This is a genomic window from Jeotgalicoccus sp. ATCC 8456 (assembly GCF_016313225.1).
GTDB classification, from domain to species: Bacteria; Bacillota; Bacilli; order Staphylococcales; family Salinicoccaceae; genus Jeotgalicoccus; species Jeotgalicoccus marinus.
In genome coordinates this window covers 57,672-115,342 of the sequence record NZ_CP066224.1, presented here as the reverse complement: position 1 = coordinate 115,342, position 57,671 = coordinate 57,672, and the positions used below count along the sequence as shown (strand labels likewise).

Annotated in this window: 59 protein-coding genes, 9 tRNA genes and 1 riboswitch (2 of these 69 cut by a window edge); of the genes, 17 read left to right on the top strand and 51 right to left on the bottom strand. The window is 36.2% G+C overall.

What is annotated here, in order from left to right; genetic code table 11:
• From JEM45_RS00740 to JEM45_RS00710, 7 genes are all read right to left on the bottom strand, one after another.
• Window positions 1-172 carry the 5' portion of an aminotransferase class I/II-fold pyridoxal phosphate-dependent enzyme gene (locus JEM45_RS00740; protein WP_235678877.1) on the bottom strand. 641 nt of this gene lie to the left of the window's left edge, so 172 of the gene's 813 nt are visible here — the first part of the coding sequence; its start codon is at window positions 170-172; its stop codon lies off the left edge, out of view.
• A gap of 84 nt (window positions 173-256) precedes the next feature.
• Window positions 257-889 (bottom strand): tRNA (guanosine(46)-N7)-methyltransferase TrmB, encoded by a 633-nt coding sequence (gene trmB, locus JEM45_RS00735; protein WP_026866689.1) that lies wholly within the window; start codon window positions 887-889, stop codon window positions 257-259.
• Window positions 890-907: 18 nt separating this feature from the next.
• Entirely contained in the window at window positions 908-1,699 is a 792-nt protein-coding gene (locus JEM45_RS00730) for a phosphotransferase family protein (protein ID WP_166626806.1), read from the bottom strand.
• Window positions 1,700-2,007: 308 nt separating this feature from the next.
• Window positions 2,008-3,414, bottom strand: a complete 1,407-nt coding sequence (gene pepV, locus JEM45_RS00725; protein ID WP_156889147.1) for a dipeptidase PepV — start codon at window positions 3,412-3,414, stop codon at window positions 2,008-2,010.
• 124 nt (window positions 3,415-3,538) lie between these two features.
• Entirely contained in the window at window positions 3,539-4,225 is a 687-nt protein-coding gene (locus JEM45_RS00720) for a hypothetical protein (RefSeq protein ID WP_198687537.1), read from the bottom strand.
• Between the two features lie 81 nt (window positions 4,226-4,306).
• Entirely contained in the window at window positions 4,307-4,990 is a 684-nt protein-coding gene (locus tag JEM45_RS00715) for a pseudouridine synthase (RefSeq protein ID WP_026866686.1), read from the bottom strand.
• Window positions 4,991-6,628, bottom strand: a complete 1,638-nt coding sequence (locus tag JEM45_RS00710; protein ID WP_026866685.1) for a putative polysaccharide biosynthesis protein — start codon at window positions 6,626-6,628, stop codon at window positions 4,991-4,993.
• A gap of 82 nt (window positions 6,629-6,710) precedes the next feature.
• Between JEM45_RS00710 and JEM45_RS00705 the strand changes: the two genes are divergently transcribed.
• The gene (locus JEM45_RS00705) at window positions 6,711-7,967 is read left to right on the top strand and encodes a BaiN/RdsA family NAD(P)/FAD-dependent oxidoreductase (protein WP_166626808.1); all 1,257 of its coding nucleotides are present in this window, start codon (window positions 6,711-6,713) and stop codon (window positions 7,965-7,967) included.
• A gap of 356 nt (window positions 7,968-8,323) precedes the next feature.
• Here JEM45_RS00705 and leuS read toward each other — a convergent pair whose 3' ends face one another.
• From leuS to JEM45_RS00685, 4 genes are all read right to left on the bottom strand, one after another.
• The gene (gene leuS, locus JEM45_RS00700) at window positions 8,324-10,738 is read right to left on the bottom strand and encodes a leucine--tRNA ligase (RefSeq protein WP_026866683.1); all 2,415 of its coding nucleotides are present in this window, start codon (window positions 10,736-10,738) and stop codon (window positions 8,324-8,326) included.
• Between the two features lie 233 nt (window positions 10,739-10,971).
• Window positions 10,972-11,433 carry a methylated-DNA--[protein]-cysteine S-methyltransferase gene (locus JEM45_RS00695; protein WP_051220491.1) on the bottom strand — a complete coding sequence of 154 codons (462 nt, stop codon included), beginning with the start codon at window positions 11,431-11,433 and terminating at the stop codon, window positions 10,972-10,974.
• Window positions 11,434-11,437: 4 nt separating this feature from the next.
• Window positions 11,438-12,997 carry an ABC-2 transporter permease gene (locus tag JEM45_RS00690; protein ID WP_198687536.1) on the bottom strand — a complete coding sequence of 520 codons (1,560 nt, stop codon included), beginning with the start codon at window positions 12,995-12,997 and terminating at the stop codon, window positions 11,438-11,440.
• Window positions 12,972-13,718, bottom strand: a complete 747-nt coding sequence (locus JEM45_RS00685) for an ABC transporter ATP-binding protein (protein ID WP_198687535.1) — start codon at window positions 13,716-13,718, stop codon at window positions 12,972-12,974. Before JEM45_RS00685 ends, JEM45_RS00690 begins: the two co-directional genes overlap by 26 nt.
• A gap of 51 nt (window positions 13,719-13,769) precedes the next feature.
• Between JEM45_RS00685 and JEM45_RS00680 the strand changes: the two genes are divergently transcribed.
• A complete protein-coding gene (locus JEM45_RS00680; RefSeq protein WP_198687534.1) occupies window positions 13,770-14,315 on the top strand; it encodes a tRNA 5-(aminomethyl)-2-thiouridylate-methyltransferase MnmM in 546 nt (181 codons plus the stop codon).
• On the opposite strand, the gene JEM45_RS00675 is transcribed toward JEM45_RS00680, so the two are convergent.
• Window positions 14,312-15,121: an alpha/beta hydrolase gene (locus tag JEM45_RS00675; protein ID WP_026866679.1), complete on the bottom strand. Its 810-nt coding sequence runs from the start codon at window positions 15,119-15,121 to the stop codon at window positions 14,312-14,314. The two genes, JEM45_RS00680 and JEM45_RS00675, sit on opposite strands and share 4 nt — an antisense overlap.
• A gap of 79 nt (window positions 15,122-15,200) precedes the next feature.
• On the opposite strand from JEM45_RS00675, the gene JEM45_RS00670 reads away from it, so the two are divergent.
• The 4 genes from JEM45_RS00670 to JEM45_RS00655 all read left to right on the top strand — a co-directional run bounded on the left by JEM45_RS00670 (window position 15,201) and on the right by JEM45_RS00655 (window position 17,522).
• Window positions 15,201-15,704, top strand: coding sequence for a gamma carbonic anhydrase (locus JEM45_RS00670; protein ID WP_198687533.1), 504 nt, complete (start codon window positions 15,201-15,203; stop codon window positions 15,702-15,704).
• Window positions 15,705-15,797: 93 nt separating this feature from the next.
• A complete protein-coding gene (locus JEM45_RS00665) occupies window positions 15,798-16,784 on the top strand; it encodes a proline dehydrogenase family protein (protein WP_026866677.1) in 987 nt (328 codons plus the stop codon).
• Between the two features lie 17 nt (window positions 16,785-16,801).
• A complete protein-coding gene (locus JEM45_RS00660; RefSeq protein WP_026866676.1) occupies window positions 16,802-17,167 on the top strand; it encodes a fluoride efflux transporter FluC in 366 nt (121 codons plus the stop codon).
• A complete protein-coding gene (locus tag JEM45_RS00655; protein ID WP_026866675.1) occupies window positions 17,160-17,522 on the top strand; it encodes a fluoride efflux transporter FluC in 363 nt (120 codons plus the stop codon). The genes JEM45_RS00660 and JEM45_RS00655 overlap by 8 nt, the downstream gene beginning before the upstream one ends.
• Before the next feature lie 183 nt (window positions 17,523-17,705).
• Here JEM45_RS00655 and JEM45_RS00650 read toward each other — a convergent pair whose 3' ends face one another.
• From JEM45_RS00650 to JEM45_RS00640, 3 genes are all read right to left on the bottom strand, one after another.
• A complete protein-coding gene (locus JEM45_RS00650) occupies window positions 17,706-18,332 on the bottom strand; it encodes an LbetaH domain-containing protein (RefSeq protein WP_026866674.1) in 627 nt (208 codons plus the stop codon).
• 94 nt (window positions 18,333-18,426) lie between these two features.
• On the bottom strand, window positions 18,427-19,665 hold the full coding sequence (locus JEM45_RS00645) for a M20 family metallo-hydrolase (protein WP_026866673.1): 1,239 nt from the start codon (window positions 19,663-19,665) through the stop codon (window positions 18,427-18,429).
• Between the two features lie 69 nt (window positions 19,666-19,734).
• On the bottom strand, window positions 19,735-20,472 hold the full coding sequence (locus JEM45_RS00640) for a DUF429 domain-containing protein (RefSeq protein ID WP_026866672.1): 738 nt from the start codon (window positions 20,470-20,472) through the stop codon (window positions 19,735-19,737).
• Between the two features lie 67 nt (window positions 20,473-20,539).
• Between JEM45_RS00640 and JEM45_RS00635 the strand changes: the two genes are divergently transcribed.
• The gene (locus JEM45_RS00635; RefSeq protein WP_051220490.1) at window positions 20,540-21,445 is read left to right on the top strand and encodes an aminoglycoside phosphotransferase family protein; all 906 of its coding nucleotides are present in this window, start codon (window positions 20,540-20,542) and stop codon (window positions 21,443-21,445) included.
• Window positions 21,446-21,483: 38 nt separating this feature from the next.
• On the opposite strand, the gene JEM45_RS00630 is transcribed toward JEM45_RS00635, so the two are convergent.
• From JEM45_RS00630 to JEM45_RS00600, 7 genes are all read right to left on the bottom strand, one after another.
• Entirely contained in the window at window positions 21,484-23,013 is a 1,530-nt protein-coding gene (locus JEM45_RS00630) for a Na+/H+ antiporter NhaC family protein (protein ID WP_198687532.1), read from the bottom strand.
• A 201-nt stretch (window positions 23,014-23,214) separates the two neighbouring features.
• Window positions 23,215-24,957 (bottom strand): purple acid phosphatase family protein, encoded by a 1,743-nt coding sequence (locus tag JEM45_RS00625; protein WP_198687944.1) that lies wholly within the window; start codon window positions 24,955-24,957, stop codon window positions 23,215-23,217.
• Window positions 24,958-25,181: 224 nt separating this feature from the next.
• Window positions 25,182-25,850, bottom strand: coding sequence for a GOLPH3/VPS74 family protein (locus tag JEM45_RS00620; RefSeq protein ID WP_026866668.1), 669 nt, complete (start codon window positions 25,848-25,850; stop codon window positions 25,182-25,184).
• Window positions 25,851-25,914: 64 nt separating this feature from the next.
• Window positions 25,915-26,493 (bottom strand): GNAT family N-acetyltransferase, encoded by a 579-nt coding sequence (locus JEM45_RS00615; RefSeq protein WP_026866667.1) that lies wholly within the window; start codon window positions 26,491-26,493, stop codon window positions 25,915-25,917.
• Between the two features lie 78 nt (window positions 26,494-26,571).
• The gene (locus JEM45_RS00610; RefSeq protein ID WP_026866666.1) at window positions 26,572-27,417 is read right to left on the bottom strand and encodes a patatin-like phospholipase family protein; all 846 of its coding nucleotides are present in this window, start codon (window positions 27,415-27,417) and stop codon (window positions 26,572-26,574) included.
• Between the two features lie 67 nt (window positions 27,418-27,484).
• The gene (locus tag JEM45_RS00605) at window positions 27,485-27,697 is read right to left on the bottom strand and encodes a helix-turn-helix domain-containing protein (protein ID WP_026866665.1); all 213 of its coding nucleotides are present in this window, start codon (window positions 27,695-27,697) and stop codon (window positions 27,485-27,487) included.
• Window positions 27,698-27,708: 11 nt separating this feature from the next.
• Complete coding sequence (locus JEM45_RS00600; RefSeq protein ID WP_026866664.1) at window positions 27,709-28,347, bottom strand: DUF2975 domain-containing protein; 639 nt, start codon at window positions 28,345-28,347, stop codon at window positions 27,709-27,711.
• A 183-nt stretch (window positions 28,348-28,530) separates the two neighbouring features.
• Between JEM45_RS00600 and JEM45_RS00595 the strand changes: the two genes are divergently transcribed.
• Window positions 28,531-28,767 (top strand): hypothetical protein, encoded by a 237-nt coding sequence (locus tag JEM45_RS00595; RefSeq protein ID WP_026866663.1) that lies wholly within the window; start codon window positions 28,531-28,533, stop codon window positions 28,765-28,767.
• A gap of 34 nt (window positions 28,768-28,801) precedes the next feature.
• Here the strand turns inward: JEM45_RS00595 and JEM45_RS00590 are convergent, their stop codons facing one another.
• From JEM45_RS00590 to metK, 3 genes are all read right to left on the bottom strand, one after another.
• The gene (locus JEM45_RS00590; protein WP_026866662.1) at window positions 28,802-30,181 is read right to left on the bottom strand and encodes an NAD-dependent succinate-semialdehyde dehydrogenase; all 1,380 of its coding nucleotides are present in this window, start codon (window positions 30,179-30,181) and stop codon (window positions 28,802-28,804) included.
• Window positions 30,182-30,256: 75 nt separating this feature from the next.
• Window positions 30,257-31,165, bottom strand: a complete 909-nt coding sequence (locus JEM45_RS00585; protein ID WP_198687531.1) for a nuclease-related domain-containing protein — start codon at window positions 31,163-31,165, stop codon at window positions 30,257-30,259.
• A 28-nt stretch (window positions 31,166-31,193) separates the two neighbouring features.
• The gene (metK, locus tag JEM45_RS00580) at window positions 31,194-32,378 is read right to left on the bottom strand and encodes a methionine adenosyltransferase (protein WP_026866660.1); all 1,185 of its coding nucleotides are present in this window, start codon (window positions 32,376-32,378) and stop codon (window positions 31,194-31,196) included.
• Window positions 32,379-32,473: 95 nt separating this feature from the next.
• Window positions 32,474-32,576: riboswitch (SAM riboswitch) on the bottom strand.
• A 210-nt stretch (window positions 32,577-32,786) separates the two neighbouring features.
• Here metK and pckA point away from each other — a divergent pair.
• Window positions 32,787-34,361, top strand: a complete 1,575-nt coding sequence (gene pckA / locus JEM45_RS00575) for a phosphoenolpyruvate carboxykinase (ATP) (RefSeq protein WP_198687530.1) — start codon at window positions 32,787-32,789, stop codon at window positions 34,359-34,361.
• 56 nt (window positions 34,362-34,417) lie between these two features.
• On the opposite strand, the gene ytkD is transcribed toward pckA, so the two are convergent.
• Window positions 34,418-34,876 (bottom strand): RNA deprotection pyrophosphohydrolase, encoded by a 459-nt coding sequence (gene ytkD, locus JEM45_RS00570; protein WP_026866658.1) that lies wholly within the window; start codon window positions 34,874-34,876, stop codon window positions 34,418-34,420.
• Window positions 34,877-34,950: 74 nt separating this feature from the next.
• On the opposite strand from ytkD, the gene yidD reads away from it, so the two are divergent.
• On the top strand, window positions 34,951-35,190 hold the full coding sequence (gene yidD, locus JEM45_RS00565; RefSeq protein WP_026866657.1) for a membrane protein insertion efficiency factor YidD: 240 nt from the start codon (window positions 34,951-34,953) through the stop codon (window positions 35,188-35,190).
• On the opposite strand, the gene menE is transcribed toward yidD, so the two are convergent.
• Genes menE through JEM45_RS00540 form a run of 5 tightly spaced genes read right to left on the bottom strand, consistent with a single transcriptional unit; the run spans window position 35,180 to window position 41,265 of the window.
• Window positions 35,180-36,589 carry an o-succinylbenzoate--CoA ligase gene (gene menE, locus JEM45_RS00560; RefSeq protein WP_198687529.1) on the bottom strand — a complete coding sequence of 470 codons (1,410 nt, stop codon included), beginning with the start codon at window positions 36,587-36,589 and terminating at the stop codon, window positions 35,180-35,182. The two genes, yidD and menE, sit on opposite strands and share 11 nt — an antisense overlap.
• A 55-nt stretch (window positions 36,590-36,644) precedes the next feature.
• Complete coding sequence (gene menB, locus JEM45_RS00555; RefSeq protein WP_026866655.1) at window positions 36,645-37,463, bottom strand: 1,4-dihydroxy-2-naphthoyl-CoA synthase; 819 nt, start codon at window positions 37,461-37,463, stop codon at window positions 36,645-36,647.
• Window positions 37,460-38,251 (bottom strand): 2-succinyl-6-hydroxy-2,4-cyclohexadiene-1-carboxylate synthase, encoded by a 792-nt coding sequence (gene menH / locus JEM45_RS00550; protein WP_198687528.1) that lies wholly within the window; start codon window positions 38,249-38,251, stop codon window positions 37,460-37,462. Before menH ends, menB begins: the two co-directional genes overlap by 4 nt.
• Complete coding sequence (gene menD, locus JEM45_RS00545) at window positions 38,241-39,908, bottom strand: 2-succinyl-5-enolpyruvyl-6-hydroxy-3-cyclohexene-1-carboxylic-acid synthase (RefSeq protein WP_026866653.1); 1,668 nt, start codon at window positions 39,906-39,908, stop codon at window positions 38,241-38,243. Before menD ends, menH begins: the two co-directional genes overlap by 11 nt.
• Window positions 39,871-41,265 carry an isochorismate synthase gene (locus JEM45_RS00540; protein WP_026866652.1) on the bottom strand — a complete coding sequence of 465 codons (1,395 nt, stop codon included), beginning with the start codon at window positions 41,263-41,265 and terminating at the stop codon, window positions 39,871-39,873. Before JEM45_RS00540 ends, menD begins: the two co-directional genes overlap by 38 nt.
• A 116-nt stretch (window positions 41,266-41,381) precedes the next feature.
• Between JEM45_RS00540 and JEM45_RS00535 the strand changes: the two genes are divergently transcribed.
• Complete coding sequence (locus tag JEM45_RS00535; protein WP_026866651.1) at window positions 41,382-42,299, top strand: 1,4-dihydroxy-2-naphthoate polyprenyltransferase; 918 nt, start codon at window positions 41,382-41,384, stop codon at window positions 42,297-42,299.
• Between the two features lie 75 nt (window positions 42,300-42,374).
• The gene (locus JEM45_RS00530) at window positions 42,375-42,974 is read left to right on the top strand and encodes a DUF5067 domain-containing protein (RefSeq protein ID WP_198687527.1); all 600 of its coding nucleotides are present in this window, start codon (window positions 42,375-42,377) and stop codon (window positions 42,972-42,974) included.
• Between the two features lie 58 nt (window positions 42,975-43,032).
• On the opposite strand, the gene JEM45_RS00525 is transcribed toward JEM45_RS00530, so the two are convergent.
• A complete protein-coding gene (locus tag JEM45_RS00525) occupies window positions 43,033-43,500 on the bottom strand; it encodes a hypothetical protein (protein WP_026866649.1) in 468 nt (155 codons plus the stop codon).
• A 262-nt stretch (window positions 43,501-43,762) separates the two neighbouring features.
• Between JEM45_RS00525 and JEM45_RS00520 the strand changes: the two genes are divergently transcribed.
• Window positions 43,763-44,518 carry a MerR family transcriptional regulator gene (locus JEM45_RS00520; RefSeq protein ID WP_198687526.1) on the top strand — a complete coding sequence of 252 codons (756 nt, stop codon included), beginning with the start codon at window positions 43,763-43,765 and terminating at the stop codon, window positions 44,516-44,518.
• Window positions 44,519-44,578: 60 nt separating this feature from the next.
• On the opposite strand, the gene JEM45_RS00515 is transcribed toward JEM45_RS00520, so the two are convergent.
• From JEM45_RS00515 to JEM45_RS00470, 10 genes are all read right to left on the bottom strand, one after another.
• Window positions 44,579-45,361: a CHAD domain-containing protein gene (locus tag JEM45_RS00515; RefSeq protein WP_026866647.1), complete on the bottom strand. Its 783-nt coding sequence runs from the start codon at window positions 45,359-45,361 to the stop codon at window positions 44,579-44,581.
• Between the two features lie 58 nt (window positions 45,362-45,419).
• Entirely contained in the window at window positions 45,420-46,277 is an 858-nt protein-coding gene (locus tag JEM45_RS00510) for a fructosamine kinase family protein (protein WP_026866646.1), read from the bottom strand.
• Window positions 46,278-46,401: 124 nt separating this feature from the next.
• Complete coding sequence (locus tag JEM45_RS00505; protein ID WP_198687525.1) at window positions 46,402-47,451, bottom strand: 2,3-butanediol dehydrogenase; 1,050 nt, start codon at window positions 47,449-47,451, stop codon at window positions 46,402-46,404.
• A 205-nt stretch (window positions 47,452-47,656) separates the two neighbouring features.
• Window positions 47,657-47,744 (bottom strand) — tRNA-Ser (locus tag JEM45_RS00500).
• 37 nt (window positions 47,745-47,781) lie between these two features.
• Window positions 47,782-47,853, bottom strand: a tRNA-Glu gene (locus JEM45_RS00495).
• A 12-nt stretch (window positions 47,854-47,865) separates the two neighbouring features.
• Window positions 47,866-47,940: transfer RNA gene (locus JEM45_RS00490), tRNA-Asn, on the bottom strand.
• A gap of 7 nt (window positions 47,941-47,947) precedes the next feature.
• Window positions 47,948-48,018: transfer RNA gene (locus tag JEM45_RS00485), tRNA-Gly, on the bottom strand.
• An 8-nt stretch (window positions 48,019-48,026) separates the two neighbouring features.
• Window positions 48,027-48,099 (bottom strand) — tRNA-Phe (locus JEM45_RS00480).
• Window positions 48,100-48,120: 21 nt separating this feature from the next.
• Window positions 48,121-48,196 (bottom strand) — tRNA-Asp (locus JEM45_RS00475).
• Window positions 48,197-48,219: 23 nt separating this feature from the next.
• A tRNA-Met gene (locus JEM45_RS00470) sits at window positions 48,220-48,291 on the bottom strand.
• Between the two features lie 211 nt (window positions 48,292-48,502).
• On the opposite strand from JEM45_RS00470, the gene JEM45_RS00465 reads away from it, so the two are divergent.
• Complete coding sequence (locus JEM45_RS00465) at window positions 48,503-49,072, top strand: thermonuclease family protein (protein ID WP_198687524.1); 570 nt, start codon at window positions 48,503-48,505, stop codon at window positions 49,070-49,072.
• A gap of 59 nt (window positions 49,073-49,131) precedes the next feature.
• Here the strand turns inward: JEM45_RS00465 and JEM45_RS00460 are convergent, their stop codons facing one another.
• On the bottom strand, window positions 49,132-49,461 hold the full coding sequence (locus JEM45_RS00460; protein ID WP_035856138.1) for a winged helix-turn-helix transcriptional regulator: 330 nt from the start codon (window positions 49,459-49,461) through the stop codon (window positions 49,132-49,134).
• 129 nt (window positions 49,462-49,590) lie between these two features.
• Here JEM45_RS00460 and JEM45_RS00455 point away from each other — a divergent pair, with 129 nt between their 5' ends.
• Both JEM45_RS00455 and JEM45_RS00450 read left to right on the top strand, forming a co-directional pair.
• Window positions 49,591-50,454 (top strand): VOC family protein, encoded by an 864-nt coding sequence (locus tag JEM45_RS00455; RefSeq protein WP_198687523.1) that lies wholly within the window; start codon window positions 49,591-49,593, stop codon window positions 50,452-50,454.
• Window positions 50,455-50,721: 267 nt separating this feature from the next.
• Window positions 50,722-51,765: a C45 family autoproteolytic acyltransferase/hydrolase gene (locus JEM45_RS00450; RefSeq protein ID WP_198687522.1), complete on the top strand. Its 1,044-nt coding sequence runs from the start codon at window positions 50,722-50,724 to the stop codon at window positions 51,763-51,765.
• A 32-nt stretch (window positions 51,766-51,797) separates the two neighbouring features.
• Here JEM45_RS00450 and JEM45_RS00445 read toward each other — a convergent pair whose 3' ends face one another.
• The 5 genes from JEM45_RS00445 to JEM45_RS00425 form a co-directional block, all read right to left on the bottom strand.
• Entirely contained in the window at window positions 51,798-52,517 is a 720-nt protein-coding gene (locus tag JEM45_RS00445) for a deoxynucleoside kinase (protein WP_235678875.1), read from the bottom strand.
• A 50-nt stretch (window positions 52,518-52,567) separates the two neighbouring features.
• Window positions 52,568-52,885 carry a hypothetical protein gene (locus JEM45_RS00440; protein ID WP_198687521.1) on the bottom strand — a complete coding sequence of 106 codons (318 nt, stop codon included), beginning with the start codon at window positions 52,883-52,885 and terminating at the stop codon, window positions 52,568-52,570.
• Window positions 52,886-53,102: 217 nt separating this feature from the next.
• Window positions 53,103-53,190, bottom strand: a tRNA-Ser gene (locus JEM45_RS00435).
• 4 nt (window positions 53,191-53,194) lie between these two features.
• Window positions 53,195-53,269: transfer RNA gene (locus tag JEM45_RS00430), tRNA-Asn, on the bottom strand.
• A gap of 126 nt (window positions 53,270-53,395) precedes the next feature.
• A complete protein-coding gene (locus tag JEM45_RS00425; RefSeq protein WP_051220479.1) occupies window positions 53,396-54,004 on the bottom strand; it encodes a competence protein ComK in 609 nt (202 codons plus the stop codon).
• 194 nt (window positions 54,005-54,198) lie between these two features.
• Between JEM45_RS00425 and JEM45_RS00420 the strand changes: the two genes are divergently transcribed.
• Window positions 54,199-54,396 (top strand): IDEAL domain-containing protein, encoded by a 198-nt coding sequence (locus JEM45_RS00420; protein ID WP_026866592.1) that lies wholly within the window; start codon window positions 54,199-54,201, stop codon window positions 54,394-54,396.
• A gap of 85 nt (window positions 54,397-54,481) precedes the next feature.
• Here JEM45_RS00420 and JEM45_RS00415 read toward each other — a convergent pair whose 3' ends face one another.
• The 3 genes from JEM45_RS00415 to hemH form a co-directional block, all read right to left on the bottom strand.
• A complete protein-coding gene (locus tag JEM45_RS00415) occupies window positions 54,482-55,474 on the bottom strand; it encodes a lipoate--protein ligase (protein ID WP_026866591.1) in 993 nt (330 codons plus the stop codon).
• 69 nt (window positions 55,475-55,543) lie between these two features.
• Window positions 55,544-56,917 carry a protoporphyrinogen oxidase gene (gene hemY, locus JEM45_RS00410; protein ID WP_370545369.1) on the bottom strand — a complete coding sequence of 458 codons (1,374 nt, stop codon included), beginning with the start codon at window positions 56,915-56,917 and terminating at the stop codon, window positions 55,544-55,546.
• Window positions 56,918-56,941: 24 nt separating this feature from the next.
• On the bottom strand, window positions 56,942-57,671 hold the 3' portion of the coding sequence (hemH, locus tag JEM45_RS00405) for a ferrochelatase (protein WP_198687520.1). It continues 185 nt past the right edge of the window; 730 of the gene's 915 nt are visible here — the last part of the coding sequence; the start codon falls outside the window, past its right edge; its stop codon occupies window positions 56,942-56,944.

Here is a 57,671-nt window from a genome sequence, read left to right as displayed (position 1 = left end):
TATCTAGACGCGCTTTAATCGCGTCGCGAATTACTTCTGGTGTTTGGATATCCATATCGGCAATCCAAAATGGTGCTAGGCCTGTCTGTCCAAATAAAGCTTCTGTGCCGTCGTATTGCACACTATATGTACCTTCACGCGTGGTGTGTTTATCAAAATTGAACTGTGTCATCATATTCCTCCACTCTATTCTTCTTATCCTATTATTTTAACATTCTTTATAGGATAATACACGAATATAAAAAAGCACCTTTCCTTAGAAAGATGCTTGAATCCAGTATATTTTATGACCACGGCTCGAGAATTTCTCCTCGTACTCAGTTCTGATATTATCTTCTGGTTCATTATCATGTACATCCAGATTAAGTGCTTGAAATCTCATGCCAAACGCATTCATCGACTGTAAACTATATTCAAATAGCCCTCTATTATCAGTTTTAAACTCGATTATAGAGTCGTCCTTTAAGATTTCTTTATAAGACGATAAAAACCCACTATGCGTTAACCTTCTCTTAGCATGTCGATTTTTAGGCCAAGGATCTGAGAAGTTTAAGTAGATTTTGTCCACTTCATCGCTGTTGAAGTAATCTGTAATCGTATTGGCATCTAAAAGGACAAGCCTTAAATTATCTAAGTCGTGTTCTTTTACTTTTTCAACGACACGAATCATAACATTCTTATCGAGCTCAATACCTACATAGTTTATATCAGGGTTACGGCTCGCGAGCGTAGTAATAAAAGTCCCCATACCTGTCCCCACTTCAATATGAAGTTCACGGTCGACAGGAAAGAAGTCCTTAATCTTTTTAGCATATTCATTATTAATATCCACAAGATGAGCGTTTGACTCTAAGTAGTCAAACGCCCATGGTTTATTGCGCATTCTCAAAGTATTCACTCTTTCACTTTAAATAAGACGGTCTTTCTCCATCACTTTTGATAGGAATAAAATCCAATCGTTCATTTCTGTAAATCGTTTACGGTCTTCATACCATTGAATCATCGTAATCGCTTGAACAAACGTGTACCACTTCATACGTGCTCTTAAGTCGTTCGTTAACTCAACGCCGTAATTATCAAGCCAAGTTTGCCATTCTGAATGATCAACGTAAGGGTATAAAATCATCCCTAAATCAATGGCAGGGTCAGCAATCATTGCACCTTCCCAGTCCACTAAGAATAACTCATCGGTATCGGACAATAACCAATTGTGATGATTAACATCACCGTGACATACTCGACAATCTTTAACATCGATTGTAGGCACTCTGTTCTCAAGATATTGGATCGCGTCTCTAACAACATGGTGAGCATTCACTTTCGGTGACAATGATGACTGTATTTTGTTTAGTAATATTTCCGGAAGCATTGGTTTCATGCCCAATCGTTTTAACATGGTGAGCAACTGACGAGACGTATGAATTTTATTCATTAAAGCAGCGACTCTTGCACCACCCATGTCTCTTTTTGTCAACTCCCGGCCGTTTTTCCAATGCTGCGCTGTCACGACTTCTCCTGTCTCGATTCGTTTCGTCCAAACGAGTTTAGGGACGATACCTTCGGCGGATAAGGCAGCAAGGAAAGGACTGGCATTGCGCTTTAGGAAGAGCTTTCTACCATCTTGTTCTGCTTTGTAAGCTTCCCCAGATGGGCCCCCTAAAGGATCTAACTGCCAGCCGAGCTGATAGAAATGATCCAATTCTCACACCTCGTTTCCTCGTTCAAATAAAAAAATGCGCTAGCAAGTACTTGGATAGCGCAAATTTAGTTCGTGTTTAAAATCTTATATCGTTTATAGCTTTATTTCAAGAGCAAAAGAATGAATACTTTTGCCAACTCAATGTTAGTACTGAATAAATGTGATTTTACCTAAGATTTTATTAAATAGAAAAACTAAATGTTGTTAAACGTTAACTTTTCACCGAACATTTAATTCTCTTAAATTAATAAATAGCATATGCAAGTATACCAGTTTTCATAAGTAAATTAAATACTTTATTGAATTGATTAATGTTTTACTGTCAAACGATACATCGCTTCTATATAGATCGCAGTAGCTAAAATCAACTCGTCTATATCCATATGCTCATCCTTTTGATGCATCGTATCTACTGTGTTTTTAAACATTGCACCAAAGGCTACACCGCGTTCTAAGGTACGTGCGTATGTACCCCCACCAATGGTAAATGCTTCTCTCGTATCATTCACATGGCTACGATAACTCTCTAAAAGCGTCACAACTAAGTCATCATTCTTATCAACATAGTGTGGTACTTGGTCATGAATATCTTCTATATTAAATCCTTTTTCACTAATTAAGTCCCTAAAAGCTTTGATTCTTTTTTCAAAATCTAAACCTTGTGGATATCTTAAGTTGATACCAAAATCGCCACCGTCAACTTCCGTATAGTTAATCATTCCAGTATTGACACTAACCTCACCTAATTCTTCGTGCTGATGTGCCATGTTAAAAGCTTGCCCTTTAAAATTATCAAAAATATAGTCATTTGCAAAGCTTACAAATTGACGCCCGTTGGAATCGAGTTCTAGAGTATATAAGAATCGTAATAGCTCTATTCCAGCATTAATCCCTTCTTCTGGAGTCGAACCATGCGCACTTTGTCCCTGTAATTCCAGTTTTAAAAAGCCACTATCGATTTCGTAATCTCCGGACAACTGAGTTTTCCTTAAATAACCTTCAAATGATTGAATTACCGCACTCATGTTAACAAGCACTTTTAATTTAGCCATAGCAGATTCTGGGACCATATTATAGCGTTCTCCAGATATAAATGCTTTAAGCTCAATATCACCATCGACGAACTCATCTTCAAGTTCAGTTTGTACTATATTGAATGAAGTGATACCTTTTTCACCGTGAATAACTGGAAACTCTGCATCAGGAGAAAAACCAGCACTCGGCATTTCTTCAGTATCAAAATATCTCGTTGTGCATTCCCAATCCGATTCCTCATCAGTACCGATGATGACCCGAACACGTTGGTTGAATTCATAACCCTCTGCCTGTAGAATTTTTAAGGCATAATAGGCTGCCATTGTCGGCCCCTTATCATCTTGAACGCCACGTGCGTATATTTGATTGTCCCTGATCACTGGCTCAAATGGTGGCGTTGTCCAACCAGAGCCAGGTGGTACAACGTCTACATGTCCTAAAATACCGAATAGGTCATCACCTTGACCGAATTCGATATGCCCCGCTAAATTACCAACCATTTTTGTTTCTTGACCGTCTCTCTTACCAAGTTCAAGCATATACTCCAAAGCTTTTTTTGGCCCATTGCCAACTGGAGCATCTACTTCACTTTCCCCTTTTACACTGTCAATTTCCAACAGACCCATCAAATCTTCAATTAATTCATCTTTATACTTATTCGCTAACATTTTAGCATCCATAATATGTAACCCCCAAAGTATCATTACTTATATTATATACTGAGTCAGTGTATCATTAAAAGAAAGAAGGGAAATCTCGGCTACCTGAGATTTCCCTTTCATTTCAAATATAAAGTTCTAATTCTTATTTTTCATTTTTCTTTTTGTCAGTAACGACATGAACGTTATGGTTTTCGTTATAGTCACCTTCATCTACAACTACATCAACATTGCTTTCTTTTTCAGCTTGTACTACTTCTTTTTCTACTTCATCGCTTGATAACCCGCCTTCATCTGCAAGTGTAGATTCTCTTTCAGCTAAATCATCTGTGTTTTCAGAATCTGGCTTAGCATCTACTGCTTCATTAGAATTATCCTTAGCTTTCTTCACTTCTTTTTTTGCTTGGTCTACTTGTTCTTTCCCCTTTGCTTTTAAGTTTTCCTTATAAGCTTCTGGGTCTTCTTTGGCTTTTTGATATTCATCTTTAGCCTTGTTTTGTACATCTTGTGCTTTATTTTTAGCAACTTCTACTTGTTCGCTTGCTTTATTCTGTACATCTTGAGCTTTAGCAGTTGCTTTTTCCTGTACATTTTGAGCATAAGCTTTAGGGTCTTCTTTTACTTTACCGTATTCTTCCTTTGCTCTTTCCTGTACTTCTTGTGCTTTAACCGTTGCTTTTTCTTGGACGTTTTGAGCATAAGATTTAGGATCTTCCTTAGCTTTGTTATATTCAGCTTTTACAGCATCTTTATTATCAGCTAATTTTTTTGCAGCATATGCAATACCAAGTACTGCCCCAACTCTAAATACCAAATTAAATAATCTTCCCATTTTGATACACCTCATATTCTTGATTATAATTCTTTTGCTTAATATGAAATATACCCTGCATTAACAAAGGTAAACTTAAATTTACAATTTTTTTATTTCATCCGTTGTTAAGTGTCTCCATTGCCCTTCTATTAATGATTCATCTAAGTCAAGTGACACAAATTTAACACGTTTCAAGGCGATGACTTCATTATCCAAGGCTTGAAACATTCTTTTAACTTGGTGAAACTTTCCTTCACTAATTGATAGGTGAAGGTGGTGCGCATCGATTTGCTCTACACGTGCTGGCTTCGTCTTAAAATCTTTCAATTGTATGCCGTTTTCCAAGTGTTCAACATCCTTGTTATCAACCCGATTTTTTAAAGTGACATGATAAGTTTTAAAGTGTTCATTTTTAGGCGATAAAAGGCGGTGGGCAAGTTTTCCGTCATTGGATATTAATAGGAGCCCTGTTGTGTCCTTGTCTAAACGACCAACTGGAAATAGCTCATTTCCTTGAGGATGGTCAATTAAATCGATGACTGTTTTTGTTGGTCCCTCTTCAGTAGACGAGATAACTCCAGTTGGCTTATTCATCATAAGATAGATATATTCTTCTAAATTCACGCGTTCATCTTGGAAAGTGATTTCATCTTCATAAGTGACTTCAACTTTCACTTGCTTTTCAATCTGGCCATTCACTTTTACCATGCCCTTACGAATCCACTTCCCAACCTCTTTACGGCTACCAATGTTTGCGTTCGCAAGATATTTATCCAGTCTCATTTATAAAAACTTCACTTTCCGACGAATTTTCATAGCGCGTTCACCAAGCACTTCATCTGCAATACCTGTTTTAAAGGCAATAAGCATATAAACTAATACTCCTATAGGTACTGTGATCACTAGAGCAATCACTGCTGTAACTGTCGTCAGTGGTTGGTTCATATTCATCAGTAATAAGTAGTACACAACTTCAACAACTAATGTCATTGCTAATGCTAGCACTATAATTTTAAAGATTGGCATTACGAAGGCACTGAAACGAATCTTGCCATATTTTTTAATAATGATTAAGTTCATAATTACACCGACACCAAGCGCAATGGCTGTACCCATGACTGCACCCACTGTGTAGAAATACATCACCAAAGGAATATTAATTACAGCTTTTACGATTAACATTATGATGACAACATAAAAGGTATGGCTTTGTTTATCGATACCTTGAACAATTGAACATGTAACAGAAAACAGTGAAATAATGATACTGACTGGTGCATAGACTGTCAGTATCATAATACCAACCTCGTTGTAACTATAAAAAGCTGTATAAATTGGCGCAGCAAGTATCATCATACCAAGTCCTGCTGGAATGACGAAAAATAGCAACATTAAAATCATCGATTTCACTTGGCCATGTACATTATCAAATAACTTCTGCTGATAATTTTTCGTTATAAAAGGTAAAATAGTAATTGCAAAGGCTGATGCAAAGGAAGTTGGAATCATAACGAGTTTATGTGTTGTTAAGTTCAACATACCAAACCATGAGTCCTGCAAGGCTCCAGGTACACCTGCTAGGGACAACGCATTATTATGTGTCATCTGATCGATAAATAATAAAACTGGGATACTGACACTCACAATAATAAACGGTAAGCCGTAACGAATAATTTCCTTATACATATCCCCATAGGATAGGCTGATACCACTCGTATCAGTGCCGATTTGTTGTTGCATTATTGGCTTACGCTTTCTCCAAAAAACAGCAAGTGTGAGCGTTGCACCAATTGCACCTACAAAAGCTGCGAAAACAGCAATTTGGTTAGCGGTTTTTATAGATCCATCTAAGACGTTTATAACTACAAAAGCACCTGTTAGTAGGACAGCAATTCTTAAGATTTGTTCAACAACTGATGATGCACTTGTTGGACCAAATGATTCATGCCCTTGGAATATTCCACGCCATGTTGCCATAAATGGGACGACAATGACTGCGAAACTGACCACTCTGATGACACTTGTAATGTCTTCAGCACTCCATCTATGGTCTCCACTACCACCCGCAGCACTCTGTGCTTCAGCGATATATGGCGCTAGGAAAAACAGTGCTAAAAAGGCAATACACCCTGAGGCCATCATCACAATTAAACTTGATTTATATAATTTCCTACTCGTTTCATAGGCACCAAGTGCATTATATTTGGCAACGAATTTAGACACAGCACCCGGTACACCTGCTGCTGCGACTGATAACATAATTGTATAGGGCGTGTATGCATAGCCATATAAAGCTAAATTTTCCTCTCCGCCCATAATGCTGTAAAATGGGATGAGATAGAGCATACCTAATATTTGTGTTGTGAATGTTGCGGCCGTGAGTAAGAACGTGCCGCGGAACATCTTCTTCTGATCCGACATAATTAACCCTTCTTATCTATATTAAACATACAAATTATTATAATGTATAAGATTAAACTTTAAAACTAAAAGGAGCAAGAAAATGTACGATACGATAGTCATTGGTGGTGGCGTGAGCGGTATTATGGCTGCTTATGCTGCAAGTTTGAATAATAATCAAGTCCTACTGATTGAAAAGAACAAAAAACTTGGGAAAAAATTATTAATTTCAGGTGGTGGACGTTGTAATGTAACAAACCGTCTACCATATGAGGAAATTATTAAACACATTCCAGGTAATGGGAAATTTCTCTATGGCCCTTTTTCAGTTTTTGACAACGAATCTATCATTAGCTTCGTAGAATCTAACGGCGTGAAATTAAAGGAAGAAGACCATGGCCGTATGTTCCCAGTGTCAAATAAGGCACGGGATGTATTGAACGTCTTCTTAGAGAAGCTAGAAGAAAATAAGGTGACTGTGCAGTATTCAACTGAAGTCCAGGCGGTTTTATCTGAAGATGGTAAAATCACTGGAGTGAAAACGTCGGATAATCAAACCATTCACTCAAAAAATGTCATAGTCACAACTGGAGGGAAAAGTGTACCTCAAACTGGATCTACAGGTGATGGCCATAAATTTGCAAAAACACTTGGGCATACTATAACTGAGTTATTTCCAACTGAAGTTCCAATTACTTCAAATGAAAAATTCTTTAAAGATGGCACACTTAAAGGAATCTCCTTAGATGATGTTGCCCTTTCTGTATTAAAGAAAAACGGAAAGCCAAGAATTACCCATCAAATGGATATGATTTTCACTCATTTTGGAGTCAGTGGTCCAGCGGCCCTTCGTTGCAGTCAGTTTGTCTACCGTGAACAACAAGCTCAAAAACGTCAGGATATTACAATGCAAATCGATTTCTTTCCAGATATCTCTGAAGGTAAGTTAACTGAGGATATAAACAAACTCATTAAAGATAATATCGATAAAAGCCTAAAGAACATCTTAAAGAATATGCATCAGGAACGATTAATCACCTTTATGCTGGAATACTTGGATATTGAAATGGATAATAGCGGGCACCATGTTTCTAATCAAGAACGACAAAAAATTGTGGAATTCTTTAAACGTTTTAGATTTACCGTAAATGGTACACAGTCTATTGAAAAAGCCTTTGTAACAGGTGGTGGGGTAAACCTAAAAGAACTTCAACCTTCTACCATGTCATCCAAGCTTGTTGAAGGTCTTCACTTTGCCGGCGAAGTTTTAGATATCCATGGTTATACTGGTGGCTATAATATTACGAGTGCACTTGTCACCGGTTATACTGCTGGCTACCACTGTTCACACAGGGAATAATGGGTAGATTTGTATAGAAGGTCAACGGTGAATTGGTGTTAGCCTACATTGTTAGAAATGTAACGAGCCTATCACATCCCCTGCCAAAATTTCTAGAATGGTGATGTGAGTTCCTCGTCCCTATCCAACATACTCAGAATAGTGATGTGATTTCTTCATCCCTATCCAACATACTTAGAATAGTGATGTGATTTCCTCATCCCTATCCAATCCGATTAGAATAGTGATGTGAACTCCTCGTCCCTATCCAAATACCCCAAAAAATCCGAATCTAAGACGAAAGTTCTAACTCCTATACAAAAAAGACATTGAAAACTTTAATTAAAGTTTTCAATGTCTTATATATTATCTATTTCTTAATTCGCAACAATGTTAACAAGTTTACCAGGGACGACAATCACTTTTCTAATCGTTTTTCCTTCAACTTGTGATTTAACTGTCTCGTCATCTAATGCGATACTTTCTAATTCATCTTTAGAAATATCAACCGCAACATTTAACTTCGTTTTAACTTTACCGTTGATTTGAACAACAACTTCCACTGTATCTTCAACGAGTTTAGTTTCGTCAAACGTTGGCCATTCGCTGTAAGCAACAGTATCTTCATTACCAAGGCGCTGCCATAACTCTTCGGCTAAGTGCGGTGCAACTGGAGAAAGTAGTTTAACAAAACCTTCTATATAAGATTTATTTATTCCCTCAGCCTTATAACCTTCATTTACAAATACCATCAATTGTGAAATACCTGTGTTAAATAACAAGTTGTCAAAGTCACTCGATACTTTCTTCACAGTTTCATTGTATACTTTATCGAGCTCTGGCGTATCTTTAGTAACTACTTTTGAAGAGACTTCTCCTGATGATTCATCAATAATCAAACGCCAAACACGGTCTAGGAATCTTCTCGCACCATCTAATCCATTTTCACTCCATGCAATGGACGCGTCTAAAGGCCCCATGAACATCTCGTAAAGTCTTAGTGTATCTGCACCGTGTGAGTATATAATATCATCCGGGTTAACGACGTTACCCTTAGATTTACTCATTTTCTCATTGCCTTCACCAAGGATCATACCCTGGTTATACAGTTTTTGGAACGGTTCTTTAGTAGGTACTGCGCCAATATCGTAAAGTACTTTATGCCAGAATCTCGCATATAGTAAATGAAGTACAGCGTGTTCTGTACCACCAATATATAGATCCACTGGTAGCCAGTGTTTTAATTTCTCTGGATCGGCAATCATTTCATCATTGTGCGGATCAATAAAGCGTAGGAAATACCAACTTGAACCTGCCCACTGTGGCATGGTATTCGTTTCACGACGCCCTTTAACGCCATCTTCTCTCACTACATTAACCCAATCCGTATTATTAGCAAGTGGCGACTCACCTGTCCCTGATGGCTTAATTTCAGTCATAACAGGTAGTTCTAGTGGTAGCTCATCCTCTGGTACAGTTGACATCGTACCATCTTCCCAGTGTATAACTGGAATTGGCTCACCCCAGTAACGTTGACGACTAAAGAGCCAATCTCTTAAGCGATAAGTTATCTTAGCCTCACCACTACCATTTTCTTCAAGGAGTTCAATGGCTTTCTTTATACCATCATTTAAGCCAAGACCATTTAAAGGACCTGAATTAATATGTGGTCCTTCACCAGTGAATGCTTCTTCTTCAACATTACCACCGTCCAGAACAGGAATAATATCCAGACCAAAAGTTTTCGCAAATTCATAGTCACGTTCATCATGAGCAGGAACAGCCATTATCGCACCTGTTCCATATGATGCCAAGACATAATCTGCTATCCATATCGGTAATTTCTCACCACTTAATGGATTCACTGCATAAGCACCAGTGAAAACACCAGTTTTTTCTTTGGCAAGATCAGTACGTTCTAGCTCACTCTTATGGGCTGCAGCAGTTTGATAGGCTTCTATAGCCTCTCTTTGTTCATCAGTCGTAATTTCATCGATTAATTTATGTTCTGGAGATAAAACGGCGTATGTTGCCCCGTAAATTGTGTCCGGACGTGTTGTAAAAGCGCTAAAGGATGTATCCGTGCCATCGATTTCAAATGTAATATTCGCACCCTCAGATTTACCGATCCAATTACGCTGCATATCTTTTAATGACTCAGGCCAATCAAGTTCATCTAGATCTGCCAGTAAACGCTCTGCATATTCAGTGATGCGTAGCACCCACTGTCTCATCGGCTTACGTACGACCGGATGACCACCACGTTCACTCTTACCATCAATAACCTCTTCATTAGCAAGTACTGTCCCCAATGCTTCACACCAGTTAACAGGCACTTCATCAACATAAGCGAGACCTTTGTTATATAACTGGATAAAAATCCACTGTGTCCACTTATAGTAGCTTGGGTCTGTCGTATTGATTTCACGGTCCCAGTCATAAGAAAAACCAAGTGCTTTAATTTGACGACGGAAATTATCGATATTTTTTTCATTAAAGGCATGAATATCATTACCTGTATCAATCGCATATTGTTCTGCAGGCAAACCAAATGCGTCCCAACCCATTGGATGTAGAACATCATAACCTTGCATACGTTTCATACGGCTAACTATATCCGTTGCTGTATACCCTTCAGGGTGACCAACATGAAGCCCCGCTCCAGATGGATATGGAAACATATCTAGAGCATAAAATTTCTTGTTACCTTTATTTTCTTTCGTTTTAAAAGTCTTGTTCTCTTCCCAAAACTTTTGCCACTTTTGTTCAATATCTCTATGCTTAAACGTCATTTCTTTCTCCTCCTGAAATTAAAAAATCCCATATCTAAAAAAGATATGGGACGATCTATAAGACCGCGGTACCACCCGCATTCACAATTATGTGCAACTTTGATTACTATTCATTTAACACAGACAAGTTCACTTGATTTTCATACTGGTTTACACCAACCACCAGCTCGCTTAAATAAAAATTTCAGTTACTACTTCTGATAGTATTAATATATCCGAATCTTCCATAATTATCAAGCTTGCTCAATATTTAATAATAGTTTCTTCTTATCTAAGCCACCAGTGTAGCCCCCATATCCTCCATCACTCGCAATAACACGGTGACATGGGATAATAATAGATATTGGATTTTTTCCATTTGCATTTGCAACAGCCCTTGAATAATTACTTCCTGAAATTCTATTGGCGAGCATTTTATAACTAATTGTTTGGCCAAATGGTATTTGGGCTAATTCTTTCCACACGCTTCTTTGAAAGTCTGTTCCCGACCCAGTAAAATCTACTGGAACATCAAAGTGCTTTCTTTTACCTTCAAAGTATTCATTTAATTCATTGACACATTGATCAAGTACTGCATTTTTTACATCACTGTCGGATGCTTCGTCACAGTAATTAATGTGAGTGATTGCCTGATCATTCGCTTTGATTTGTAAGTAACCAACCGGGAATCTTTCATAATAAGTGTACACTGGCATATTATCAGTCCTTATAAGTTATTTTGTAACCCTCATTATGCTTCTTAGCAGTTTTCCTAATACAGAAATAAGCGAGAACAAGACATAGTACTGTTAGGGAAATCAATAGAGTAAACATCGCTTGATGATTGATGACATTATTACCATCAACAACTTCAAACACTAAACTCGAAATACGACCAACGGCTAAAACCAGGACAAAAATGGTTGTTGTAATAATCACATTACTCGCAGTATCTAATCGGTTGGCAGGGCTCTTTTTAGAGACTACCGGACTCATTAAACCGATTACCATGCCTATGGGTATAACCGTTAGGACAGTTAAAATTGAGAGTATTATCGTATACATTAAGGCTGCCAATGTCGGTGTAATAATGAAGTAAATTACAACACTGAGCACTACATAAACCGGTAGAATAGTGATGACATTATATAAATACTTTGCACGCATTAAAGTCAATCCATTTACTGGTAAGAGCTTTAAAAACTGATAATGACTCGCGTCTCTTGCGGTGTTCATCGCGGACACAAAAAGTGAAATCATCACAGCGCCTGCAAAACCTATAGCAATTATAACCTGATCTGGGTTCAATACCCCACCAAACATGACAGGATTAGCGGCGACTAAATATAGAAATATGAATGGAAATAAATACTGTGGTAAGACGACAGACCATTCCTTAAAGTCACGAAAGGTCAGTTTTAAATCTTTTTTAATTAGAGATTTTATTGGATGATCCACAGTCGTTTTCACACTGCCATGGTATCTATTCACATTATCATTAACATTCCCTTTAATGAAGGCTTGGGTCACACTGGAAACAGTCAAACGAACTAAAGCTGTAATCAGTAAAACGAGAGCGATGTTTACGACTATCGTCATTATTAGTGACGGTTTATAAAGATATCCCGCATATAAAAAATTGATTTCTGGCATCATTTCTATAGTTTGAATCAAGTACTGACCACCTATTGTCATTATAAAAAATGGTAGTACTGATGCAAAACCGCCTACAAGGGTTAAGATCTCACCTACTCTTTTTGCAGAAGATATCTTAGTCACTAGAAAGACCAAACCATAAGATACTGCTATGGTTAGTACACCAAGTGCAACAAAGTACATCAAACTATTGAGGAGTATCACTGGATGACTATAGCGTATCGTAAGTGCAGCACCAACGATGACTGCTAAAATTAAATTTATTGGGAAAACTTTAAAGCCGTATTGTATAATCATCTTCGCCGTAAAAAGATGAGTTGGTTTTATCGGTAATAGTAAATAGGATTCTATATTTTTGTCCATAAACATCTCTTTAATAATGCCGTTGACTAAGAACAGAGCATGTATGATGAGTACAGCTAAACTGAGCAGTATGAGTGCTTTTGGAATCAAGCTTTCTTCTGCATTAATAAAGAATGTACTCATGAGCATCCACATCATTGGCAAGAGCACCATCATTATAATGAAAGCCAAAATAACATAAACGAGTATTTTAGATGTATCTAGGGCTTTGAGATAATTAATTTTAGATTTAGATTCAAGCTTCAGTATCTGCTTTAGCATCTTCTTTTTCACCACCTGTTAAACTTAAGAAGATGTCTTCTAGACTACCCTGACTACCATCTTTTAACTCTTCTAGTGTCCCTGTAATTTTAATCTCACCATTATATATAATACATATTCTATCTGCAATTTCTTCAGCTAAACTTAAAGTATGTGTGGTTAGAAATACCGTGTTACCCGCTTTTACATAGGCCTTTAAATAATCCTTTAAAAGACGGTTACTCTTTGGGTCGAGTCCAACTGTCGGTTCATCTAAGAATAAAAGTTCAGGAGAATGCATGAGAGCAGCGGTTAAGACAAGTTTTTGACGCATACCGTGAGAATATTCCTCAACTAAGGTACCAAGTGCCTGACCAATTTCAAACATTTTTGTTAGTTCGTCTCGTTTATTCTCATAAACCACTTCATCCATCTGATATACACTAGCAATAAAGTTCAAGTATTCAGCACCTGTCAATTTCCCCATAATATCCGGTGTATCTGGGACAAAACTCATCCGTCTTTTTATATCTACTTGATTTAAATCCATCTTACTACCAAAGATTTCGATCATACCGCTTGTGGGTTCAACTGAGCCGGTCAACATTTTAATTGTTGTAGACTTCCCTGATCCATTGGGTCCAAGGTAGGCAAACAACTCCCCACTTTTGACGTTGAAGTCAATATCATTGACCGCTATCTTGTCACCATATTTTTTTGAAAGCTGAGTGACTTCGATCATACTAAGTGCCTCATTTCTTGTGATAAAATTAATAGGAGAAAGGATGAAACTATGCTTAAAAAAATTCTACCAACTGCTAAAGAATATATAGAAGAAATTATTGAGCCGACAGACCATGTCGTCGATGCGACATGTGGCAATGGCCATGATAGTCAATTCTTATCGTCTCTTGTACCTAAGGGCACCGTCTATAGCTTTGACATACAAAAAGATGCCATTTTAAAAGCTAAAGAAACATATCCAGCACCAAATATACACTTCATTCAAGATGGTCATGAAAATGTCGATCAATATATCCAAGAAAATATCAAAGCTGCAATCTTTAATCTCGGCTATCTCCCAGGTGGAAATAAATCAATTACAACCATCCCTGAGACCACCGTTACCGCTCTTAATAAATTATTCACCCTGTTAAGTGTTGGTGGCAGAATTGCCATTGTGGTCTACCATGGACATGAGAGCGGCAAAATAGAACGTGATCAACTCATTAATGAACTGAGTAAGTGGCCTCAAGATACATGCCAAGTTTTAGAATATAAATATATCAACCAAAAAAATCATGCACCGTTCTTATTACTGATAGAAAAATCAGCCTAGTTTTTAGGAATTAAACCGATACTAAAGAGCTGTGTATTTATAAACTGGTCTAAGAGATAATATGGATATTCAATATCTTCACGTTGGAAAATACTATGTTCATTGGATTCCATCATTATAAATCTAAAATCAGCTGATAAGTTACGCTTCATATACTTAGCTGATAAGTATGGGTTTATAATTTGATTGTCATCTGTCATGATGCATAGGATTGGTACATCACCGACTTCTTCCATAGTCTCTGATGTTTCCTTCATCTGATTGATGACAGTCTTATACCACTGATAACTCACCTTATCGACGATAAGTTCATCTTTTTTATAGCGGTTTAGGAAGTTTTTATCCTCAGTAAAATAAGATAATTTAATCCCTGGATTAAACCTTGTTTCATCACTCGTCATACGCACACTCGTTAAAATAGTATTTTTTCTATTCATGAATGATTGTTTAAATGATAAGAGAGGATTTAAAAGGATTAATCCGTCTGACTGAATTCTTCCTTGCCGAGTGGCTTCAATCGCAATCAAGCCACCTAAGCCCTGGCCAATGACAAAAGTTGGTAACTCATAATCTAAGGCAAGGTTATGCCATTCAGCGATACGTTCTGTATATTGATCAAAATTATTAATATGCCCTTTATTTACACGCGTCGTTTGACCATGTCCTGGTAAATCCCCAATGATGACATGATAACCATCTCGGCGAAGCTTGACTGTAAGTGCATCGTAATATTCATGATGTTCTAATAAGTCATGAACGATAACAACAGCACCCTTAGCTTCATTTTCAGTTTCCCACTTCCACATATGCTGGCTCCTTACAAAAAAATTAAAATTTGATATGATGAAATCATTATAACATTCCATAAAAGAAAGGAAATTTAAAATGATACATGATTACAAAAATCACAGCCCAAAGATTAGTGACAATGCTTTTATTGCGCCAAATACAACCGTTATCGGTGATGTTGAAATTGGAGAATTTTCTTCAGTATTTTTCGGTTCTGTTATCCGTGGTGATATCGCACCAGTTCGTATCGGAAATTACACTAATGTTCAAGACCTTTCTATCTTACATCAAACACCAGGACTACCTCTGACATTAGAAGACAATGTCACGATTGGTCATAAGGTGACCCTTCACAGCTGTACAGTTAAAAAAGGCGCACTAGTCGGTATGGATTCAACAATACTTGATGAAGCTGTTATTGGAGAAAATGCCTTTATAGGTGCTGGCTCCTTAGTCACAGGTGGTACAGTCATTCCTCCAAATACCATGGCTTTTGGACGTCCTGCAAAAGTTGTGCGAGAACTCACAGAAGAAGACCTAGAAGAGATGAAGAGAATCAACGAGACATACGTTGGTCACATTCCAAATTATAAAAATTAAAAATTTAAAGTTTTTACACCAAATATATTATAAAAGGATATATAATAGCTTTAAACAATAAAAAGAAAACGCTTTACTTGTAGGAGGATTAGTATGGGAGTAGTAAGAGACATATTTATTGGTTTATCAGAAAATAAGGTTTTAAACGACGCATCAAAGCAGATGGGGTTACGCTTTGGCGCACAAAAAGTCGTTGGCGGAACTGGTGTTGAAGATACACTTAAATGTATAAATGACATCAACAACCAAGGTATGAGTGTTACATTTGATAACCTTGGTGAGTTTATTTCTGATAAGTCAGAGGCAACTACAGAGAAAAATAACATAATAAAAATGATTAAAGCAGTACAAGATAAAGGTGCAAGTGCCTACCCTTCGGTAAAACTTTCTCAAATTGGATTGCATATAGATGAAGAATTTTGCTACCAAAATATAAGAGAGATTATTGAAGCTGCTAAGAAAACGGATATGTTCGTTAACTTGGATATGGAGAATTATGTATCCAAAGAACCATCTATGAGAATTCTCGATAAGTTACTTAAAGAATTTGATAATGTAGGTACAGTCATTCAAGCATATTTTTATGATGCGAAGAAAGATGTAAGAAAATATAAAGATCAGCGCATTCGCTTAGTTAAAGGTGCCTATAAAGAGCCGACAACTTTGGCGTATCAGTCAAAAAATGACATTGATCAATCGTTCTTTGAAATTATTAAAACACATTTAGTTGAAGGTGAAGGTTTTACATCAATTGCAACACATGATCATAACATTATAGAAAAATCGATTCGTTTTATTGAAACTCAGAATATCCCAAAAGATAAATTTGAATTCCAAATGCTATATGGTTTCCGTAAGGAATATCAAGAAGAGTTAGTAAAACGCGGCTATAACATGTGTGTGTATGTACCATTTGGTACGGATTGGTATGCATACTTCATGAGACGTTTAGCTGAGAGACCTCAAAACTTAAACCTAGTCGTGAAGTCAGTGACGAAGAGCAAACGCTTTAGAGCAGGTGCCATCGGTGTCGCTGCCCTAATTGTGGTTTCTGGTCTCGTGAAATTACTTAAAAAATAAATAAAGATAGGATTTTTATGAATAATTATATAAAAATAGGCGTAGGTGCAATGCTCGGTGCACTCCTACGCTTTTTATTGTCAATCGGAACTCTAAACCTCGCCCTCCCCTTTTTCACAGGGACTTTAATCGTAAATATCGCTGGTGCCTTGTTGATTGGTTTTCTAATCGCAAAAGACATGAGTGCTGGTAAAACTGCATTTTGGATTAAAGGATTCTTAGGTAGCTTTACGACTTTTTCACTGTTGTCTTATGAACAATATCTCCTGTTGTCTTATGGGGATTATTTGGTTTTCATGGTTTATTTAGCAATTAATCTTTTCCTAGGGCTAATCGCAGTCTTTTTAGGATTCACTCTAGGAGGGAAAAAGGTCAATGATTAATTTAATTACCATGCTCGTCGCTGCAGCACTTGGTGCTTGCTTGCGCGTATACATTTCGAATTTAAGCGTGTTCAAAGAAAAAGAAATACCATTCAGTACACTCGCAGTCAATGTTATAGGCTCATTTTTGATGGGCTTATCCGCTATGATCTTACTCGCAAATTCACAGTACTACTTCGTCATCACAACAGGATTTTTAGGCGGATTCACAACCTATTCCCAGTTCGCCTTAGACCAATTCGACTTGTTGAGAGAAAAGAAAACCGTTCTATTCTTTAAATACTCCCTAGCCAGCATCTTCTTCACACTCGCTGGTATTGCTTTTGGTTTAATTGTGGGTAATATGTTTGTTTGATTTAGTTGGTTGTGGGAGTCAGGGAATCAACGCCAAAATAGTGTTAGACTCCAAGGCACTTTGAAGCTCAACGTCAAAATGACGTTAGACCCCTATACTCTTAAAGGAGCAACATCAAAAAAATATATGCTCAATATGAAAGTAAATGAAGCTTCTTATAATAAGAAGCTTCATCCACTTTTTCTAGTCTTCATAGTGTTTATTCACAAATTCTTCGATTGGTAAGTAAAAGTCATCAAGATTTTCTTTTACTTTGTCATATGACCAGTGCCACCATTCTATTTTCAGTAATTTTTCAATGATATCATCGCTAAACCGCTTCTTAATTTGTTTACCCGGAACACCGACAACAATTGCATAGGGTTCTACATCTTTTGTCACCACTGCACCTGCGCCAATCACAGCACCGTGACCGATGGTCACTTCTGGGGAAATGATTGCACCATGCCCAATCCACGTGTCATGACCAATAACTGTTTTACGACTTTCTCTATGCTCAAAAAACTGCTCATCATCCGTGTCACTAAAGCCGTACATTTTTCTTCTATAAGTAAAGTGATGTAAGGTTGGTCTCTCATAGGGGTGATCCGTCGGCCCGATTCTCACCATTGCTGCAATGTTAGAATACTTCCCGATCTCTGTGTTTTGCACGAAGCAAAATTGTCCTGTATAAGAAAAATCTCCAAAAGTACTATTCTCTAGAAAATTATACATACCAACTTCAGTGTAAATTCCAAACTCACTGTTAGTAATCTTAGCGTGATCATGTACTGTAACTTCATGACCCAATTGCTTATCTGAAATATTCATCTTGACCCTCCACAAGTTCGCTTTCTTATATCTTAACTTGTTGCCAAGTTGAACATTGTAAAGGTGTCGTGAATATCATGTAATTACAGTTAAATTATTTTTTCGATAAAAGATTCATAGACGTTTTTAAAAGCACATTCGCACCATCATCAATTTCCTCATCGGAAGTATATTCCAATGGATTATGACTCACACCATCTTTACTAGGCACAAAAATCATGGCTGATGGTGCAATTCTGTTAATCATTTGAGCATCATGACCAGCACCTGAAATCATTCTTTTAACAGTTAAATTCAAATCCCTAGCTGACTCCGTAATTGTATCCCCTAGCATTTCGTCAAACACAACTGGCTCAAAAATGGCAAATTCTGTTGCCTTTACACCAATTTCACCCTGTGCCTCAATTTCTTTTAATAACCCTCTAACAAATTCTTGTGCTTCATTAAACCCTTCATCTTCAGGGCTTCTCATATCTAAAGTAAAGGTCACTTTAGATGGAATGATCGTTGCAGCATTGGGTTCTAATTGAATTGAGCCGATCGTTGCAACTGTTGCCAATTTATTATCATTTATGTAGTTATATAATCTCGATGAAAAATATGCAAAAGCCTGCATTGGATCTTTTCTTAAATAATTCGGTGTTGACCCTGCGTGGTTTGCTTCACCAGTAAAAATGATTTCCCTTCTAGAATTCCCTTGTAAATTATATACTGCACCAATCTGTACATTCTCTTTCTCTAAAATCGGCCCTTGCTCTATGTGAAGTTCAAGATACCACTCGGGTTTAATAAAGCCGGGTTCATTGTCCCCTTTATAGCCGATGCGCTCTAGTTCATCACCCATACGCATTCCATCCATGCCGATTGTATCGAGTGCTTTATCAATGTTTAGATCACCAGAGTAAACTAAAGAACCGAGCATACTTGGTGGAAATCTAACACCTTCTTCATTTGTAAATGCAACAATGGTAATGGGTCTAGGAGATTTAAAATGATTTTCTTTTAAAGTCTCTACGACTTCAAGACCCGAAAGCACTCCAAGCACACCGTCATAAATACCCGCATCAATCACTGAATCTATATGAGATCCTATCATCAATGGTTTTTGATCTTTGTTTTCATCAGTCTGCCAAGTTGCAAACATATTACCAAATTGATCCAATTGGACAATTAACCCTAATGACTCAAACCAAGATTTTAGTAAATCTCTACCCGCTTTGTCCTCATCCGTTAAAGCAAGCCTGACTAATTGGCCCTCATCGTTTCTTCCAACTTTACTCAATGTCTTAATTCTATCTAACAATCTTTCCTTATTTATTCTTAAATGCTCCATTTGTTAAGCCCCTTTTCTTATATAAGTTGTCAAAACGACTTCTTACTTCAACTATATCAATATATAATACTATAATTGTATTTTTAGTTCCGGAATGATAATACATCCTTCTCCTAGACTGCCAAAATTATGTTCATAAGCATAGTTGTTATCAATTAAGTACATCGCTAAGGCGCATAAAAAGGCATCCATCTTATCTTCCAGATGTTTATAATGTTTAACGGACATATCTTTTCGATCATACTGGTAAACTTCAGAGAAGCCACTTATCATACTACGTACCTCAAATTTTTTTATTTCATTGATTAAGGTTTCCATACGGTCAAGGGACTCTGAAAAAGTCATACCTTTCTTTCTTTTATAATTCACAGGGTAGATATTTGGGAATAAGCCTGCACAGATACCGGTTGGAAAAGTCTCCTGAATCGTGTGAAAATTTTTTTGACCTATAGATGTATTTGGGATTTGATCCACTAGTAAATGACTCACCGTCTCTCCTCTAATACTTTTAAAAGTCTTTTCTAAAAATGTTCGGTTAGAATTGAATGCATATACTCTATAGCCATTGATTCTAGATTTTAATAGTGACCGCTCAGCATCCCTTGAACCACCTTCATTGTTCACAATTAAGGGCGCATCTATTCCAATCATTAATTCATATTTACTCTCTAATTGAATCATTTCTACTATTTCTTCATCAGTAAAAATTTTAGATTCCAGAAATTCTACTCTTCCTATATGGTCGATGACACATATACCTGTTTCATTGTTATAAGTCCAAGCAAGATCCACACCGATGTACTTCATAATATTACCCTTTCGTCTGATTAATCTATGGTAAAATTATAGCACTAATCAGATTGGAGCAGTTTTCATGTTGAATATAAAACAACTTCAAGTATTGTTAAGTATAGAAGAAATTCAAGAAGTAGAAATTTTGGATAAGGGCTTTTCCGACGATAGTAAATATGTAGTAAAAACGAGTAGGGACAAATTTCTTTTAAGACTGACTTCAATTAAAAATAAAGCACGAATGCTTCAAATGATTTCTCTTTTAAAACAAGCAAAGGCAAATAATATCCGTACACATCAAGTTATTGATCATGGAGAATTTTCAGAAACACAATATTATCTGTTAACGACTTGGATTGAGGGTCGTGATTTAGAAGTAGTATTGCCGACCTTATCAAAAGAAAAACAATACGAAATTGGTCTTCAAGCTGGTGAGATTTTAAGACACATTCATGATTTTGAGATGAATTTATTTAGTGAAGATAGGTGGGAAAATAGGTTTAATAAAAAGATTGATAAAAAGATTAAGGCCTATGAAGAATGTGATATTAAATTTGAAAATGGCGATTTATTTATAGAAGCTGTTGAGAGTCGTCGTTATCTTTTAAAGGATTCACCTATCGTCCAACATCACGGAGACTTTCATGTTGGTAATCTGTTAATAAATGACAAAGGTCAAATATATATTATTGATTTTGACCGTCACGATACTGGTGACCCTTATGAAGAATTTAATAGAATCGTATGGTGTGCTGGGGTCAGCTCTTATTTTGCCAGTGGTCGAGTAGATGGTTATTTTAATAATAATATTCCAAGTATATTTTGGGACTTACTCATCCTTTATATTTCAAATAATACTTTATCCTCATTACCATGGGCAGTTCCATTTGGAGATAAGCAAATTGAAGTCATGAAAGTTCAGGCTAAACAGATACTAACTTGGTACGATAATTTTAATACTTATATACCCTCATGGTATATTTCATAAAAAATGCCTTGAAATCTATTGATTTCAAGGCTTTTATCTTATATTTCAACTGTTTTATCTTTAGATTTTGCTCGTCTATTCAAGGTGAATAATATTCCGACGAGCACTGCAGCAGTCGTGATGATACCTAAAATAGAGTTTTCTGTGAAACCTGTCGTTAGGAACCCACTTGCTGCTGATAATGCAATAATTAATGCATACGGTAACTGCGTTCTAATGTGCTCCATGTGGTCAGCTGCTGCACCTGTTGATGACATGATACTTGTATCAGAAATCGGTGAACAGTGATCTCCAAAGAGTCCGCCAGATATTGATGCACCTATAGCGAGTGCTAAACTCATATCAAGTTCGTTTGCCATTGGAATTGCAATTGGGATCATGATGGAGAATACACCCCATGAGCTACCAGTTGCAAAGGAAATTAAGGCACCTAAAATAAAGATAACCACTGGTACAATAAATCCAGGTAAGAAACTTCCAACATAGTGTGCAAGGACTTCACCTAAGCCCATAGTTGTCGCAATCCCACCTATGGACCAAGCCATCACTAAAATTACAGGTACAATCATCACTTGCATAAAGCCATCTACCCAGTCGTTTAACAATGTTTGTAAAGACATTTTATAGCGAAGTATTGCATAAACCATTGCTCCGACACTACCTAAGAAAAAGCCAGTCGTTATTGCAAATATGATGTTTGCATTCAAGAAAGCATCTACAAAACCATTCGTAGCGATATCACCTGTCCAAAAGATTACACCAAATATTCCTGTGAAAAGTAAGAGTAAAGGAATAACGAATGAGAAGATATCTGCTGGTTGTTGATCGTCTTGGTCTTCATCTGCGTTAATCATAAGTTTGTCATTGTCACCATATAATTTCCCTGTATCAATGGCACGTTTTTCAGCCTTATACATTGGACCGATATCTAAGTTCATGTTAATAACGAACAAGACTCCGATAATCGCAAATATTCCATATAGATTAAATGGAATCATCTGTACAAATAAGGTCCATGGATTATCTGTTAAAGCTAAAGCCGTTAACTGCGTTCCGATAATTCCAGTAATAAATGGACCGTAAACACTAATCGGTGACATAGCTGCTAAGGGACTACCCATTGAGTCAATTATGTAAGCTAGTTTCACTCTAGAAATGTTTAACTTATCTGTTACTGGGCGCGTAATTGTACCTAAAATTAGTACCGGCTCTGTGTAGGAAAATAGAAAGGCGCTCCCAAATACGAAGTTCTGTCCTTTTTTACGTGTATTCACCTTTTTAGTTGTAAATTCCGCAAAGGCTTGTCCTGCCCCAGTTTTCCTCAAAATATTAATGAAACCTCCTGTAAAGACTACGAGTAGAATTAACGCAGCATTCCATGAATCCGCAATAGACGGGACCATGACATCATTAATCGTATATGTAAAACCTAAAACAGGATTCCAATTGTTAATTACTGTTGCACCAAACCATACACCTAAAAATAAAGCGACCACTGTTTGCTTCGTTAAAATCGCAATAATAATCGCTAATAAAGGTGGTAACAACGATAATAGCCCATATTCCACTTATATACACCTTCTATATTTATATTATAATTTCTAATTATACCTTAGTGTGCTAGTAATGAAAACATTAATTTTAAATTTTCACTAATCGTGACAGTGTCATCATTCATCTACCTGTATTCTTCTAAAATAATACAAAAATAGCGTGAAAATCTGAATTTCAAGATTTTCACGCTAGCCAAAATAATTCATTATGTTATTTTATTCTCCACCATTTTGTATTCCGAATTGATCTACGAGTTCTACAGTTCTTTCCTCACCTAATAAGAAATCTCCACTTAACTGATACATACTTACAATCATCTCGTTGCCTTCAACTTCATATATTGCGAAGTTCTGACTTGATGAATCACGATTGTTTGAATGTGAATCTTCAAAGGCATCAGTTTCTTGAGGTTGGCCACCAAATCCGAATAAGCTATTGTAATAGTCTACATCTTCTTCTGTCATCCAATCAAGATCTGGTCTAACTTCGTGTAAGTGATCTACACCTTTAGAATAAACATCGTCATATTCTTTAGTACCACCTGTGTTAGGTAGAACATATACCGTACCATCAGGATTTTCCATATATTCTACTCCGTTATCCCCTACAAAAGTGTTAACATCCTCAACTTCAGCATTAGAGAAGTTTTCATCACTTGGTACATGTGTTAATGAATGTGTTCTAGAGATAACATGGTCGTGTCCTTGTAGTGCTAAATCAATATCCAGTTCATCAATTAGAGCTGTTAATTCTTCTCTGACTTTCTGAACATCTTCATCTTGTAGTGAGTGATAAGACTTAGAGTAAAGTGGCTTATGATAATTAAGCACAATCCACTCCGCTCCATTGGCACGTGCTTGTTCTACATCTTCACGTAACCAAGCCATCTGTTCTTCACCGATTGCTTTACCTTCTGGATTATCTTCTGATTCTTTGTTGTCATTTGTATTTAAAGTTACAAAGTGCACGCCGTTATAGTCCATTGAATAATATGAACCGCCGTCGACTTTATCGTTCGTTACAGGAACATTAATATGTTCATTAAATTTCTCAGTAAGTGGATCGTCACCATAATTTAAGGCATACTCATCATGGTTACCTGCTGCAACCGACATCGCAGCTTGCATAAAATAAGGACGAGATTGTTCAAATAGGTCTATCCATTCATCTTCTACTTCAGCGACTTCTACAACATCACCAGTGTGAAGTACGAAGTCTGCATCACCAGCAGTTTGTAGTGCATTCATTAAAGTATTTGCCCCAAACGCCGCTTCATTTCTTACATTTTCATTCCAGAATGCATTTTGTGTATCTGTATAGTGAACAAACTTGAATGGGTCTCCAGCTTGTCCAGATGTTTTAAACGTTCCAGTTTCACTAATTTCACCAGACTCACTACCGACATAGTAATAGTAGTCTGTATTTGGCTCAAGACCTGTTGCAGTCGCTTTGTATGAGTATTCAGTCACATCTGTCAGTTCCATGTGACCATAATCTCCGTTCATCCACTCATCACCGTGAGCTTGTGCATCAGTATAATATCCTTCGATGATAGGTTCACCGTTCTCGTCTTCAACAGGTTCTACTTCTTCATCTTCTTTTACTTGAGCAAATATGTAATTTCCATTTGCATCTCGTTCACCATAGTGAGAAGTTACTTCACTTGGTGTCGCTTCAAATTCTAAAGTGTCATCAAAATTCCCTGATTTTGAAACCCAAACTTTAGCATCTTCAAATTGATCAGTTGTATACCAGTTGAATGCCATCTCTGAAGATGTATCCCCATTGAAAGTTGTAATAATACGGTTTGGTGTATTATTTACAGGTACTTCTGCAACTTCAGGTTTTCCTTCCGTTAATTCAGGTGTAAACTCAGCAGATTCTTCTGTTGATTCACTTGGTTGTCCGCCTCCGGCAGCTTGTGTACTCGGTGCGAATAACGCTGAAAAAATGAGCATAACTGTTGCTAATAAAATAGCCAATTTTAAGCTAAATTGCCTATCTCGTAAAAAACAATGTTCATAAATGATACCCTCCTGTATTTGTCTTCAATACAAGTGTAACGAAATAACATTTATGGCATTTTAACATTATGTAAAGTTGTCTTAATATGGAAAAATTAGAAACCCATCAAAGAAGATAGTAACATCTTTGATGGGTTCTTAACTTTTTAAAAGTACATCTAATTATTAATTATCGTTGTCGTTGTGACTGCCGTTGTTGCTGCAATTAGAATTGCCGCTTCAATATCTTCGATAGACTTGGAAACGAGTTTCCCATATTCATTATTCTCAACAATATCATCTAAACGTTTATTTGCTTCTTTTTTATTTTCCTTACCGAAGACTTCATTGACTAGATCACATGCTTTAATTAGAGACAATAACATTGCTATTTTAGGGTCTGGACTCATATCCTTAAATACTACATCATTGACATGATTTCTAATTTGATTCTCTGGCTTTTCATTGATTGTTGGATAGACATTAGAGGTAAATATAAATAATGAAGTTTTCTCTTCTTCTTTAAGAATTCCCTTGTCAACTAGAGATAAGTAAATAGGCGTTTTTAGCGCATCTTTATTATTCGCAAAATGACTAATCCAATGATCCATCTTTTTCTTTCTTTTAGAATCGTTGATCTCTTTAATAACTGTATCAAAATAAGATACATCTGTGAGAGAATCATCTATTACTGTTACCTTATCATCGACTAATTCTATTTTTTCTTCTAAAGCGAGTTCTGCAAGTACCGCCCCACTTAAGCCGTAATCTATGGAAGATGATATATTTGCTGTACCTTTTTCATCATCTGTACCTAAAAGAATGAGAGCTTCTGCTATAGTGAACATATCTACACCTCCAGAGTATTATTATTATTTATCATTACCATTCTTGGTGTTTAAGTAAACAATTTTAAAGTTGTTTCACATAACATACACACTTATATTGTCGTTCAATCTCGGAAAACTGCTCAATATTTTCTCCTGTATAATGCGCGAACATATACATTGGTATTAATGTATCATCTTCTGGTTTCACATTATGTGCCATATCATCATAGCTTAAGTACAAGTGATAATATTCACTTTCTTTAATATAATCATTTCTTTCAAACCATAGATGTGAATTGCCTTCTTCTCTCGTCCATGCCTCTAAGTAGTTTAAGCCAATTTTTGCAGCTTCTACGTCTGCTTGTTCCATTAAAGCTAGACCAATGCCCTGGTTTTGATAATCAGGATGTACTGCAAGATGCCAAATCATTCCACCTATGCCCTCATCGAGTGAACATATTTTTTCATCTTCAGAATCACATTCTATATCAATTAAACCCACAACTTGGTTATCCTTAATTGCGACCAATTCAATCGCCTTATTTTCATATTGTTCTTTAGATGGGTGAACATCGTCAAAGTAAGGGGTATCTAAAAAAGATAATACTCTACATCTGACCCATCCTTGTTCATCAGTCGGTTGAAATGCTCTTATTTCCATTAATTTCTTCCCCTCAATTTCAAATTTTTATTCTTATATTTTAACACACAAAAAAATAAGTCCCAGTATTACTGAGACTTACACCAAAAATGATTTTATATCATTCAATTTTGCTTTAGCATCCTTATAACCGAGCTTATAGAGCTGTTCAAGTTTTGCTTTATTACGCGTCGTACGACCGACACCTGTATCTACGCTCGGTGCAATGACTAAAACATTGCCTTTTTTCTCTTCATCAAAAATATATGCTAAACGTTCATTATAATGTTTATATCGTACTCTAATACGCTCATCAATCTTTGGGTACTTTTTATATGATATTACACTCGCTGCTCGACTCGGTTTTTTATAGTAACCTCTAGGTTTCGTCAAAACAACAATATTCTTCTCATTACCATCACTCTCTGATTTAACGAGTGGAATTGGATCTGAAATTCCGCCGTCGAACATCATTTTACCCCCGACATCTACTGGCTGTGCGAAAAATGGAATTGAACTGGAGGCTCTTAAACAACTCCCTAGAGTATCCACATCATAATCGTCTTTGTTAAAATATACAGGTTCACCTGTCTGACAATCCGTCGTTACAATAACGAATTCTTCAGGACCATCGATGATTCTTCTTATATCTAATGGATCAATATTGTTGGGAATTTCATCAAATATGAAATCCATGCCAAATAACTCACCTTTTAAAAACAAGTTCTTATACGATAAATAACGTTTATCGTTTACGAAATCAATGTTAACGCGCTTATTACGTCCACTTTGATCTGACAGATAAGAAGCAGCCATACACGCACCTGCAGATACACCGATGACATACTGGAAATTAATCTTGTCTTCTAAAAAACATTCGAGTACCCCAGCAGAATATATGCCTCGCATTGCTCCGCCTTCTAAAACTAAACCTGCTTTTGACATAACCTATTGCTCCTTGTCTTTATATCTATTTAATTACAAGGTATCATAAAATTTATTTCTTGGTCACCTATTCAGATTCATCTTCAACATATTCTAAAATATCTGCAGGTTGGCACTCCAAAGCTTTACATATCGCATCTAAGGTGGAAAAACGAATGGCTTTTACTTTTCCTGTTTTTAAGTTTGATAAGTTAACATTTGAAATTCCAACTTTTTCTGCCAGTTCACCTAAAGCCATCTTACGATCTGCAAGCATTCTATCTAATCTCACTACTATCATCTTTCACCCTCCTAGACCGTTGCATCATATTCATCTTGGAGAAAGGCGCCATATTGCATCGTTTTGGCAATAATCCAAATTAGAATACCTGCAAAAATTGTTATGAAGTTAAAGCTCACAGTACTATCAATATTTAGAAACTCTGCAACTTCAACTGGTAGTGAAGACATAGCTAAAGCGTTCGACACTAAAGTGGATGAAAAATAAGTTAATAGTGTTTCCATCAGTGATAATAATACGAAACTATAACCGATATACTCAATGTACTTGCTGTTTTTGGGAACAAGGATATCCCCTTTACGTAAATTATTCAACCATCTATTTAAGAAATAGATAATTAGAAACATCGGTACGATACTGAGTGTTGAAACAAATGCAGTAATAACAAGTAAAGTTTTGTCTAGAGTCACGGATGATAGTAAATCATCTGTAATGGCGAGTGAAAACCCTTCTCCTTCAAATGTAAAATTTGCGGGTATACTGCTCAAAATATTCATTAATGAATCGACGGGTACCATAATAAGTACGAAACTTGCGACTAAGGTTGCCAATGTTGCGATACCTACAAGTATTAATGCGATTAGCGAGATGACATACACAACAGAAACTAGTGCTTTAAAGCGCTTGTGTGAAACGATTTGATTAGTCATAATATACCTCCTGTTTTTTTGGTAACTTAAATATACAACAAAATTTAACTTAAATCAATATATTTTTAATGTTTATCATTAAATAATTAATTTTATTCGTGTTATATAATTAATTTATTGCTATGCTAAGCGTTTATTGAGAAAATAAAAGTAACATAAGTATACGCTTACAAAGGAGCTTTCATGAATAAAGAAAATATTAACCGTCTCATTTATATGTACATATTAGTATTTGTAGTTATCGTCATTGTTCAAATTATGTTTTTAGATGGTATAAACTGGGCAAGTACCATTGTCATGCCAGCCCTTGTTGCTTTACTCTCACTTGGCTTTCGTTCAAATGTGAAAAAAGATGAAGAAATTGCGCGTAAAGACGAGGCAAACTACAGAAATAAGAAAAACAAAAGGAACGAATCTTAGTATTTTTACTAAGATCCGTTCCTTTTACTATATTTTACAAATTAATTGAGGTCACTTTTGTTTCAGTGTAAGGTTCTAAACCTTCAATTGCACCTTCTCTACCGACGCCACTTTCTTTTAGGCCACCAAATGGAATATTTGCAGCACTAGGTGCACCGTTATTCCAACCGAGCACCCCGAAATCTAAGACATCTGTTAAATACACACCCGTCGCATAGTTTTCAGTGAAGTAATATGCAGCTAAACCAAATTCTGTACCATTTGCCTTGGCCACTGCCTCATCTAAGTTACTGTAGCTTTGGATCGGGGCAAGTGGTCCAAAAGTTTCCTCTTTCATACACAACATGTCATCGCTGACATTAGAAAGGACTGTGGGTTCTATGAAGTAACCTGCTTCTTTATTACCTTGTCCACCAGTTTCAACTTTCGCACCTTTACTGATCGCATCTTCTAATTGATTCATGACCTTATCATAGCCATCTTCATCAATTAAAGGCCCAATTTTTACTCCGTCTTCCATACCATTACCCATTTTTAACTCTTTAACTTTTGCTGTAAGTTTTTCTGTGTATTCTTCTAGAACATCTTCGTGAACATACAGTCTATTTGCACAGACACAAGTCTGTCCCGAGTTCCTGAATTTGGAGGCAATCGTACCTTCTACAGCTTTGTCAATATCTGCATCCTTATGAACAATTAATGGTGCATGTCCTCCTAGCTCCATCGTTACATTTTTAACAGTTACAGATGCGTCACTCATTAGTTTTTTACCTACTGCTGTTGAGCCTGTAAATGTGAGTTTCATAATCTTATCAGATTTTGTAAATATCTCACCAGCATCTTTACCAGAGGCATTGACGTACTGTATTACACCTTTGTCAAAACCTGCTTCTAATGCTAAATCAATAAATTTCATTGCGGATAATGGTGTCGCACTAGCCGGTTTTACAATAAAGGTATTTCCCGCTGCTACTGCTGGAGCCGCTTTTCTGGCCATCATTGCAACTGGGAAGTTCCATGGTGTGATTGCCGCAACGACACCAATCGGATGGCGCGTAACAACGATACGGTTGTTTTCTTTTGAAGAAGGTACTGTACGTCCATATATACGTTTAGCTTCTTCTGCGTAATATCTAATATAACTGTTTGCATAGTCGACTTCACCCAGCGCTTCAGTTAGCGGTTTTCCGCCTTCTTTCGTTACAAGTTCTGCAATTTCTTCTTTATTTTTATCAATTTTGTCAGCCCATTTAAAAAGTAAATCGGCTCTTTCATAGGCAGTGAGTTTCTTAAATGATTTAAAAGTCTCATCTGCTAAGTCTATTTTCTTTTCTATATCATCTTGACTATCTTTCTGCACTTTCCCAATTTCTTCTCTTGTTGCGGGATTAATTACAATAATTTCTTCTGACATTGTTTTTCCCTCCAAAAATAAAATCGTCCTATAAATAATTATAGGACGATTATTTTCAATTTACAAAATTTAAGATCACAGGCTCTGTTCTAAAATTGCATCTGCAATTTCATCTAAGTCTTTAACCGTGTATTGGAATCTGCCATGGAAAACATATTTCAAGAAGAATGCTTCTAGGTCTTCTTGGCCGACAATTACACGGATTGATGGATCTTCTGAGTAGTTTGTAATTGAATAGTTACCATTATCTTTAGGATTAAAATATATAATCGGTACGATATCGTATTGTAATTTCAACTTGTTTTTAAGCTTCTCTGCAGTAATCTTCGTCTCATCGATGACACCATTATAATGATTAACAGATACGTTTTTCTGATCTGCCTTTTCGAAGATTAATGTTTGTTCTCGTTTCTTATCTAGATCGAGTAAGTCGAAGAATGATTCTACATAAGGCACTGTTTCAAATTGTGCTTCATTCACACCATGTAAAATGTGTCCACTCCAATACTTAGAATCAATCAAGTAGATACCTGTACGTGTTAAAACTAAATGGTCGATTTTACGTGTATTCGTATAATTTCGTGAAGGTAGGAATACATTAGATAAGATAATCATATCGGATTCGCGGATTTTCTCATCTTTGACCAACTTATCTTTTAACTGAATCAAAGCTAAGTCTGTTAAATATTCACCTTTGTCTACTGAGAACTGATGTAAACTTGATAATTTGTTATCGAGTAAAGTCGTATCATTATAATACTTCTCATTTAAATTCGATAATTCTTTTTTGTGCTCAAGTCTTTCTGCTTCATGTTCACTTTCGTACTTCTGTACTAAAGATTCTTTTTCCTTAGCGTGATTGTTTTCAACAACTTTCGCTTGATTGCGATGTTTAAAGTAATAAACTAAAAACCAGATTACTACTATAAGAAGAACGACAGCAATCGCAATAAAAATGGGATTAGTAAAGATTTCCGTGTTCATAACATTCCTACTTTCCAACAGTGCTCACCTAGCGATTTCTTAATAATTCTTTAAGCGCATCGACCTTATCTAATCTTTCCCAAGGTAAGTCAATGTCCGAACGCCCAAAATGGCCATAGCTTGCAGTCTGTTTATAAATTGGCTTTCTTAAGTTTAACATATCTATTATTCCATCTGGTGACAAATCAAACAGCGCTCTAATGACTTCAACAATTTTATTTTCATCATATTGTCCCGTTTTAAATGTATCAACAGAGATAGATACTGGTTGAGATACACCAATTGCATATGCTAATTGGATTTCACACTTATCAGCAATACCACTCGCTACAATATTTTTAGCAATATAACGGGCTGCGTAAGCTGCTGAACGGTCCACTTTTGTTGGATCCTTTCCAGAGAATGCACCACCACCATGACGTGCATATCCGCCGTAAGTATCCACTATAATTTTACGACCCGTTAAGCCAGCATCCCCTTGTGGGCCACCGATTACAAAACGACCTGTTGGATTGATGAAGTATTTAGTTTCATCATCTAAAAGATGTTCAGGTACAACTGCTTTAATCACATGCTCTAATAAATCATCATATATTTCAGAAGCAGGTATGTTCTCATGATGTTGGGTTGAGATAACAATCGTATCTACACGGAGCGGCTGACCCGCTTCATCATATTCAACTGTCACTTGGGACTTACCGTCTGGTCTTAAGTAAGAAATCGTCTTATCTTTTCTTACTTCTGTTAGACGTCTTGAAATTTTGTGAGCAAGTGCAATTGGTAAAGGCATAAACTCTTTCGTTTCGTTCGTTGCAAATCCGAACATTAAACCTTGGTCACCTGCACCAGTTGAAACCCCTTGTGATTCTCTCGTTTCAAAAGCATTGTTAACACCAACCGCGATATCTTCTGACTGTTCATCAATACCAGTTAATACTGACATCGTCTTATAATCAAAACCATACTTAGCATCCACGTAGCCTATTTCCTTAACAGTTTCACGAACTGTCTTAGGAATATCTACATAAGTCTCAGTACTGATTTCCCCTACAATTAAAGCAAGTCCTGTATTAACTACAGTTTCACATGCCACTCTCGCATATGGGTCACCTTCTAAAATCGCATCCAAAATCGCATCAGAAATCTGATCTGCAATTTTGTCTGGGTGTCCCTCTGTGACTGACTCTGATGTAAATAACTTTCTTTCTGACATTAAAATTCTCCTTTATAGCTAAATTAGCTATCTCCTAAAGCAAAAAATAAAGCCTTATTCTCCACATAAATATAGAGAAAAAGGCTCGCCCTTTTCCCTTATCGCTCAGAATTACTCTGCATTCTTTAGCACCTTTCTTGAAAAGGAGGTTGCTCTGGCTTCACAGGGTTTGATCCCTCCACCACCTCTTGATAAGAGATAACTTAGCTATATATTACAATATTGATATGTGATAATCAAGATTTAGACCAAATCAAACTAATATAATAAGTTAAATTTATTTCTTAAATTAGAAATGTGCATCATTACTTATAGATGTACTCTTATTATAGTGTTATCGTAAAAAGTAATGTGTTATACTAATTTCTAAATAATGCGTTTTAATTCAAATATTTTTGGAGGCGAATCATGGTTAATCACAAGAGTTTAATCGAGGACTTAGTCGCTAAATCCTCAACACACAAACAACTATCAAACAGTGAACTAGTAGAGGCTTCTTTACGACGTGGTGAAGCTACATTAACAAACACTGGTGCCCTGCGTGCTCAAACTGGTGAATATACAGGCCGTAGCCCTAAAGATCGTTTTGTCGTAAAAGATAGCGTATCTGAAAATAAAGTCGATTGGGGAGAAGTTAACCAACCGATTTCTGAAGAAATATTCGACAATTTGTTTGAAAAAGTGACTACATACTTAAATGAAAAAGAAGAGTTATTTGTTTTTAATGGCTATGCTGGTGCTGATCCTCAGACTCAACTAAAACTACAAGTTGTTAATGAATTTAGTTGGCACAACATGTTTGCTAAAACTATGTTTATTCGTCCTGAGACTAAGGAAGAAGCATTAGCAATCGACGCTGAATTTACAATTGTCTCTGCACCAACTTTTAAAGCAGATCCTGCTGTAGATGGTACAAAATCAGAAGTATTTGTACTCGTTTCCTTAGAGAAGAAAATTATTCTTATTGGTGGTACTGAGTACGGTGGAGAAATGAAGAAATCCATCTTCTCTATCATGAACTTCTTATTACCTGAACAAGGTGTAATGAGTATGCACTGTAGTGCAAATGTCGGTGAGAACAAGGATGTTGCACTATTCTTCGGTCTATCTGGTACAGGTAAGACGACGCTCTCTGCAGATCCTGAACGTGATTTAATCGGTGATGATGAGCACGGCTGGAATGAAGATGGTGTATTCAATATTGAAGGTGGTTGCTATGCTAAAACAATCAACCTATCAAAAGAAAAAGAGCCCGAAATTTTTGAAGCAATCAAATTTGGCTCTGTTTTAGAAAATGTTGTTATTGATGAAGAAGGTAATCCCGATTATGATGATGATGCATTAACTGAAAACACACGTGCCGCTTACCCACTTAATCATATCGATAACGCACGTATTCCATCAGTTGCAGGTCACCCGAAAACAATTGTCTTCCTAACTGCAGACGCATTTGGTGTATTACCACCTATCTCTAAGTTATCTAAAGACCAAGCAATGTATCACTTCTTGAGTGGATTTACATCGAAACTTGCAGGTACAGAACGTGGTGTCACGTCTCCACAACCAGTATTCTCAACATGTTTCGGTTCACCGTTCCTACCATTACATGCAACAGTATATGCAAATATGCTAGGTGACTTAATTGATAAGCATGATGTTAACGTCTACCTGGTTAACACAGGATGGACTGGCGGAGAGTACGGCGTTGGTAAACGTATGGATCTCAAACACACTCGTTCTATGGTTAGACGTGCAATCAGCGGTGAATTAGAACTTGGTGAATTTGTTAAAGATGATGTCTTCGGATTATCTATCCCTACTGCTGTCACAGGTGTTCCTGAAGAAATTTTAGCGCCTGCTAATACTTGGGAATCAAAAGATGCTTATAATGAAAAAGCACAAGCACTTAAAGATCAATTCATTGAGAACTTCAAAAAATTCGGTGAAGAATCTGCAGAAATTGCAGCTAAAGGCGGATTTTAAACAATAATTAGATACAAAACGGACCCAACAATTATTCTTTGTTGGGTCCGTTTATTTTACTGACAACCATGTTCTCTTACTTCATTATATAGATGAAGAATACATTCATCTTTTAACAATTCGCTTTTATCTTCATCATCAATATCTTCTATTTGTGTGACTAACTTAGGTCCTAGTGTTTCCTGATAATCTTGTAGTCCATCCAAGCGTTCTATGTTACAACAGAATGCGGCTTTACTAAAGGTATCTTCACCGTCATTTACTGTGTATGTTCCAACGAAATGTAAGTTTACTACCAAACCACCTGTTTCTTCATACAGCTCTCTTTGAGCTGCTTCAACAAGTGATTCTCCTTGTTCAACTTTACCACCGGGAAATTCTAATCCTCTTTCTTTATGATGCGTCAACAGAAACTGATTATTAAGTTTAGGAATAATTAGCACATGATCTGTCTGATCGACATACTCATATTTTAAGGTAACATCGCGTCCTTTAAAGTCTTTAAATGTTTTCATTTAAACTCCTCCCCTTGCAGTCTACGTATTATCGGCCTACAATAACTGTACTACTATTAAAAGGTGATTGACTAATGAAAAAAATTCTAATCAGAGCAGTTCATTTCTATCAAAAAAATATTTCCCCCATGTCACCGCCAACTTGTCGTTTTTACCCGACTTGTTCAAATTATGCAATCGATGCTATAAATGAACATGGCGCAATCAAAGGGTCGTACTTAGCAACAAGGCGTATTCTTAAATGTCATCCCTTCCATGAAGGTGGGTTCGATCCGGTACCAGTAAATACAAAGAAGAAAAAATCTAAATCTTAGTATCATCTTTCAATACCTTTTCATCTAGGTCTAGAAACATATTTCTATTAATTGTTCTAGATATCTTTCCAGTTGATGTTAATTTAATCTCATCAACATAGTGTATTTCTCTTGGAATTTTATACTTCGCTAAATGCTCATAAAGATGATTTAATAGACGGGGCTTATCTACAGGTTCTTCTAAAAGTAAAACGGGAACCTGCCCCCACTCGTCATCATCTTTTTTAATAACCACACAGCGATTCACTTCATCAAGCATATAGACAACATCTTCTATTTCTTTCGGATAAATGTTCTCGCCACCACTAATAATTAAATCATTACGACGATCAAGAATATAAATGTATCCGTCATCGTCAATACTCGCGACGTCTCCTGTATTGAAATATCCATCTGTATGATTCATATCTGCATTTAAGTATTCTTTAACGACAGAGTCTCCTTTAATTAGGAGTTCATGGGTTGATTCATCTAGCTTGATTTTAGTCGCAGTAGTATGAATATTCCCCACTGTACCATTTAGAATGTTTTTGTCATTGGAGGATATTTGAACAATCTGAGAGCAAGTTTCAGTCATACCAAATGAATTATAGACAGGTAATCCTTGGTCGATTGCTGTTTTTAACAATTTAGGTGTTGTACTCGCCCCACCTAACAGTATGCCTTCAAGGCAGTGTTTACCTTTAAATTTTAATAAGCGTTTTAGCATCGCAGGAACCATTGAAGTATGGCTAACTTTTTCATTTTCTAAGATTGACCACACAGATTCAGGGTCAAATTTATTAACTAAAATTAAAGTACTTTGACTCATTACAGTTCTAAACATAACTGACAATCCTGAAATATGAAAAATTGGATTGACCATCATCCATACACTGTCTTCATTATAATTCATTTCATTCTGGCAATTATTATGTGATGCCTGGTGATTTCCATAGGTTTGTGGGACCGCTTTTGAACGCCCTGTGGTACCTGAAGTAAACATAATGGATAATATATCATCCGCATCTGGTTGATTCACCATTGCAGTTGCTGATGGCAAGTCATACAGCTCATCAAAATGAATTATTTTAGTATCGGGTATCTCAGCTTGAATTGTCGTAATGACTGTATCAACAACGACATCATCAAGCTGTGATCTAATTTCATGACCAGTTAAACGTGTATTTAATAATACCATTTCTACACCATGTAACATTAGACCATGTATTAGAATCACTGAGTCCAAAGAGTTATCGATTAAAAGCCCGACTCTTTTTTGATTTAAAGTTTCTAGGTGAGTCGACAACTCATGTGATTTCATATATAACTGTCTGTAGTTTAAAGTCTTATCTTTATATTTAACCGCTAGCTTGTCTGGATTTTCCAACATAGCAGATTCTAGCCATTTATATGACATTTAAATCACCTCAAAAACACCCATCAGAGACGGGTGTTAGATTTTACTATAAACTTTATGGGAATTTAGGGAATTGATCGAAGTCAGGATTTCGTTTTTCTTTGAACGCATCGCGGCCTTCTTTCGCTTCATCTGTTGTGTAGTAAAGTAATGTTGCATCTCCAGCGAACTGCTGTAAACCTGCGAGTCCATCTGTGTCTGCATTCATTGCTGCTTTTAAGAAACGTAAGGCAGTTGGTGAATGTTTCATAATATCTTCACACCACTCCACTGTTTCATCTTCTAATCGTTCTAGCGGTACAACCGTATTGACTAAGCCCATATCGAGTGCTTCTTGTGCATCGTATTGACGGCATAGGTACCAGATTTCACGTGCTTTCTTATGACCGACGATTCTTGCTAAGTAGCCGGAACCATAACCAGCATCAAATGATCCTACTTTAGGTCCTGTCTGACCAAATCTTGCATTATCCGCAGCAATTGTTAAGTCACAGACCACTTGAAGTACGTTACCGCCACCAATTGACCAACCTGCAACCATGGCAATGACTGGTTTAGGAATGATACGGATAAGTCTTTGTAGGTCAAGTACATTTAGACGGGGCACTTCGTCTGTCCCAACGTAGCCACCGTGACCACGTTTCTTCTGGTCTCCACCTGAACAGAAGGCTTTGTCCCCTTCACCAGTTAAAACGATCACAGAAATTCTTTGATCGTCTCTTGCACGTGTAAAGGCATCAATCATTTGTTGCACTGTATCCGGTGTAAACGCGTTATGTACTTCCGGACGGTTTATCGTAACCTTACCAATACCGTTATAATATTCATATTTAATCTCAGTATATTCTTTAATTGTTTCCCAAACTCTAGTCATGAATTTTCCTCCTGTAAATAAGCTTTCAGTATTTTAATGAAGACATCAAATGATTCTAGATGTATATTATGTCCACAAGATTCTACTATTTCTAGTTTAGCACTTTTTATAAGCTGTGACATCGTTTTACCTATAGAGACGAACTTCTCATCCTCTTGCCCTACCATTAATAAGACCGGTTGATAGATGCTTTTTATATCATCCCAGTAGGGGTCTTGGACTCCGGTACCATACTTGAGTAGGCTATCTGCTGCTTCCGATGGATTTAGGCTTTGTCGTTCACTTTGCTGTTGATTTAAAATGTCTGGATCTATATGTTGTTGACTATTAAACAGAGGCAGTGCTTGCCAGTCCTTTAAAAACATCTGATAGTTCTCAATCATCTTATCATGTCGGTCTTTATCAATCTGTTGTCTATTCACTCTATTTGCCTCATCCTTTATACCTGCTGAGGCACTTTCTAAAATCAGGAGTTCAACACTATCAGGCTGTAAAACTGTAAAGGCAAGCGCCACTCTACCACCCATCGAATAACCAAATATGTCGACCCGATTAAGATTTAATTCGTTAATAATGTCATCCAGTCCACTTGCGATATCCTTCATAGTATAGGAAATGCCCACACTCTTTGTACCTGCGAAACCTGGTAAATCTACTAAAATAACATTTCTAATATCAGTTAAGGATTCAGCAATCTTTTTCATACTATTACTTGTCGATAAAAACCCATGTAATAAAATAATCGTTTGACTCTGATTATGATCTAAATACTCATAATTAAGCTTCAAAATCTGTCACCAACTGCTTTATTTCAGCTTTAAGACGATTGTGACTATCTAGGTTATATTGACGATCTGTCATGATTTCTATCAACTGACGACCGTCCCTGTTTAGCATGTCACTAGACAGTGCTTCAATAGAATTTATTCGATTATATTCGTAATCATATAATTTAGCAGCATGTTCAAAATTTAAATCTAATGGTGTTCCAAATAATCTCTCAAAGTGTGGCTTATGACTATACTGCGGTAAATACGAGAATATATTACCACCATTGTTATTAAAAACAATAATTGTAAAATCAATATTTTCTAATTTAGCCATCAATAAACTATTCAAGTCATGGTTCATAGATACATCACCAATGAGCATAGTCACTTTTTCTTTTGTAGCCAAACCTAAGGCAGTTGAAATCACACCATCGATACCATTCGCACCTCGGTTAGAAAAAACATCATGCTTAACAGGCGTGTCATAGCGCTCAAAATCTCGAATCGGCATACTGCTAGATAAGAAGAATGTTCTTTCTTCATTCGTGCCTTGAATTATATCATAGACATATCGACCTTCATCATCGTATTGATTGATGTGCTTATCTACACACTGACTAATTTCATTAGATAAGGCTTCAAACTGCTTGCTTAAATCAGCTTGATTTGTTGGCTCTACTAACCTTGGTAAAATTTCACAAACCGTTCCATAATAAGTGACATCTGGTGTCTTAGGAAACGGTTTAATATCTTGAAATTCACTGATGAGGAATTGTGGGAGTGATGTCCATTTTAAAAAATTATTTGTTAATTTAGATGTTACCGGTTCACCAATTCTAATAATAAAATCCGCTGATTCATCAATGTATGCCTTAAAGGACTCCGTTAAATGTGAAAAGATCATATCGTGGTTGACTATTGTCTTATCAAGTTTTGTTCTTATATTTTGTCTAGGATCACAGATTACAGTTAAATTTTTTGAATTTAGTAGCGGTAATAATTCAGTCAAATCCTCTGCAGTTTCTCCTATCAACACAAGTCCTTGACCATTTAATCGTTCAATATTCCTAGGAACGGTTAACGGTGCACTTATATCCTTTTGTTTTCTATGAAAATGCACCAACTGCTCGACGTCAGGCATAATAGGTTCTCTAATTGGAATATTAAAGTGTACTGGTCCCATGTTTACACCAGTAAAGTACTGACTCGCTTGTAGCACCTTGTCTTCAATCAAACTAAGCGCAGAATCATGATCATCTGCAACTGGTAATTCAGTTTGGTAGCGAACAAAATTACTAAACATACCATTTTGATTAATCGCTTGAGGCGCCCCTACATTTTTAAGTTCAGCTGGACGATCTGAAGTAATCACAATCAATGGTATGTGGCTGAGTCCCGCTTCACTGACTGCTGGTGTATAGTTCGCAGCTGCCGTACCTGATGTACATAAGATGCCAACAGGTTGTCTTTTTTTCTTAGATAAGCCAATGGCAAAATATGCGGCACCACGCTCGTCAGGGTGAATGTAAGTTTTAATATGTTCATGTAATTCACAAGCAATAGCCAGGGGCGTTGATCTCGACCCAGGGCTAATTACAATTTCAGACATGCCATATTCATATAAGGCATCAATATAATTAAACGTTTGCGCTGTTAGTGCGTTTGTATAAGTCATTAGTAGTCGCCTCCAGGACGTTTAACATCGGTGTGAACTTGATTTCCGTTTCTTGAAATTCAGCTTCTGCATCAGAACCTTTAACGATTCCACATCCTGCAAACAAGGTTGCACTACTCGCTGAAATCAACATAGATCTTAAGCCTACGGCAAATTCACATTCCTTATCTTGATGAATGAGGCCAAGTGGGGCTGCGTATAAACCTCTTGTACCGTATTCATTTTCCTTGATATATTCTCTTGCTTTCTCTTTTGGTAGTCCACCGACTGCTGGTGTTGGATGAATTTGTTTTAATATTTTAAATTCATCAGCTTCACTATTCAACATCGCCTGAATCGGTGTATACAAATGATAAATATATTTATTTTCTAATAGCTGTGGTTTCTTAGTATAGTTTAAACCATCAGAAAATGGTGCAATATCATTGATGATAGACTCTCTAACAACTTTGTGTTCAAAAAGATTTTTCTCATCTTGTAATAAGAAGTCCTTGTGTTCATCGTTTTCGTCAGGATCAACGAGTCTTTCTATAGAACCAGCAATCGCATTTGTACTTAATTCTTCACCATAAATTGAAAACAATTTTTCAGGTGTCTTAGATACAAAGGTCGACTTCCCTTTTTCATAATATATCGTGTACGTATCTGCCTCGTCTTTTAAACGCCTTATTAAATACAAGCGTTTTGCTTTAGACTCAAATCTGATTAATTTTTGCCTAGCAAGCACGACTTTTTTAAAGTCACCATCCAGTTTTTCAATTGCCTCATCAACTAATTCCTTCCACTCTTTAGGGAAGATGTCTCTCATACTTTTAACTACTGGCTTATCCTTATCCACTAACTCAATCGCTTCTATAGAAGATAAGACTTCATCTATTTCTTCAATTAACTCATTTAAATTAGCCGTAGATTTTAAGCGTGTTAAAAATAATTCTTGATTTTTTAAATCAAATTGCCATTCTGGTAAATGGAATTCGACCATTCTAAACTCATTCCACTCATCCGTAGTATCCTTATCATCAAACAGTGTGCCACCAAACAAGTTCAATTTTGATTTTAAGTAATCTGCAAGTGGTTCCATTTGAATATTTGAAAATAATTTTTGTTTACTTTCCTGTAGAGCAATTGGATTAAATCGATCTCTCCAGATACTATCTATATAATTAATGCCAATCGTATTATATGTATTATCTTTTGACCTAAACCAATAGCGTGAGCCCTTGGATTCCTTGAAATAAGTAAAAATTTGCTCTTCGTCGATTTGATATTCATTTATAGGGAGATGCAAAGTTAAATACTGACGATCAGAATCCAAAGTGATCTGCTCTATAAAAGTTTTAGACGATTCTAATTTCATGAGTCACACTACCTTCAATATAATTAGTTTTATTTTATCATTTTTTAACGACTGTGTGTATGGACAAGACTTAAATATGATAAAATTAAGCACATCATGTTTTAAAGGAGAAAGTCATGCAAGAAGCTACTGTTCATACAGGAATTAAAAAATATTTAATGCTAACGCGACCTCATACATTAACAGCAAGTTTTGTTCCGGTCTTTATTGGTACGGCGAGTGTCATGTTGTTCAGTGATATTCGCTGGACCATGTTCTTTCTCATGTTAATTGCAACTTTGTTAATTCAGTCTGCAACGAATATGTTCAACGAGTACTACGACTTTAAACGTGGTCTCGATTCCCATGAGTCTGTTGGTATTGCTGGTGCCATTGTCAGAAATGGCATGAGCCCGAAGCTTGTCTTGTCTATTGCGATTAGCTTTTATGTAATCGCTGGGATACTAGGCATAATCATCACGATTAATTCTTCCTTTTGGATTCTCTTAGTTGGTGCGATTTCTATGGCGATCGGTTACCTCTATACAGGCGGGCCTATTCCAATATCTTGGACGCCTTTCGGTGAAATATTTGCCGGATTTTTCATGGGAACAGTTATCATAATGATTACCTTTTATATCCATACTGGTACACTTCATGTTTTCCCACTACTGATGTCAATACCATCAGCAATCACTATCGGTCTTTTGAATATGGCGAATAATATTCGGGACCGTAAGAAAGATAAGGAGAGCGGCCGAAAAACATATGTGATATTAGTCGGTAAACCATTTGCTGTAGCGACTGCAGCCGTGTTGTTACTATTTTCATACTTATTCTTAATTTATATGGCATTTTTCACAGATATGGGGTCAGTATTTCTACTCATTCCTCTTCTATCAATTCCCTTAGCCATAAAAACAATTATGCTGATGAAAAAAGGGAATACCCCTGTCGAATTGATTCCAGCAATGGCTTCAATGGGTAAATTAAACACAGTGATGGGGCTACTTATGACAATAGGCCTTATCATTTATGGCTTAACTGGAATATAATTTCAATTAGAAATTGTATTTAACAAAAAATTCTATATAATTGAAGTTGAGTAATCAAACTTAGGGGGATTTATAATGGACTTTAAAAAACCATTTATTATGGGAGGTATGGCATTAACCCTAGCACTTGCTGCGTGTGGTAATGTCACAGATGAAGAACAAGCAGACAATGAAGGCACAGAAGAAGCGAGCGAAGATTCACTTTCGTATTCAGGGGCAAATGGTGACTACACTTTCAATAACTTTACAGTCGTTGAAGTACCATCAACAGACGAAGAAGGTAATGAAACGTCTGTACCTGCAGTTGCCGTCGAATTTGATTTTGAAAATACAACCGACAATGCTGTAACACCTTCTGAATCATTCAGTTTAGACTTAGCTGTTAGGCAACTTAGTGATGCAGGTGAAGCACCGACAGATAACTTAACAATGGATTTAGAAGATGGCAGCGAGTTCGATGAAGGTAAGGCAGCAAGTTCAGAATTAGTGGATGCAGGGGAATCTTCGACTGCTGTTGTTGTATATGGACCACTCGATCCCGAGATGGACACTCACCTTCAGGCTAGAGAAAACCCGTTAGAGGAAACAGAAGAACTTGACGAAACGCTAGAACTTGACTTCTCTGCAGTAGATTCTGCTGAATCAGAAGAGTCTGGTGAAGATTCTGAAGAATAGTCTTCTACTTATAAGCCAAAAGGTCAATGTGATATCACATTGACCTTTTTTTATGACATTATTTGGTTTTGGTTAAAATGAATTTCGTTCCTTCAGCTTCATATGTGAGTTCTCCACCTTCCATATCTAGGCGAACTGACATTACTGTGTGGGGTTTATTATTAAAGTCTCGATAATTTATTCTAATGCGAGAATTGAGTGTTTGGTCAGGTTGCATATAAAATTTTATGATGACAACATCATTCTCATCTTCTTCTTTGATGTAATGATATTTAGTCGTAAAATCATAACCTTTTACATAGACCTTACTAATTTGAAATGGGTTATCACTCTTATTTTCTACGCGAAACATCATATATCTACCGCGGTCATCCGTTCGCCAACCCACTTCATCAATCATTAATTTCGGTTGTGTCGTCATCACTTCAGAACGTTTTCTTGCTGTATATGCACCTAAGGCCACAATTAGGGCAATAAACAAGCCGACGATAACAATTACATCTAACCATACTGATAAGGGATCCATTTATTCTCAACTTCTTTCTATAGTTCCTTTACATTATTTTACCATTAAATTTATGTCATCTAAATAAATATGATACATTGAAGATGATAACGAAGGAGAGATAAATATGATTCAGGTACTGATAGCAATTGGTATTGCCTTTTTTGCCTTCTTAATTCTTGCCATTGCCCTCTTTATATCTACCAACAACAAAAATTCTAAATAAACACTTGACCTTGACGTTACGTCAACTCTTATTATGAGAAATGTCAGGAGGGATGATATGGAATATACAGTCAGTCAGCTCGCAAAATTATCAGGCGTTTCTAGTCGTACATTGAGATATTACGACCAGATTGACTTACTCAAGCCAGCTAAAATCTCAACATCAGGTTATCGAATTTATGGTAAAAAAGAAGTCGATTTGCTGCAGCAGATTCTTTTTTATCGAGAATTGGATGTTGGCTTAAAAGAAATCAAACAGATGATTAATGATAGTGATTTTGAAGCGCTTAACACTTTAAATGCGCACTATAAAGCATTGACTGACGAACGTACCCACCTCGACGAAATAATCAAAACCGTGGAAAAGACGATTTTGAATCATAAAGGAGAGATCGATATGTCAGATCAAGAAAAATTTGAAGGGTTTAAAAAAGATTTAATCAATAAAAACGAAGCAGAATTCGGCATTGAGATTAGAGCAAAATATGGTGATACAACCATAGACGAAAGCAATGCAAAATTAATGGGCATGAGTGAAGATGATTACGAAGCGTTCAGAAATCTAGAACAAGAAATTATCGAGTTGTTAAAAACAGCAATACAAACTAATGATCCAGCTTCTGAAGCTGCCAAACTACTCGCGAGTAAACATAAGGAGTGGCTAAGCTTCAGCTGGCCTTCTTATTCTAAAGAAGCGCATAGAGGCTTGGTGGAAATGTACGTTCAAGACGAACGATTCAAGCACTATTATAATCAACATGTAGATCAGGGTGCTGAATTTTTAAGAGACGCAGTGCTTGAGTATACAAAATAAGTGTGAAAAATTGATTAAACTTATATAATCCAAAAATGCATGCTTCATGGCATGCATTTTTTACTTGCTAGGCAACTCTTGCTTTTGTATGTCAGCAAGGTCTAAAAATAATTGCTTAAGCGATTCATTATCAGTTTTCTCAGCATAGTTATTAAGCAATCTAATATTTACCTCTGCATCTGTCAGTTGACCTAAATCATCCTGAATATCTTCTGCCTTTGATGCAATCTTCTTGTGCGTCACAGACGATAATTTACCTAAATCCTCAGCAGGATAGCGTAATTTTTTTGCTTCTTTTCTTAATTCATGTACGCCTTCATAGTCTTCTAAATCTAAATGCTCAAAGTTTTCCAGCAACTTTTCTTCTTTCTTTTGCAATTGCTTCTTAATGTCCTTATCTAGTTTTTTTGGCTTTTTAAAAGATAATTGCTCAATGGCTTTTGTTGCATCGTCTATTGCTGTTGTTGAGGTTAAAGTATTCGTTTTATTAAATGTGCGGTTCATTTCACGGCGACGTTCTTTAGTAAAATGATTAAATAATTCTTTGTATTCATTACTTAACTCTGGTTCTTTAGTCGCAACAACTGTACACCAATCATTTAATACATCAATTTCCCTAACTGGTCCATAGATAGAAGCAAAGTCTTTCAATGAATTATTAACATGATCATAGTCCGCTTCATCCATAGAATTTTTTAAAAAGTTAAACATACTTCTCAGTTTCCTACTATTTGTGCGTATTTCATGCGCATAGTCTGGATTAAAAGGATTATTTCTAAAATTAGTATACGCCTTATGCAAAACTTTCAGTCTCTTATACATTACTTTTCTAGCTTCTTCCATATTTCATCGCCCTCACTATTAGTGAAATTTTATAATATATACCCCCACTACTAGTAATTTATGCTTCTGAAATAATATCCATCATTAATTCTTTACAGCTGCTCTTATATAAGCCACCAAATTTCGCAAGATGTACAAAAATTAAATAGAATTTATAAAACCTAATCCGCTTCCATGCATCAGCTTCTAATGGATAAGCCTCATCATAAGCATCATAGAAGTCGCCACTGAATCCACCAAAAACAGTTGTCGCACCTAAATCAAACTCACGGTCTCCATAGAATGGGGACGGATCAAATAAGACAGGTGTCCCATCACGTTCAAACATGTAATTTCCTGCCCACAAATCACCATGTAAGAATGACGGTTTGCTATTATGGTTTTCTAACGTTTTTACGATGACCTGGCGTGTTTTATCGTATAGATCTAGGTCATCCTTATTCCAGTAACCTCTTTCTAAGACTATATCTCGAATTACATCGAGTCGTCGTTCCACAAATAGTTCTATCCAAGAATCCGTCCATGCATTATCAAAGGTCATATCCCCACCTTCATGTGGAAAATCATAACCAAATTGACCATTTTCATTATGTTCTAAATGTAATTTAGCCACCATATGACCTAAATCAGCTTGACTACCACTGCCCTCATCAATAAATGAAAGCAGTAAATATGCATCACCATCGATTTCCCCACTACTGATTACTTTTGGTGCATTGACACCAATCTCAGCAAACTTTTTAAGACCCGCTGCTTCAGATAAATAAAATGCCTCAGTACGGTTCGGCTGTACCAAGAGAAAATATTCTTTAGATTTAGTTTCTACTTTATATGCATCATTAACGTCCCCACCAGCAACAGGGCTAATAGAAACAATATCGGAAATTGGTAAATTATTATGCCATTTTTGATTCAAGACCATCACTCACTTTCAACAATCTCATACAAATTATTTCCCTAAATGGTTGATGGGCAAACTGATGTTAAAATGAATAATGGCCCTCTGTCATGAGCACAGAGAGCCACTAAAACTAAATATATTATTCTCCACTTAATTTAACTAAGATCTTAGATTGATTCTTATTATTTAACAATTCTTCAAAGCCTTTTGTCACAACATCTTCCAGTTCAATCTGATCTGTAATGACTGGGCTTGGGTCGATTTGACCACTTTCGATCATTTTAACAGTTGCTTCAAAAATATCTGGCTCATATGCAAGTGTAGATGAAATTCTTACACCACTTGCCGTGAGTAACATTGGATTGAAATCCATTTCTTTTTCAAAAATAGAGACGATAGTTACCATACCTCGAGCTCGTGTCACAGCAATGGCTTGATTCACAGTTACCGGAACACCTGCGACTTCAAAAGCTCTATCCACACCATCAGGATAATATTTTTTCACAAATTCTTCAGGGTCCTCATTGCCTGAGTTAACAACATAAGTTGCTCCAACTTCTTTAGCTTTTTCTAAGCGATTATCACTTAAATCAAAAACGATAATATCCTTAGCACCAGCTGCACGAGCTGCAATAACAGTTAACAACCCAATCGGTCCAGCCCCAAATACTGCAACAGAATCACTGAAATTCATTTCAGATTCTCTAATAGCTTGTAATGCAACAGCTGTAGGTTCTACAAGCGCTCCAATTTGTAATGATGTGTCATCTTGTAATTTGACTATATTTCGCTGATCAACAACTGTAAAGTCAGCAAATCCACCATCACTACCGAGACCAACAAAGGTAAATCCTTTGTACATGTCAACTAAAGGATTGTCATGAACCTTACCTGTAATTAGAGAATTGATAGTAACCTTATCTCCTACTTTAAGGCCATCTACCCCACTACCAACTTCTTCTATCACGCCAGAGAACTCATGTCCCATAGTCAATGGTGCTTGTCTTCCAGTTAATGGCGAGGCTTCATCTTTTGGAATGAAAATTGGACCTGCGTTGTATTCATGTAAATCACTTCCACAAATACCCGTCCATGCCACTCTAACCTTAACATCATTCTCTTTAACTTCTGGTATTTCAACATCTTCTACGCGAATGTCTTTTGCTTCGTAAAATACTGCCGCTCTCACTTGCAATCATCCTTTCAAATGTTGTTCTACTATTATTATCTCTTAAATACAAAATTTTTCAAATAATATCCATGATATTCATAAAAGTTTTTAGATTATTATGACATATATGTGAACCTTTAATTTTACTAAATGAGAGCATAAAAAATGGACACGCATTTAGACACGTGTCCACTCTCTCCATCATTACTATAGAGTTATGTAACGGACAGCGAGGGATTTGAACCCTCGAAACGGGGTTGCCGTTTACACGCGTTCCAGGCGTGCGCCTTCAGCCACTCGGCCAGCTGTCCAAAATAAAAAACAGAAGTGCGATTACACTTCTGAATATGACCCGTACGGGACTCGAACCCGTGTTACCGCCGTGAAAGGGCGGTGTCTTAACCGCTTGACCAACGGGCCATAACAAAAAAATGGCTCCACAGGTAGGACTCGAACCTACGACCGATCGGTTAACAGCCGATAGCTCTACCACTGAGCTACTGTGGAATAAAAGAGCGGGTAGACGGGATCGAACCGACAACATCAGCTTGGAAGGCTGAGGTTATACCATTTAACTATACCCGCATTAAAAATGGTTCAGGACGGAATCGAACCGCCGACACTGTGAGCTTCAATCACATGCTCTACCAACTGAGCTACTAAACCATACTTTATGATAAATAATAATGGCGGTCCCGACGGGACTCGAACCCGCGATCTCCTGCGTGACAGGCAGGCATGTTAACCGCTACACCACGGGACCCGCTTTTGTAAAGCATAAGAAAATTGCGGGAGAAGGATTCGAACCTACGACCTCCGGGTTATGAGCCCGACGAGCTACCACTGCTCCATCCCGCGATAATATTATTTAACATATATTTAATGTCTGTTACCTATAATACTTGTTTCCACATTACAATTCAAGTGTTTTTAACACTTTTCTTATATCAAATTTACACTTTCTTTACTATCATAGGTTTATATCTAAAATCTCTAATGAGATAAACAATTGTTTTCAGTATTAAAGAATTATAAGATTAAACTATAAGTATACGGAAAGGAAGTTCTCATGGCTAACGAAAACAAACCAAATAACAAATTAATTAGACCTAGACATCTTAAAAAACTTGGTATTCCTGGAATGATAGTCATCCTACTACTCTTTATTGGTGTTACGGTCTATAACGATAATTTCGCAGGTAATGACGACGAAAATTCATCTGCCGAAACTTCTTCAGATAATGTAGTTACTGTGGACCAACATATTGATGGTGATACGACACGATTTAACTATCAAGGTGACACCCATAATTTTAGATATCTAATTATCAATACACCTGAAATCGGTAGAGATGGTGATGAAGATGATCCTTATGCACAAGAAGCATTTGAACGAACACAAGAACTCTTAGATAACGCTCAAGAAATTACAGTTGAGTTCGATGAAGAAAAAACTGATCAATACGACCGCTACCTTGCATATGTCTATGCTGATGGTGAAATGGTTAATGAAACGCTTGTACGTGAAGGCTTAGCCACTGTCGATTACGTTCACCCTCCTAATGATAAATATGAAGACATATTACGTGATGCTGAGGAAGAAGCGAAACAAAATCAAGTTGGCGTTTGGTCTGAATAATAAACCACCACATATCCTATGACACTATGTCATTAAAGAGGATATGTGGTGTTTTTCACTTATGCTTCTTGTTTATCTGGATGTTCAATCCAGTTTTGAGACCAGTCTTCAATGTCTTTAAGTACCGGTTCTAAAGACTTCCCTTTTTCTGTTAATGAGTATTTAATAACAACAGGTGTCTCTGGAATTACCTCACGTGTAATAAGTCCTTCTTGTTCCATACTCTTCAAACGATCTGATAAAACCTTACCACTTACGCCAGTTGCAGACTGAATTTCACCAAATCGAGAGTTTCCGTCCATCATCTGATAGATTAATAGTGCAGTCCATCGTTGGCTTAATATATTGACCGCTTTTTCAAAACGGGGACACATTTCGTGTTGAGCCATACATATCACTCCTCTTTCAATATATAATAGCACAAATCACCACCTAATAAAAGTAAAATATATTACTTGCTATTATGTAATTATAATTGTATACTTGGTTACATAAGGTTAGTAAATGGAGGAATAGTTATGGAATTTCATAAAAATAATGCAATTTATACAAACACTGTCTCATTAAATGTAAAAGATTTAGAAAAATCAACTGATTTTTATACAAATATAATTGGTTTTAAAGTGTTATCTAAAACTGAGACATCAGTCGATTTCACAGTAGATGGGAAACACACACTATTAAGAATTAATCTTGCAGAAAGCGACCGTCCTAATCACCGTACAAGCGGTTTATATCACTTTGCACTACTCTTACCAAAGAGAGAAGACTTAGCACTAATCACTATGCATTTAGCATCAAAACGTGTGCCACTTGGTTCTGCTGATCACCACGTTAGTGAGGCATTGTATTTAGAAGATATCGATGGTAATGGCATTGAAATCTATATTGATAGAGATCCTGATCAATGGATTTGGAACGACGGTCAAGTGCATATGGTTACTGAACGTTTAAACGCTGAAGACTTACTTAAGAATCAGCCTAACCCAAATGACTTTAAAGGATTACCTGAAGGTACTATAATGGGACATGTTCACTTTCATGTTGGAAACCTAGTAAAAGGTGAAGAGTTCTATACTGAAGGGCTCGGCTTAAATGTTGCTCTACGTTTTGGTGGACAGGCTCTGTTTATGTCTAGTGAAAATTATCATCACCATATTGCAATTAATGTTTGGAATGGCGTGGGTGCACCTGCTAGTGAAAAAGGTACAGTTGGCCTCGATTATTTTGATTTAATATACCCATCACAAGACGTTCTAGATTCTGCAGTATCAAGATTAACAGAACTTGGTTATCAAGTTGAAGTTAATGATTCATTTGTCGATGCTGTTGATCCATCAGGGACACACGTACATCTTGTGACACAAAATAGTCATAGTTAATTGAAAAACTTTCTCAATTACCGTTGACTCATTCTCAATTACATTGTATATTAGTAATTGAAAATGATTATCAATTAAACATTAATAGGCCCCCTCTTATTAATTCTATAAAAATCATTTTCAGCTACTTTAATCTATATTCGCACATTATATGAAGCCGTACTCAGACCCAGAGTACGGCTTCTCTTTGTCTATAAGCAGATAATTTCCAGATACTTCTAAAACAGTTTATAATATGTCTACTATTATTAAACAAGGAGTGTGGTCATGAACTCATATTACAGCGATGTCGTTCAGTTTAGAGGCAGTCATTATGATTTTGGCCGCTATCAAGGTGAAAAATTAAAGGACTCTCCTATTTTAAAGAACAGAAAGAAACAGTGGAAACCACGCATGCACAGACACTTTTTAACTGATGAATCATTATCAATTGATTTCCTTAACAAAATTGCTCCACAAATCGTTGAAGAAATATACGGCTTAAGAGATGCCTTAGACTTAGACAATAAAACTGCCTTACAACAATTTGGCGGCTACTATTTGGAGTTAGTCGTGAGCGGCTGTTCTATATTTGCAGATGAGGATTTTCTCATTAGAAATTACGATAGTCATCCGAGAGGCTATGAAGGTCGTTACGTTTTTTATCAACCAACAGATCGTGGTTTAGCAACGATTGGTCCTTCAATGCAAATCGCAGGCCGTATTGATGGGATGAATGAGAAAGGCTTAACTATCGGTTATAACTTTACTCATACTAAGAAGAGTTCGGATGGTTTCTTATGTAGCATGATCTCAAGACTTGTCTTAGAGACGTGTAAAACCGTCGATGATGCAATCGATTTACTCAAGGAGGTTCCTCACCGTCATTCATTTTCTTATGTGGTACAAGATCAAGCAGGTATCCCTTATGTAATAGAAGCTTCACCAAGAAAAGTCATCCATAGACAATCTAATGTATGTACGAATCACTTCCATGTTCTCAATGAAGAAAATCGCTACAGACAAGAAGAAACTAGAGAACGTGAACAAAATATTATCAATTACCAAAGCGGTCAGCCAAAACCTTATGATGCTTTTCAGATTATGAATCAAATGAAACACGGTATTGCCTCTCATAAATATGATGCATCAGCAGGTACCTTGCACACATCCATGTACTTCCCTAAAACTTTAACTAGCCTTTTCTCCCTAGGTACAGATAGAAAGCCAGTTATCTTTGACTTTAATAAATGGATCAGTGGTGAGAATGTGAATGTAAGTAAATTAAAAGGACATATTAACTCTGATAAACTGTTCGTAAACATGAAATGACAGGTACCAAAATATTGGCACCTGTCATTTTTTTATTCTAGCTCTTCAGGATGAACGAACCCTCTATTATTTTTCAATGTTTCTTCAATACCTGCTAACACTTCTTTTACATGTTCTGGTTCGTAGATATCCATCTTATCAATATCAATTGTATAAACTGGAGAAATTTCTTTATCTTCATACTTGCTTAAGAATTGCTTTTCATACATATTATATAAGTCTTCATAGTACTTCAGTAAGCCTGGGTTCCCTTCGATTTGCTCATAATAACGACCACGTCGTCTAATACGTCTCATTACTTCATCAAAAGAACCATGTACGAGCACCATTAAATCAGGTGATTTTTTATATAAAACTTGCTGTTTATATAAATCATGCAATTCTTCCATCATATTCTCATGTAACTCTAGATAAGTGTCGTACTCATCCTTATCCATAGATCCATTTTCAAACTGCAATCGCGCAAAAATCATTGCATCTTCATAAATAGATCGATCTAATACAGAATTTGGATGTGCCATAGCACTCTTAATCGCCTTAAAACGATGATTTAAGAAAAAGACTTGTAAATGGAAACTATATCTCTCCGGATCATCATAATACTTGGCCAAGAATGGATTGCCTTCTACCTTCTCTTCTAATAAATCTACTCCGAAATGTTTGGCAATAACCTTGCCCCATTCTGTCTTACCAGCACCTATTGTCCCTGCTAATGTAATCAAGTAACCATCACCTTTACTATTAATACTCATTATATTCACCAAGTTATATTTTTTTAATAAACCCTTACTATAATAACATTTCACTGGGTAAATATGTGATAAAACTTCACAAATAAAATAACTTCGACATTATCGAAGTTATTTAGATTTGAATCCAGAGACTTGTGTCTCCCATTTCTGTTTATTTTTTTAATAAATTGAATGAGTTCAGATTCTGTTTTGAATATGTAGTCGTCCATTTCGCTACTATCTATTGATGAGATGGTCATCCTAAAGCCAAAAAGTGGACGTTTAAATACAGTATATGACCACCGATCTGTATAAAAACTGATTGTCTCTTGATCCACATCTGTGATTACCCAAGATTCTGACTCTATAGTTTTTTTGATTTTCTCCATCTAATCTCACCCCTGTAATGATTATACAGTGATTTATAAATATTAATATTAGAAATTACAAAATGTTCCAATCATTATAATGTTAAATTTTGTCCACTATTAATAAAGTGATAGTTTTATACAAAAATAAGAAAAATTAATCAGTATAAATAGCTTATGACTAATAAAATATATTGAATCAAAAAAAGCTTAACCATAATTGGTTAAGCTTTAAGAACGGAGATGGAGAGATTTGAACTCTCGCGCCGCTTTCGCGACCTACACCCTTAGCAGGGGCGCCTCTTCAGCCACTTGAGTACATCTCCATAATGGCTCCACAGGTAGGACTCGAACCTACGACCGATCGGTTAACAGCCGATAGCTCTACCACTGAGCTACTGTGGAATATTATGTATCTTTCAAACGAACAATATTTATTATAACAACTCAGCTAAACAATATCAACAATAAATTAATATTAAATAAGAAAAGTTTACAATTTTGTTGAATGTATTAACTATAACTTCAAACTCAATTAATTGTATTAATTTCATCTATGCTTCTCATCAATTTGATATAAGTTGCTTTGGCAGCTTCATTAATATATAACATATCATCTTCTTCTTTTGATTGATGTCTATATAACGATGCTTCACGCTTTTGATTTTTCTTATAATATTTCTCCTTCTCAAGATTGAATTTATAATATAATTTCACTGCATTTAAATATTGCTTATTATAAGAAGCATATGAAATATCCACTACTAATTCCTCATTATTTTCAAACTTGACTAAGGTTTGTCCTCTATAGGGATAATAATTTTGTATGTACTTTAAATTGAACCAACTGTTAGACTGCACCCTATCTGAATGTGTACAAAAATAAATATATGATGCAAATAAATCGATAATTATCGGGTGCTTAGACCTGATCTCAGTCAAACTTCTAGACAACTCTTTTCTAGCTGAATAGCTTTGAGAATGGAGTTTACAGTTATATTCAATCACTTTATTTGGACTTCTAAGACATTTAATAGGATCACCATATAGCTCACAGATTGTACTTTCAACATAACGGCCATCTTCCTTCGCAACTACATACATAGTGTTATCATTTATAGTGTAGTGTTGTCTTGTCATGGGACCTCCAAATTATTTACTTAAAAATAATATAACATATATTTTAAATTTTGTTAACTATTATTAAATACTGTTATATTAACTTATCACATACTTGTCAGAAAATTTGCTTTTACGATTCTCATTATCATTGACCTAATTGAGAATGGTGTGTATACTTTAATTAAGTTAGTAATCGAGAGGGGTTATCAATTATGGGGAGACCTGTATATCCAGCCAATCAATTAAGAGGCTTTCTTAATACTATAAATGATTTATCAGCAGACTTGGTTTTACAAGAATCAATGTACCGTTTTAATTACGACTTATATTCCCGTAAAATCGAAGAATCACTTATAGAAAAAGACGAAGAAAAATTTAATAAGTATACAACTTTAATGAAACAACTATAGAATTTACATAAATAAGCACCAAATTCTCTAATGAGAATTTGGTGCTTTTATCATATATATTCCCACTCTACAGTACTAAATACTTTTAAGAAACTAAGTCTAAAAATTCATCTCTAGTAATACGTCCTAAATAATGACTGATATCAATATCAGACAAGGCCTGATCAATTGCTGCTCTATTATGTTCAACACCAATTAATCGATTTTCAATATCGATGACTTCCCCTACACCAAAGAAGTCTCCAAAGATTTTGGCATGCTCAATACGTCCACCATTTACCTCTAAACGTACATCTAATAATCCAGCGTCGTACTTATGAGAATTATCATAATTATACTTAGGGTTTTTACCATAGTTCCATTCCCAAGTTTGATATTTCTCTTTGGACAATTTATTAATTTTTTCCCAGTCTTCATCTGTTAGCTTATATTCTTCAACATTTTCTAAGCCACCAAATATGTTCGATAAAATTCTCTTCTTAAATTCTTCAATATCGATTTTCTCTTCTAAGTAATCATTGATATTCCCTACTCTAGCGCTAACAGATTTTACGCCCTTAGACTGAATCTTTTTAGGGTTTACTTTCAAGGCATTTTGTACCTCTGAAATATCACTCTCAAGCATCAAAGTACCATGTGAGAACATACGACCTTTTTGTGTGAACATCGCATTCCCTGATACCTTTTTGCCACCTTCAATTTCTATATCATTACGGCCAGATAATTCAGCTTTAACACCCATATCATTTAAAGCATCTACAATCGGCTGGGTGAACTTCTTAAAGTTATGGAAACTATCTCCATCATCCTCAGTAATAAAACTAAAATTCAAGTTACCTTCATCATGGTATACTGCCCCACCACCTGAAACTCTACGGACAACTTTGATACCATGTTCCTCTATATAAGGTACATTAATTTCTTCTATGGTATTTTGATTTTTACCAATGATAATAGAAGGTTGGTTCACGTAAAAAAGAAAATAAGAATCATCTGTTGGAATTTCTCTTAAAATGTACTCCTCCATTGCCAGGTTAATCATAGGATCTGTGATGTCATTATTTGAAATAAATTTCATTTGTATTTCCCCCTGTTTAAAATAAATGACCTGTTACTAATTATAATAGAAACAGGCCATAAAATCACATTACTTTTTCATTATTTTCTCTGCAGTATCTTTAGCAGTCTGAACACAATCCGGTAGCCCTACTGCATAGTGGGAAGCACCGATTAAATGTAAACCTGGATAGGTTTGACTAACATAAGACTGTATATCATCGATCATTCGCCTATGGCCGACAATATAGTTTGGCATGGAATATGGCATCCGCGTCACTATTTCAAACTCCGCTTCACCTTTTATATCCATAATCTTATCTAGATCTTCTCTAGCCAATCTAGCAATATCTGCATCTGAGCGTTCATGAACAATGTAGTCACCTGGTCGTCCAACATAAGCTCTTAATAAAGCCTTACCTTTAGGTGTGGAATGTGCCCATTTTTTATTCGTCCAAGTACAAGCAGTAATTACAGTGTCCATGTTACGACTGATAACGAAGCCTGTACCGTCAATAGCATTTTGAACTTGAGATTCATCGAAGGCCATGACTACAGTTGCAACACTCGTTGCCGGCATGTGATTAAAGTACTCAAATTCCTTATCATCAAACCATCGCTTATATTGGAAGTGCGGTGTTGTAACGATGACTTCATCATAATCACTTGTTTCACCGTTAACAGTCAAGGTATAGCCATGATCATTTTTAGTGATTGCCTCAACATCACTATTGAAAAGAATTTTACCGCCCTGTTCCTCGTTTACTTCTACCATGCGGTCGATAAAGGACTGTAAGCCACCTGAAAACTGCAAGAATTGCCCGACTTTCGTTTTCGGTGCTTGTGGTTTATTTCTTCGCTCTAAATTAAGCCCCTTCATCAAACTACCGTAATACGATTCAGTCTTTTTAAAATTTGGATAAGTCGACATTAAACTCAATTGATCAATGTCAGTACTGTAAACACCAGATAAGAGTGGCTCAATCATATTTTCTAAAACTTCATTCCCAAGCCGAGCTCTGAAGAATTCACCAACAGAAATATCTTTATATAAAGGTAAGGCGGTTTTAAAGTAATCCATCGTCGCTCTTAATTTACCCGGCCAAGAAACTAAGTCCGTATCAAGTAAAGATTTAAATTCTAAAGGAACACCTAACATAGTTCCCTTAGGTACAGGGTACAATTGATTTTTAGCATAGATATATGCTTGACCTGTCTGATTCCTTACTAATGTCGTATGAAGCCCTAGTTTCTCTGCTAGTTCAGTCATTACTGTTTTTCTAGCCAGGTAAGACTCTGGTCCTAATTCAATTGTGTAGCCATCTTTTATATGTGTATTGACTTTACCACCCGCTCGATTCGACGCCTCATATAACTCTACCTGACAATCATTACTTTCTTCTAAAAGATAATACATTGCAGAGAGGCCTGTTATACCTGCACCGATTATGGCAACTTTTTTCATTATTACACATCCTGACTATCTAAATTAAAGTTTAACGAGTTCGTTTACCATCGCTTGAATAAAGCGTTCATCTGTATTCGGCATTGTCGGTCTATGGTAAGTTGCACCGATTTCATCAGTTACGACCTTACATTCATAGTCATTATCATAAAGTACTTCTAAATGTTCACATACAAAACCGAGTGGTAAATAAACAAAATGTTCGAATCCATGTTCTTTGTGTAATTCACGAGTAAGGTCTTGAACATCTGGCCCTAACCAAGGATCAGGCGTGTTCCCTTCAGACTGCCAACCTACAAAGTAATGACCTTTATTAAATCGTGCTTTTAATAAGTTCTTAGTCTCTACTAATTGGTCTGGATACGGATCATTATGTTCTTTAATTTTCTCAGGTAAACTGTGTGCACTCACAACAATTGCAGTTTTACTCTGTTCTTCTTCAGGAATTTCTTTAAAGGTACCTTCTAAAGCATCCACCCAGAAATCTATAAATGGTGTTTGCTCGTAAAATGATTCGACAGATTTAACCGTCATACCATATTTTTCAGCTTCTTCTTTGGCACGTTTATTATAAGAACCGACTGAGAAATTAGAATAATGCGGTGCTAAAACAACCGTATGAATTTCTTTAATTCCACGTTCACTAATTTCTTTTACACTATCTTCAATGAAAGGATGAATATGTTTTAAGCCAATAAACAGCTCGTACTCATCATCACTTTGTTTGTTCAGTACTTCTACTAATGCATTTGCT

Excerpts from the sequence above, each read along its gene's own strand:
- JEM45_RS00710 (WP_026866685.1), bottom strand. The coding sequence starts at position 6,628 with ATGTCGGATCAGAAGAAGATGTTCCGCGGCACGTTCTTACTCACGGCC.
- JEM45_RS00535 (WP_026866651.1), top strand. The coding sequence starts at position 41,382 with ATGCAAGAAGCTACTGTTCATACAGGAATTAAAAAATATTTAATGCTA.
- ytkD (WP_026866658.1), bottom strand. The coding sequence starts at position 34,876 with ATGAAAACATTTAAAGACTTTAAAGGACGCGATGTTACCTTAAAATAT.
- JEM45_RS00695 (WP_051220491.1), bottom strand. The coding sequence starts at position 11,433 with ATGCCAGTGTACACTTATTATGAAAGATTCCCGGTTGGTTACTTACAA.
- JEM45_RS00465 (WP_198687524.1), top strand. The coding sequence starts at position 48,503 with ATGGCTAACGAAAACAAACCAAATAACAAATTAATTAGACCTAGACAT.
- JEM45_RS00595 (WP_026866663.1), top strand. The coding sequence starts at position 28,531 with ATGAATAAAGAAAATATTAACCGTCTCATTTATATGTACATATTAGTA.
- JEM45_RS00675 (WP_026866679.1), bottom strand. The coding sequence starts at position 15,121 with ATGTGGAAGTGGGAAACTGAAAATGAAGCTAAGGGTGCTGTTGTTATC.
- JEM45_RS00660 (WP_026866676.1), top strand. The coding sequence starts at position 16,802 with ATGAATAATTATATAAAAATAGGCGTAGGTGCAATGCTCGGTGCACTC.
- JEM45_RS00670 (WP_198687533.1), top strand. The coding sequence starts at position 15,201 with ATGATACATGATTACAAAAATCACAGCCCAAAGATTAGTGACAATGCT.
- JEM45_RS00705 (WP_166626808.1), top strand. The coding sequence starts at position 6,711 with ATGTACGATACGATAGTCATTGGTGGTGGCGTGAGCGGTATTATGGCT.
- JEM45_RS00425 (WP_051220479.1), bottom strand. The coding sequence starts at position 54,004 with ATGACAAGACAACACTACACTATAAATGATAACACTATGTATGTAGTT.
- JEM45_RS00610 (WP_026866666.1), bottom strand. The coding sequence starts at position 27,417 with ATGTCAAAAGCAGGTTTAGTTTTAGAAGGCGGAGCAATGCGAGGCATA.
- JEM45_RS00655 (WP_026866675.1), top strand. The coding sequence starts at position 17,160 with ATGATTAATTTAATTACCATGCTCGTCGCTGCAGCACTTGGTGCTTGC.
- JEM45_RS00685 (WP_198687535.1), bottom strand. The coding sequence starts at position 13,718 with ATGATCGAAGTCACTCAGCTTTCAAAAAAATATGGTGACAAGATAGCG.
- JEM45_RS00615 (WP_026866667.1), bottom strand. The coding sequence starts at position 26,493 with ATGGAAATAAGAGCATTTCAACCGACTGATGAACAAGGATGGGTCAGA.
- JEM45_RS00720 (WP_198687537.1), bottom strand. The coding sequence starts at position 4,225 with ATGGGAAGATTATTTAATTTGGTATTTAGAGTTGGGGCAGTACTTGGT.
- JEM45_RS00640 (WP_026866672.1), bottom strand. The coding sequence starts at position 20,472 with ATGAAGTACATCGGTGTGGATCTTGCTTGGACTTATAACAATGAAACA.
- JEM45_RS00590 (WP_026866662.1), bottom strand. The coding sequence starts at position 30,181 with ATGTCAGAAGAAATTATTGTAATTAATCCCGCAACAAGAGAAGAAATT.
- JEM45_RS00420 (WP_026866592.1), top strand. The coding sequence starts at position 54,199 with ATGGGGAGACCTGTATATCCAGCCAATCAATTAAGAGGCTTTCTTAAT.
- hemY (WP_370545369.1), bottom strand. The coding sequence starts at position 56,917 with ATGAAAAAAGTTGCCATAATCGGTGCAGGTATAACAGGCCTCTCTGCA.
- yidD (WP_026866657.1), top strand. The coding sequence starts at position 34,951 with ATGAAAAAAATTCTAATCAGAGCAGTTCATTTCTATCAAAAAAATATT.
- JEM45_RS00650 (WP_026866674.1), bottom strand. The coding sequence starts at position 18,332 with ATGAATATTTCAGATAAGCAATTGGGTCATGAAGTTACAGTACATGAT.
- pepV (WP_156889147.1), bottom strand. The coding sequence starts at position 3,414 with ATGGATGCTAAAATGTTAGCGAATAAGTATAAAGATGAATTAATTGAA.
- JEM45_RS00635 (WP_051220490.1), top strand. The coding sequence starts at position 20,540 with ATGTTGAATATAAAACAACTTCAAGTATTGTTAAGTATAGAAGAAATT.
- JEM45_RS00460 (WP_035856138.1), bottom strand. The coding sequence starts at position 49,461 with ATGGCTCAACACGAAATGTGTCCCCGTTTTGAAAAAGCGGTCAATATA.
- JEM45_RS00620 (WP_026866668.1), bottom strand. The coding sequence starts at position 25,850 with ATGTTCACTATAGCAGAAGCTCTCATTCTTTTAGGTACAGATGATGAA.
- JEM45_RS00525 (WP_026866649.1), bottom strand. The coding sequence starts at position 43,500 with ATGGATCCCTTATCAGTATGGTTAGATGTAATTGTTATCGTCGGCTTG.
- JEM45_RS00530 (WP_198687527.1), top strand. The coding sequence starts at position 42,375 with ATGGACTTTAAAAAACCATTTATTATGGGAGGTATGGCATTAACCCTA.
- JEM45_RS00690 (WP_198687536.1), bottom strand. The coding sequence starts at position 12,997 with ATGCTAAAGCAGATACTGAAGCTTGAATCTAAATCTAAAATTAATTAT.
- leuS (WP_026866683.1), bottom strand. The coding sequence starts at position 10,738 with ATGACGTTTAAGCATAGAGATATTGAACAAAAGTGGCAAAAGTTTTGG.
- JEM45_RS00520 (WP_198687526.1), top strand. The coding sequence starts at position 43,763 with ATGGAATATACAGTCAGTCAGCTCGCAAAATTATCAGGCGTTTCTAGT.
- JEM45_RS00585 (WP_198687531.1), bottom strand. The coding sequence starts at position 31,165 with ATGAACACGGAAATCTTTACTAATCCCATTTTTATTGCGATTGCTGTC.
- JEM45_RS00440 (WP_198687521.1), bottom strand. The coding sequence starts at position 52,885 with ATGGAGAAAATCAAAAAAACTATAGAGTCAGAATCTTGGGTAATCACA.
- JEM45_RS00445 (WP_235678875.1), bottom strand. The coding sequence starts at position 52,517 with ATGAGTATTAATAGTAAAGGTGATGGTTACTTGATTACATTAGCAGGG.
- JEM45_RS00600 (WP_026866664.1), bottom strand. The coding sequence starts at position 28,347 with ATGACTAATCAAATCGTTTCACACAAGCGCTTTAAAGCACTAGTTTCT.
- JEM45_RS00625 (WP_198687944.1), bottom strand. The coding sequence starts at position 24,957 with ATGCTCATTTTTTCAGCGTTATTCGCACCGAGTACACAAGCTGCCGGA.
- JEM45_RS00605 (WP_026866665.1), bottom strand. The coding sequence starts at position 27,697 with ATGATAGTAGTGAGATTAGATAGAATGCTTGCAGATCGTAAGATGGCT.
- metK (WP_026866660.1), bottom strand. The coding sequence starts at position 32,378 with ATGTCAGAAAGAAAGTTATTTACATCAGAGTCAGTCACAGAGGGACAC.
- menD (WP_026866653.1), bottom strand. The coding sequence starts at position 39,908 with ATGACTTATACAAACGCACTAACAGCGCAAACGTTTAATTATATTGAT.
- JEM45_RS00455 (WP_198687523.1), top strand. The coding sequence starts at position 49,591 with ATGGAATTTCATAAAAATAATGCAATTTATACAAACACTGTCTCATTA.
- JEM45_RS00715 (WP_026866686.1), bottom strand. The coding sequence starts at position 4,990 with ATGAGACTGGATAAATATCTTGCGAACGCAAACATTGGTAGCCGTAAA.
- JEM45_RS00645 (WP_026866673.1), bottom strand. The coding sequence starts at position 19,665 with ATGGAGCATTTAAGAATAAATAAGGAAAGATTGTTAGATAGAATTAAG.
- JEM45_RS00515 (WP_026866647.1), bottom strand. The coding sequence starts at position 45,361 with ATGGAAGAAGCTAGAAAAGTAATGTATAAGAGACTGAAAGTTTTGCAT.
- JEM45_RS00665 (WP_026866677.1), top strand. The coding sequence starts at position 15,798 with ATGGGAGTAGTAAGAGACATATTTATTGGTTTATCAGAAAATAAGGTT.
- pckA (WP_198687530.1), top strand. The coding sequence starts at position 32,787 with ATGGTTAATCACAAGAGTTTAATCGAGGACTTAGTCGCTAAATCCTCA.
- JEM45_RS00680 (WP_198687534.1), top strand. The coding sequence starts at position 13,770 with ATGCTTAAAAAAATTCTACCAACTGCTAAAGAATATATAGAAGAAATT.
- menB (WP_026866655.1), bottom strand. The coding sequence starts at position 37,463 with ATGACTAGAGTTTGGGAAACAATTAAAGAATATACTGAGATTAAATAT.
- JEM45_RS00415 (WP_026866591.1), bottom strand. The coding sequence starts at position 55,474 with ATGAAATTTATTTCAAATAATGACATCACAGATCCTATGATTAACCTG.
- JEM45_RS00540 (WP_026866652.1), bottom strand. The coding sequence starts at position 41,265 with ATGAAATTAGAATCGTCTAAAACTTTTATAGAGCAGATCACTTTGGAT.
- menE (WP_198687529.1), bottom strand. The coding sequence starts at position 36,589 with ATGTCATATAAATGGCTAGAATCTGCTATGTTGGAAAATCCAGACAAG.
- JEM45_RS00450 (WP_198687522.1), top strand. The coding sequence starts at position 50,722 with ATGAACTCATATTACAGCGATGTCGTTCAGTTTAGAGGCAGTCATTAT.